General features: G+C 31.4%; 57 protein-coding genes (2 of these 57 running past the window's edge). 31 read left to right on the top strand and 26 right to left on the bottom strand.

The features are described 5' to 3' along the window. From MUN68_RS07270 to MUN68_RS07235, 8 genes are all read right to left on the bottom strand, one after another. On the bottom strand, nucleotides 1-796 hold the start of the coding sequence (locus MUN68_RS07270) for a TonB-dependent receptor (RefSeq protein ID WP_249994461.1). The gene continues 1607 nt to the left of window position 1, outside the view; only the first 796 of its 2403 coding nucleotides appear in the window; it begins with the start codon at nucleotides 794-796; the stop codon falls past the left edge of the window. 37 nt (nucleotides 797-833) lie between these two features. Then, nucleotides 834-1166 carry a hypothetical protein gene (locus MUN68_RS07265; RefSeq protein ID WP_249994458.1) on the bottom strand — a complete coding sequence of 111 codons (333 nt, stop codon included), beginning with the start codon at nucleotides 1164-1166 and terminating at the stop codon, nucleotides 834-836. Then, nucleotides 1159-1659 (bottom strand): DUF6787 family protein, encoded by a 501-nt coding sequence (locus MUN68_RS07260; protein WP_249994456.1) that lies wholly within the window; start codon nucleotides 1657-1659, stop codon nucleotides 1159-1161. The genes MUN68_RS07265 and MUN68_RS07260 overlap by 8 nt, the downstream gene beginning before the upstream one ends. A 27-nt stretch (nucleotides 1660-1686) precedes the next feature. Continuing rightward, on the bottom strand, nucleotides 1687-2118 hold the full coding sequence (locus tag MUN68_RS07255) for a DUF6146 family protein (protein WP_249994453.1): 432 nt from the start codon (nucleotides 2116-2118) through the stop codon (nucleotides 1687-1689). A 183-nt stretch (nucleotides 2119-2301) separates the two neighbouring features. Further along, complete coding sequence (locus tag MUN68_RS07250; protein WP_249994450.1) at nucleotides 2302-2943, bottom strand: DUF937 domain-containing protein; 642 nt, start codon at nucleotides 2941-2943, stop codon at nucleotides 2302-2304. A gap of 105 nt (nucleotides 2944-3048) precedes the next feature. Continuing rightward, the gene (locus MUN68_RS07245; protein ID WP_249994447.1) at nucleotides 3049-3999 is read right to left on the bottom strand and encodes a D-2-hydroxyacid dehydrogenase; all 951 of its coding nucleotides are present in this window, start codon (nucleotides 3997-3999) and stop codon (nucleotides 3049-3051) included. Between the two features lie 78 nt (nucleotides 4000-4077). Further along, nucleotides 4078-5139 carry a 3-phosphoserine/phosphohydroxythreonine transaminase gene (gene serC / locus MUN68_RS07240; protein WP_249994445.1) on the bottom strand — a complete coding sequence of 354 codons (1062 nt, stop codon included), beginning with the start codon at nucleotides 5137-5139 and terminating at the stop codon, nucleotides 4078-4080. A gap of 104 nt (nucleotides 5140-5243) precedes the next feature. Beyond that, on the bottom strand, nucleotides 5244-6305 hold the full coding sequence (locus tag MUN68_RS07235) for an acyl-CoA reductase (protein ID WP_249994443.1): 1062 nt from the start codon (nucleotides 6303-6305) through the stop codon (nucleotides 5244-5246). A 75-nt stretch (nucleotides 6306-6380) separates the two neighbouring features. Here MUN68_RS07235 and MUN68_RS07230 point away from each other — a divergent pair, with 75 nt between their 5' ends. Beyond that, the gene (locus tag MUN68_RS07230; protein WP_249994440.1) at nucleotides 6381-6734 is read left to right on the top strand and encodes a 4Fe-4S dicluster domain-containing protein; all 354 of its coding nucleotides are present in this window, start codon (nucleotides 6381-6383) and stop codon (nucleotides 6732-6734) included. A 67-nt stretch (nucleotides 6735-6801) separates the two neighbouring features. Here the strand turns inward: MUN68_RS07230 and MUN68_RS07225 are convergent, their stop codons facing one another. Both MUN68_RS07225 and MUN68_RS07220 read right to left on the bottom strand, forming a co-directional pair. Further along, nucleotides 6802-7932 (bottom strand): carboxypeptidase-like regulatory domain-containing protein, encoded by a 1131-nt coding sequence (locus tag MUN68_RS07225; protein ID WP_249994437.1) that lies wholly within the window; start codon nucleotides 7930-7932, stop codon nucleotides 6802-6804. Between the two features lie 98 nt (nucleotides 7933-8030). Continuing rightward, nucleotides 8031-9209 (bottom strand): vWA domain-containing protein, encoded by a 1179-nt coding sequence (locus MUN68_RS07220; RefSeq protein ID WP_249994434.1) that lies wholly within the window; start codon nucleotides 9207-9209, stop codon nucleotides 8031-8033. Between the two features lie 197 nt (nucleotides 9210-9406). On the opposite strand from MUN68_RS07220, the gene ychF reads away from it, so the two are divergent. The 10 genes from ychF (at nucleotide 9407) to MUN68_RS07170 (ending at nucleotide 20428) form a co-directional block, all read left to right on the top strand. Then, the gene (ychF, locus tag MUN68_RS07215) at nucleotides 9407-10501 is read left to right on the top strand and encodes a redox-regulated ATPase YchF (RefSeq protein ID WP_249994430.1); all 1095 of its coding nucleotides are present in this window, start codon (nucleotides 9407-9409) and stop codon (nucleotides 10499-10501) included. Between the two features lie 40 nt (nucleotides 10502-10541). Then, nucleotides 10542-11006 carry an SRPBCC family protein gene (locus MUN68_RS07210; protein ID WP_249994420.1) on the top strand — a complete coding sequence of 155 codons (465 nt, stop codon included), beginning with the start codon at nucleotides 10542-10544 and terminating at the stop codon, nucleotides 11004-11006. A 117-nt stretch (nucleotides 11007-11123) separates the two neighbouring features. After that, the gene (locus tag MUN68_RS07205; protein WP_249994418.1) at nucleotides 11124-12983 is read left to right on the top strand and encodes a DNA topoisomerase IV subunit B; all 1860 of its coding nucleotides are present in this window, start codon (nucleotides 11124-11126) and stop codon (nucleotides 12981-12983) included. A gap of 1 nt (nucleotide 12984) precedes the next feature. Then, complete coding sequence (locus MUN68_RS07200) at nucleotides 12985-14211, top strand: retropepsin-like aspartic protease (protein ID WP_249994417.1); 1227 nt, start codon at nucleotides 12985-12987, stop codon at nucleotides 14209-14211. 17 nt (nucleotides 14212-14228) lie between these two features. Continuing rightward, nucleotides 14229-14714 carry a hypothetical protein gene (locus MUN68_RS07195; protein ID WP_249994415.1) on the top strand — a complete coding sequence of 162 codons (486 nt, stop codon included), beginning with the start codon at nucleotides 14229-14231 and terminating at the stop codon, nucleotides 14712-14714. Beyond that, nucleotides 14711-17344 (top strand): DNA gyrase/topoisomerase IV subunit A, encoded by a 2634-nt coding sequence (locus tag MUN68_RS07190; RefSeq protein WP_249994414.1) that lies wholly within the window; start codon nucleotides 14711-14713, stop codon nucleotides 17342-17344. The genes MUN68_RS07195 and MUN68_RS07190 overlap by 4 nt, the downstream gene beginning before the upstream one ends. 124 nt (nucleotides 17345-17468) lie before the next feature. Beyond that, a complete protein-coding gene (locus MUN68_RS07185; protein ID WP_249994412.1) occupies nucleotides 17469-17906 on the top strand; it encodes a thioredoxin family protein in 438 nt (145 codons plus the stop codon). Between the two features lie 4 nt (nucleotides 17907-17910). Next, nucleotides 17911-18894, top strand: a complete 984-nt coding sequence (locus MUN68_RS07180) for an FAD:protein FMN transferase (protein WP_249994410.1) — start codon at nucleotides 17911-17913, stop codon at nucleotides 18892-18894. Beyond that, the gene (locus MUN68_RS07175; protein ID WP_249994408.1) at nucleotides 18891-19103 is read left to right on the top strand and encodes a DUF4266 domain-containing protein; all 213 of its coding nucleotides are present in this window, start codon (nucleotides 18891-18893) and stop codon (nucleotides 19101-19103) included. Before MUN68_RS07180 ends, MUN68_RS07175 begins: the two co-directional genes overlap by 4 nt. A 17-nt stretch (nucleotides 19104-19120) precedes the next feature. After that, nucleotides 19121-20428: a DUF3570 domain-containing protein gene (locus tag MUN68_RS07170; RefSeq protein WP_249994406.1), complete on the top strand. Its 1308-nt coding sequence runs from the start codon at nucleotides 19121-19123 to the stop codon at nucleotides 20426-20428. Here MUN68_RS07170 and MUN68_RS07165 read toward each other — a convergent pair. The 3 genes from MUN68_RS07165 to MUN68_RS07155 all read right to left on the bottom strand — a co-directional run bounded on the left by MUN68_RS07165 (nucleotide 20409) and on the right by MUN68_RS07155 (nucleotide 22067). After that, nucleotides 20409-21221 carry a TerC family protein gene (locus MUN68_RS07165; RefSeq protein WP_249994404.1) on the bottom strand — a complete coding sequence of 271 codons (813 nt, stop codon included), beginning with the start codon at nucleotides 21219-21221 and terminating at the stop codon, nucleotides 20409-20411. The genes MUN68_RS07170 and MUN68_RS07165 overlap by 20 nt on opposite strands. Before the next feature lie 6 nt (nucleotides 21222-21227). After that, nucleotides 21228-21614, bottom strand: coding sequence for a hypothetical protein (locus MUN68_RS07160; protein ID WP_249994402.1), 387 nt, complete (start codon nucleotides 21612-21614; stop codon nucleotides 21228-21230). A gap of 75 nt (nucleotides 21615-21689) precedes the next feature. After that, nucleotides 21690-22067, bottom strand: coding sequence for a helix-turn-helix domain-containing protein (locus MUN68_RS07155; protein ID WP_249994400.1), 378 nt, complete (start codon nucleotides 22065-22067; stop codon nucleotides 21690-21692). A gap of 301 nt (nucleotides 22068-22368) precedes the next feature. On the opposite strand from MUN68_RS07155, the gene MUN68_RS07150 reads away from it, so the two are divergent. From MUN68_RS07150 to MUN68_RS07140, 3 genes are all read left to right on the top strand, one after another. After that, complete coding sequence (locus MUN68_RS07150) at nucleotides 22369-23508, top strand: M14 family metallopeptidase (protein ID WP_249994399.1); 1140 nt, start codon at nucleotides 22369-22371, stop codon at nucleotides 23506-23508. A gap of 64 nt (nucleotides 23509-23572) precedes the next feature. Next, on the top strand, nucleotides 23573-24052 hold the full coding sequence (locus MUN68_RS07145) for an Lrp/AsnC family transcriptional regulator (protein WP_249994397.1): 480 nt from the start codon (nucleotides 23573-23575) through the stop codon (nucleotides 24050-24052). A 93-nt stretch (nucleotides 24053-24145) separates the two neighbouring features. Beyond that, nucleotides 24146-24661: a DinB family protein gene (locus MUN68_RS07140; protein ID WP_249994395.1), complete on the top strand. Its 516-nt coding sequence runs from the start codon at nucleotides 24146-24148 to the stop codon at nucleotides 24659-24661. Between the two features lie 50 nt (nucleotides 24662-24711). Here MUN68_RS07140 and MUN68_RS07135 read toward each other — a convergent pair whose 3' ends face one another. Then, nucleotides 24712-25185: a hypothetical protein gene (locus tag MUN68_RS07135; protein ID WP_249994393.1), complete on the bottom strand. Its 474-nt coding sequence runs from the start codon at nucleotides 25183-25185 to the stop codon at nucleotides 24712-24714. Nucleotides 25186-25331: 146 nt separating this feature from the next. Here MUN68_RS07135 and MUN68_RS07130 point away from each other — a divergent pair, with 146 nt between their 5' ends. Next, nucleotides 25332-28268 carry an FAD-binding and (Fe-S)-binding domain-containing protein gene (locus tag MUN68_RS07130; RefSeq protein ID WP_249994391.1) on the top strand — a complete coding sequence of 979 codons (2937 nt, stop codon included), beginning with the start codon at nucleotides 25332-25334 and terminating at the stop codon, nucleotides 28266-28268. Nucleotides 28269-28270: 2 nt separating this feature from the next. Here MUN68_RS07130 and MUN68_RS07125 read toward each other — a convergent pair whose 3' ends face one another. Continuing rightward, nucleotides 28271-29107, bottom strand: a complete 837-nt coding sequence (locus MUN68_RS07125) for a UDP-2,3-diacylglucosamine diphosphatase (RefSeq protein ID WP_249994389.1) — start codon at nucleotides 29105-29107, stop codon at nucleotides 28271-28273. A 189-nt stretch (nucleotides 29108-29296) separates the two neighbouring features. Between MUN68_RS07125 and aroC the strand changes: the two genes are divergently transcribed. From aroC to MUN68_RS07090, 7 genes are read left to right on the top strand one after another with little or no spacing between them, the layout of a single operon-like run. Next, the gene (aroC, locus tag MUN68_RS07120) at nucleotides 29297-30358 is read left to right on the top strand and encodes a chorismate synthase (RefSeq protein ID WP_249994387.1); all 1062 of its coding nucleotides are present in this window, start codon (nucleotides 29297-29299) and stop codon (nucleotides 30356-30358) included. A 31-nt stretch (nucleotides 30359-30389) separates the two neighbouring features. Further along, complete coding sequence (locus MUN68_RS07115; RefSeq protein WP_249994385.1) at nucleotides 30390-31712, top strand: dicarboxylate/amino acid:cation symporter; 1323 nt, start codon at nucleotides 30390-30392, stop codon at nucleotides 31710-31712. Between the two features lie 47 nt (nucleotides 31713-31759). Further along, nucleotides 31760-32797 (top strand): glutathione synthase, encoded by a 1038-nt coding sequence (gene gshB / locus MUN68_RS07110; RefSeq protein ID WP_249994383.1) that lies wholly within the window; start codon nucleotides 31760-31762, stop codon nucleotides 32795-32797. Further along, nucleotides 32790-33611: a sulfurtransferase gene (locus MUN68_RS07105; RefSeq protein ID WP_249994381.1), complete on the top strand. Its 822-nt coding sequence runs from the start codon at nucleotides 32790-32792 to the stop codon at nucleotides 33609-33611. Before gshB ends, MUN68_RS07105 begins: the two co-directional genes overlap by 8 nt. Before the next feature lie 2 nt (nucleotides 33612-33613). Further along, entirely contained in the window at nucleotides 33614-33943 is a 330-nt protein-coding gene (locus MUN68_RS07100; protein ID WP_249994379.1) for a hypothetical protein, read from the top strand. 4 nt (nucleotides 33944-33947) lie between these two features. Further along, on the top strand, nucleotides 33948-34778 hold the full coding sequence (locus MUN68_RS07095; protein ID WP_249994377.1) for an N-formylglutamate amidohydrolase: 831 nt from the start codon (nucleotides 33948-33950) through the stop codon (nucleotides 34776-34778). Continuing rightward, nucleotides 34778-35938, top strand: coding sequence for a flavohemoglobin expression-modulating QEGLA motif protein (locus MUN68_RS07090; protein ID WP_249994375.1), 1161 nt, complete (start codon nucleotides 34778-34780; stop codon nucleotides 35936-35938). Before MUN68_RS07095 ends, MUN68_RS07090 begins: the two co-directional genes overlap by 1 nt. Before the next feature lie 518 nt (nucleotides 35939-36456). On the opposite strand, the gene MUN68_RS07085 is transcribed toward MUN68_RS07090, so the two are convergent. Beyond that, nucleotides 36457-36876 (bottom strand): thiol-disulfide oxidoreductase DCC family protein, encoded by a 420-nt coding sequence (locus MUN68_RS07085; protein ID WP_249994373.1) that lies wholly within the window; start codon nucleotides 36874-36876, stop codon nucleotides 36457-36459. 22 nt (nucleotides 36877-36898) lie between these two features. Beyond that, complete coding sequence (locus tag MUN68_RS07080) at nucleotides 36899-38791, bottom strand: helix-turn-helix transcriptional regulator (protein WP_249994371.1); 1893 nt, start codon at nucleotides 38789-38791, stop codon at nucleotides 36899-36901. Nucleotides 38792-39180: 389 nt separating this feature from the next. On the opposite strand from MUN68_RS07080, the gene MUN68_RS07075 reads away from it, so the two are divergent. Beyond that, the gene (locus MUN68_RS07075; RefSeq protein ID WP_249994369.1) at nucleotides 39181-40119 is read left to right on the top strand and encodes a hypothetical protein; all 939 of its coding nucleotides are present in this window, start codon (nucleotides 39181-39183) and stop codon (nucleotides 40117-40119) included. A gap of 25 nt (nucleotides 40120-40144) precedes the next feature. Continuing rightward, complete coding sequence (locus MUN68_RS07070; protein WP_249994367.1) at nucleotides 40145-41707, top strand: thiol-activated cytolysin family protein; 1563 nt, start codon at nucleotides 40145-40147, stop codon at nucleotides 41705-41707. 16 nt (nucleotides 41708-41723) lie between these two features. On the opposite strand, the gene MUN68_RS07065 is transcribed toward MUN68_RS07070, so the two are convergent. After that, the gene (locus MUN68_RS07065) at nucleotides 41724-43889 is read right to left on the bottom strand and encodes an endonuclease MutS2 (RefSeq protein WP_249994366.1); all 2166 of its coding nucleotides are present in this window, start codon (nucleotides 43887-43889) and stop codon (nucleotides 41724-41726) included. A gap of 86 nt (nucleotides 43890-43975) precedes the next feature. Further along, nucleotides 43976-44848, bottom strand: a complete 873-nt coding sequence (locus tag MUN68_RS07060) for a cupin-like domain-containing protein (RefSeq protein ID WP_249994365.1) — start codon at nucleotides 44846-44848, stop codon at nucleotides 43976-43978. A 96-nt stretch (nucleotides 44849-44944) separates the two neighbouring features. On the opposite strand from MUN68_RS07060, the gene MUN68_RS07055 reads away from it, so the two are divergent. Next, the gene (locus MUN68_RS07055; protein WP_249994363.1) at nucleotides 44945-45613 is read left to right on the top strand and encodes a uracil-DNA glycosylase; all 669 of its coding nucleotides are present in this window, start codon (nucleotides 44945-44947) and stop codon (nucleotides 45611-45613) included. A 383-nt stretch (nucleotides 45614-45996) separates the two neighbouring features. Here MUN68_RS07055 and MUN68_RS07050 read toward each other — a convergent pair whose 3' ends face one another. The 5 genes from MUN68_RS07050 to MUN68_RS07030 all read right to left on the bottom strand — a co-directional run bounded on the left by MUN68_RS07050 (nucleotide 45997) and on the right by MUN68_RS07030 (nucleotide 50058). Beyond that, nucleotides 45997-46854: a substrate-binding domain-containing protein gene (locus MUN68_RS07050; RefSeq protein WP_249994361.1), complete on the bottom strand. Its 858-nt coding sequence runs from the start codon at nucleotides 46852-46854 to the stop codon at nucleotides 45997-45999. A 40-nt stretch (nucleotides 46855-46894) separates the two neighbouring features. Beyond that, complete coding sequence (locus tag MUN68_RS07045) at nucleotides 46895-47767, bottom strand: nucleoside phosphorylase (RefSeq protein ID WP_249994359.1); 873 nt, start codon at nucleotides 47765-47767, stop codon at nucleotides 46895-46897. Continuing rightward, entirely contained in the window at nucleotides 47757-48695 is a 939-nt protein-coding gene (locus tag MUN68_RS07040; protein ID WP_249994357.1) for a DUF1835 domain-containing protein, read from the bottom strand. Before MUN68_RS07040 ends, MUN68_RS07045 begins: the two co-directional genes overlap by 11 nt. A gap of 2 nt (nucleotides 48696-48697) precedes the next feature. After that, nucleotides 48698-49030 (bottom strand): translation initiation factor, encoded by a 333-nt coding sequence (locus MUN68_RS07035; protein ID WP_249994355.1) that lies wholly within the window; start codon nucleotides 49028-49030, stop codon nucleotides 48698-48700. A gap of 80 nt (nucleotides 49031-49110) precedes the next feature. Beyond that, nucleotides 49111-50058 carry an isopenicillin N synthase family dioxygenase gene (locus MUN68_RS07030; RefSeq protein ID WP_249994353.1) on the bottom strand — a complete coding sequence of 316 codons (948 nt, stop codon included), beginning with the start codon at nucleotides 50056-50058 and terminating at the stop codon, nucleotides 49111-49113. Between the two features lie 152 nt (nucleotides 50059-50210). Here MUN68_RS07030 and MUN68_RS07025 point away from each other — a divergent pair, with 152 nt between their 5' ends. Both MUN68_RS07025 and MUN68_RS07020 read left to right on the top strand, forming a co-directional pair. Next, entirely contained in the window at nucleotides 50211-52211 is a 2001-nt protein-coding gene (locus tag MUN68_RS07025) for an alpha-ketoacid dehydrogenase subunit alpha/beta (protein WP_249994351.1), read from the top strand. A 9-nt stretch (nucleotides 52212-52220) separates the two neighbouring features. Beyond that, entirely contained in the window at nucleotides 52221-52544 is a 324-nt protein-coding gene (locus MUN68_RS07020; protein WP_249994349.1) for a hypothetical protein, read from the top strand. An 86-nt stretch (nucleotides 52545-52630) separates the two neighbouring features. Here MUN68_RS07020 and MUN68_RS07015 read toward each other — a convergent pair whose 3' ends face one another. Then, nucleotides 52631-53149 (bottom strand): hypothetical protein, encoded by a 519-nt coding sequence (locus MUN68_RS07015; protein ID WP_249994347.1) that lies wholly within the window; start codon nucleotides 53147-53149, stop codon nucleotides 52631-52633. 115 nt (nucleotides 53150-53264) lie between these two features. Here MUN68_RS07015 and MUN68_RS07010 point away from each other — a divergent pair, with 115 nt between their 5' ends. Further along, on the top strand, nucleotides 53265-53684 hold the full coding sequence (locus tag MUN68_RS07010; RefSeq protein ID WP_249994344.1) for a 3D domain-containing protein: 420 nt from the start codon (nucleotides 53265-53267) through the stop codon (nucleotides 53682-53684). Here the strand turns inward: MUN68_RS07010 and MUN68_RS07005 are convergent, their stop codons facing one another. Continuing rightward, nucleotides 53685-54245 (bottom strand): ExbD/TolR family protein, encoded by a 561-nt coding sequence (locus MUN68_RS07005; RefSeq protein WP_249994342.1) that lies wholly within the window; start codon nucleotides 54243-54245, stop codon nucleotides 53685-53687. 586 nt (nucleotides 54246-54831) lie between these two features. Here MUN68_RS07005 and MUN68_RS07000 point away from each other — a divergent pair. From MUN68_RS07000 to MUN68_RS06990, 3 genes are all read left to right on the top strand, one after another. Beyond that, nucleotides 54832-56346, top strand: a complete 1515-nt coding sequence (locus tag MUN68_RS07000) for a DEAD/DEAH box helicase (RefSeq protein ID WP_249994795.1) — start codon at nucleotides 54832-54834, stop codon at nucleotides 56344-56346. 131 nt (nucleotides 56347-56477) lie between these two features. Continuing rightward, entirely contained in the window at nucleotides 56478-57200 is a 723-nt protein-coding gene (locus tag MUN68_RS06995; RefSeq protein WP_249994340.1) for a hypothetical protein, read from the top strand. A 97-nt stretch (nucleotides 57201-57297) separates the two neighbouring features. After that, nucleotides 57298-57671: the 5' portion of a cold-shock protein gene (locus tag MUN68_RS06990; RefSeq protein ID WP_249994338.1), read on the top strand. It continues 88 nt past the right edge of the window; the window shows 374 of its 462 coding nt (coding positions 1-374); it begins with the start codon at nucleotides 57298-57300; the stop codon falls past the right edge of the window.

Below are 57671 nucleotides of genomic sequence, written 5' to 3'. Positions count from 1 at the left end.
CAAACCATCCAGATTCATAATTCTTGTTTAATTTCGTTGAAATATTATATCCTCGACCATTGATTTGTCCTCCAAAGATCGTTTTTCCATAAAGCGTATCTTTTAAAATAGGTCTTGATGGGCTAATTACTACAACACCACCAATAGCATCTCCTCCGTAAGCTAAAGCTCCAGAACCTTTAATAACAGAAATTTGACCTGCGGAATTAATATCAATATTAGGAGCATGTTCAATTCCCCATTCTTGATCTTGTAAGCGAACATTATTATTCAAAATTAAGAGTCTACTGCTATGCATTCCATTTACCATAGGTTTAACTATGCTGTTTCCTGTATTTATAGATGAAACACCTGAAACTTCTTTTAATGCATCACCAAGATTTGAAGCGCTATACTTTTCTAAAATCTTAGTTTTTAAAACTGTTTCTTGAGCAGTTTTGGTTTCTTTTCTAGAAATTACTCCTGTAACAGAAACTTCGTTTAGTTCTTCTATATGGTGCTCTATATCAATAGATTTAAAGGTATCACTAATGATATTGTAAGTCACTGTTTTAGTCTCACAACCAATATGTGAAATCACTAAAGTCAGATCTCCTTTACAAAGATTCTCTATTTTAAATTTTCCATCAAAATCAGATATGACATAGCGTTCTGTATTTTTGATGTAAATGTTTGCCGCTGAAATAGGAGTTCCATCATGAAAATCTGTTAGTTCTCCCAAAAAAGTTAGCGAACATTCTTGAGCCTTACTTGTGGTTATAACCAAACAAGCAAAGCATAATATGTAATACTTCATTGAAAATTATTTAATGTAAAAAATGTTATCTGAATAACTACATTAAATAGGGAGGACCTCGTAAATACGTTGTAAGTTGCTGATGACTTTTTAAATACGTATGGTGTTTAGTATTTAATACTTGTGAAGGAACATTAAAATCTATTTTAAAATCATCTATTTTAAAATAGAAACTATTACTCAAATTGAACTTATAAAACTCACAGTCCAAATCCAGTTCATGAAGGTGCGTTTGGTTTTTACCAAGACAAACTTCATGTTCATGATGTGCAAATATATGTGCAAATTTAACAACAGAAGGCAATACTAAGCACACAACGACAAGGAGTGTTGCTATTCTATATGCAATATGTTTGTTGTAATTATTCATTAATAAACTTTCCTAAACCAAATCGTTTTAGCATTTTCTTTTCAAATTCCCAAAAGAATTTAAATTGCCCAAAGAGCCATCCAAATGTCACTAAAAGTATTTGATAGAAAACTAGGCCAATAATAATGAATAATACCCAATAAATAATAGGGTTTAAGTTTTCTTTAGTAATTCCAACAAACTTCATTATTGGTCTTCCAACAAAAACTGAAGAAGAACCAGTGATCGCAAACACAATAAAGACCCGAATCATTTCCCATTTATAGTCTAAAATCCATTTCTGTTCTAACTTCTTAAAGATATATAACGTTAGTTTTAATAGTACAAAAAACAGGAGTGAAGCTAAAGCAATAGAAAGGATAACAGAGTATGTCTCAGCAAAACGAAATGCAATTTTATAAGCACAATATCCTAAGCCAATTAGCCCAATTATTGGAAACAAAAGTTGCCAATTTTTTTGGATTTCCCATCGTCTTTTAAATGTCTCTAGCATAGCTTTAAATTGCTATGCAAAGATACTCTAAATTCTAGGAATCTTAGCTGATAATTTTTGTTTATATGTTAACTGAAAGTAGATGAAATAATTATATAATTTATAGTTTAATTCATATCCATAATTGATTCCAGGCCTATAATCAATTTGTAATTGGTAAAGTTCAGAACTATATCTTAGAGGCTGCAACACTCTAGTATTCCATTCTTGAACCATAACGTTATTTCTCGACTCCATATATGACTGAGAATAATAACCTTCAGGTTGTGCCATCGTAGATAACCATGAATTAAATCCAGGTTCTATAATAATAATCTCATATTCTAATGCATTACTTGAGAATCGAACAATATCTTCTTCAGGTATTTCTGCTTCATCATTAATTCCTGCAACACTTTGCGTACTATTACAGCTGGTAGCAATAAGCATAATGATGAATAATTTGAAAAAAATCTTCATAGTGTGTTTTAATTTTAAAGTTACAAAATTCTTAAGACCTAATATAGATTCAAAAAATAGTAAGTATTTGATATATTGGAACAAACAATAAGTTAACTATGTATTTGAATGAATAAACTTTTTTTGAATTCATAAAAAAAGCCAGACTTAAGTCTAGCTTTTTGTTATAAGATAAAAGAAATTTTAGTTTTTTCCACCAAAAAGACCACCCAGAAGTCCACCAAGACCTCCTTGACTCTTAGAACTTCCAAGAACCATTCCAGCAACATCATCAATAACGCTACCATCACCATCTGCATCAAGGATTTTTTCTAAAAAACTTTGTTCATTCTGAGTCTCATTTCCGCCTAAAAGGCCACCTAACAATCCTGTTAATTGACTAGGGTTACTAACATTACTCTGACGAGATTGTTTTCCTAGCACTCCCATAAGAATAGGCGCAGCTACTTTTAAAATATTTCCAACTGAGCTAGCGTCCAAACCTGATTTTTGTCCAATTACTTGTTCAACACCAGTTTGTTTTTGACCTAAAACATGATTAAGGATTTTTGCGCCATCATTTTTAACGTTATCATCAACACCACCTCCAAATAATCCACCAAGATTATCTAAAATGCTACCATCATGTTTACCACTTAATGCTCCCATTAAGCCTTGAGCACCTTCTGGAGTAGAAGCGTTGCGTTCCATTGCTTTCATTAAAACTGGTAAAGCCATAGTAAGCACACTACTAGTTTTATTTTGATCTGTTCCTGTAGATCCTGAAACACCACTAATTATGGTTTTTCCTAAGTCACTACTTAATAAGTCTAAAATTCCTGACATAATATATTTGTATAAAGGTTAATAAATATTGAACTTTCAAGGTACAAAAAAGTCCTAACATATATTAGGACTCATATTTTTTGCTTTGGTCACATTTTAAATAACTTATTTAAGAATGCTTATAATTTGATCTGCTAATTCAGTACCAATTCTATCTTGTGCTTCGTTAGTAGCAGCTCCAGTATGTGGTGTTAAGGATAAAGCTGGATTCATTAATAATTGAACCTCAGGTTTAGGTTCTTTTTCATAAACATCTAAAGCAGCTCTAGATACTTTTCCGCTTTCGATTGCTTTAACGAGTGCAACCTCATTAACAACTCCACCACGAGCAGCATTTGCGATAATCACGCCATCTTTCATTTGTTTAAATTCAGCTTCACCAATTACATAGTCTTTTTGTGCCGGAACATGTAATGTTAAAAAATCTGCTTGTTTTAAAACCTCTTCTTTAGACGTCATTTTAATTTCAAAATTCACTTTTTGTCCATCAAAGAATTCTAATTCTAAATTTGCTTTTTCCATAAAAGGATCAAATGCAACCACATTCATTCCTGCGCCAATAGCTACTTTTGCAGTAGCTTGTCCGATTCGTCCAAAACCTAATACTCCAAGAGTTTTCCCTTTAAGTTCAGTTCCTTTTGCATACGTTTTTTTTAGGCCTTTAAAATTTGCGTCACCTTCTAAAGGCATATCACGATTTGAATTATGTAAGAAACGTGCTAAACCATAAAAGTGTCCAAATACTAATTCTGCTACTGAATGTGAAGAAGCAGCTGGTGTATTTATCACATGAAGACCTTTGCTTCTCGCATAGTCCACATCGATATTATCCATTCCAACACCTCCACGACCTATTATTTTAAGGCTAGGACAATTATCAATTAAGTTTTTTCTAACTGTTGTAGCACTTCTAACCAACAAAACAGTGATGTTATTTTCGTTTATATAGTTCTCTAATTGCTCTTGAGCAACAGTTGTTGTTAATACTTCAAAACCTGCGTTTTCTAATGCATCAATTCCACTTTGTGAAACGCCATCATTTGCTAATACTTTCATATTTGAGTTAAAAGTTAAAAGTTAAACGTTAAAAGTCCTATGAACAATTAATAATTCAACTTGACATTAATATATTTTTTATGCTTTACGTTCTAATTCGCTCATTACATCTACAAGCACACCAACACTTTCTAGTGATAATGCGTTATACATTGAAGCTCTATAACCACCAACACTTCTATGACCATTCAAACCATTGATTCCAGCTTCTTTGACCATGGTTTCAAATGTTTCTTTTAAATCTTCATTCGACAACGTAAAGGTTGCATTCATTGTTGAACGATCTGCTTTTGTTGAGAACCCTTTAAAAAGCGGATTTAAATCTACTTCAGAGTAAATTAATTGAGCTTTCTTATCATTTTCTTTTTCTATCGCAGAAATACCGCCAAGATTTTTTAACCACTCTAAAGTAAGCATCGATGTATATACAGCAAAAACAGGTGGTGTATTAAACATACTACTTTTACTGATGTGAATTTTATAATCCATCATTGATGGAATTTTACGAGATACCTTTCCTAAAATATCTTCTTTCACGACTACTAAAGTGGTTCCAGCAGGTCCCATATTTTTCTGAGCTCCAGCATAAATCAAATCAAATTTCGAAAAATCTAACTGACGAGAAAAGATATCACTACTCATATCACAAACCATTGGGATAGGAGAGTTAGGAAACTCTTTCATTTGCGTTCCAAAAATGGTATTGTTTGATGTGCAATGGAAATAATCATAATCTGCAGGAATATCATATCCTTTAGGAATGTAATTAAAATTCGCGTCTTTTGAAGATGCTACTTCATAAACATCATCAAAAATTGTAGCTTCTTTTATAGCTTTATCACTCCAAGTTCCTGTATTTAAATATCCAGCTCTTTTTTCTAATAAATTAAGAGCTACCATTAAAAATTGAGTACTTGCTCCACCTTGTAAAAACAAGGCTTTGTAACCTTTTCCTTCAAGTCCTAATAATTCTAAAGCTAAAGCTCTTGCATTTTCCATAACATCAACAAAAGGCTTACTTCTGTGTGATATTTCTAACAGCGAAAGGCCATTATCAAAATTTATTATTGCTTCTGAAGCTTTTTGTAGTACTTCACCAGGCAAAATACATGGTCCTGCACTAAAATTATGTCTTTTCATCTATTTGATATTTTAATTCCGAAGAAACGGATACTATAAAGTATTGTTATGCTCACAAAGGTCACAAATTCTAACAAAAGAACTGTTATTAAATTGATAAATTATTAACAGATTTTCAACGAAAACGATATAGTATCAATGCCATCTGCATAATCCCAAAGATTTGGCAATTGTGTATGTCCGAATTCAATTTCATTATCTAAAAAACCATTAGAAACGACACATTGAATTTGATCAGATTTTTCCTTAATAGTTTCTTTTAATTTTTCTAATGAGTTATAGCGTTCATAAAATATGGTTGCAATAGGAGAGGAGTAGCTTTCATCTTCTTTAAGCATCAGAAAACCATTTTCTAGCATCTCAAATTCGCTCATTAAATACACAGCCTTATTATAATCATAATTATTGGCGTATTTATTTTCATTAATGATAGGATGCCAATCATACATAGCTTTAAAAAAGCTATCAAAATCATAGTCTTTAGGAACAAATAATTTTGAGACATTTCTACATCCTAAACCATAATATCGAAAAACATCTTCTGACAATGCCTTTAACTCATCTTCAGATTCATTTCCTGTTAAAACAGCAATTGAATTTCTATTTTTTCTAATAATAGAAGGTTTATCTTTAAAGTAGTATTCGAAATAACGTGCTGTATTATCGCTACCTGTAGCAATGACTGCATCAAAATTTTCAAGTTTATCTTCTGTAAATTGAATTCGGCCTTTAAATTCAGGCTCAACATACTCCAAATACTTAGCAAAAAAAGGCAATAAATGCTTGTCGTTAGAAGACTGCTTCACCAATACATGATGACCAGAAATTAAGACGCTTAAAAAATCATGAAAACCAACTAAAGGAATATTTCCAGCCATAATAACTGCGATTGTCTTTGGGCTTTCAATATTAAACTGATACTTTTCTAACCATTGCTTAATGTTATTAATTTTCAATTGATTGCACCATCCATTTATAGCGAAATAAATATTATCCTTTTTAAACCAACCATTGTTTTCATGTGCTAATTTAATCTGATGATTAAACCCATCAAAAAATAAATCATTATGAGGAATATTATCTTTTTTCTTGATATCTTCAGTTGTAAATTGGCTTAAAAAGTTTCCTAATTTTACAAATGCGTTAATTCTTTGTTGTAAATCCATCTTGTGTTTGGTAATACCATGTTTTGGCTTTATTTTTGCAATTGCAAATTTACGCAATAAAAAAGAAGAATTACTATGGCAATTATAATAACAGACGAATGTATTAATTGTGGAGCTTGTGAGCCAGAGTGCCCAAATACTGCTATATACGAAGGTGCTGACGATTGGCGATATAAAGATGGGACAAGTTTAACAGGCAAAATTGTTTTGCCTAATGGAAAAGAAGTTGATGCTGATGAAACGCAAGAGCCTATAAGTGACGAAATATATTATATATCACCAGATAAATGCACAGAATGCAAAGGATTTCATGAAGAACCGCAATGCGCTGCAGTTTGTCCTGTAGACTGCTGTGTACCAGATGAGGATCATGTAGAAACAGAAGAAACTCTCTTAGGAAAACAACGTTTTATGCATCCTGAAGATTAATCAATAATAACTTATTAGAAAACCCAAGCTATTCACTTGGGTTTTTTTATATTTAACTGTGCGTGATTTATTGTAAATCAGACATTTCAAAAACCAAAAACTGCATGATTCTTTCAACATTAGTAACTTCTTCGATATCGTGATTTTCAGTGTGAAAAGAAGAATAAAACACACCACCTTCACCATGCAAAAAGGTAAACGCTAAGTCTTTATTTTCAGAAATATCAGTATTCATTCCATCCCAATAAGTTACAGGACCATTTAACCAAGAAATTGTTGTCGAGCTATCATATGTATCTATTACTTGCCAAGACGGTAAAAAATCATCAATTAAAACAGTATCATCTATTGAAATGTTATAATTCAATAATAACCATTCACTTAGATCAGCTTCTAAAATTGTAGCGACTGTAGTTGTAGAAGACCCACTTTTTTCAGGAGTATAAGGCGATAGATAATCTGCTCCAGAGTTTGTAATAGCATCTAAATATCCTACAGCCCAATCTGTTGTATACAAAAGACCTCCATTAGCCACATAAGATTCTAAAATACTTGAATTATCTATATATGCTTCACTTAAACCGCAATTTAAGAATACAATATCGTAAGCATCTAATAAGCTTTGATCATTCATTAGATCTCCAAAATGAAAATTCACATTTGGTTGCAATAATGAATTCGTTGAATTTCTTTCTAAAGCACCATGCTCTAGATGGCTATTTGAATGTTGATTAATTCCAACTCTACCCAAACCATTATATCCATCAATTATATCAAACAAAGGTTCTCCAGTTACTGGATTAAAAAGACCAATATTATATAACACGCTTTCAATATTATCATAAAGACCAGTTATAACAGCTACACTAGGTAGTGTCTCAACGCTTAAAGTTTCTAAATTCAAATCATTTTCAATATTTACAGTACGCTCTGTTTTAAATTTCCCTTTATTTAAAACTAAAGTATAATCGCCTTTTGCAACAGCCAACGAATAATTTCCTTCAGCATCTGTTCTTGTTTGAGATTTTATTTCATTATTTTGAGAAGCACTAACACGAGCATTAGAAATTGGATCAAAACCATTTGGAGCTAAAAACTTTCCAGTGATGTTAAATTTTCCTTCATTAGTTTTAGTGTCGTCTTTACTACACGAGAATAGCGTAAGTACAATTAGGAAAGATAATACGAGTGATTTCATAATGGTTGCTTTTTAGAGTTAAAGATAAAAAGAGAGTTTGAAAAATAATCTCTTGTTATATTAAAACAATCTAAAACACGAAAGTCCTACTTGAATATCTATATATCTTTTTCAGATTGCTCTTTAATTATTTTTATCACTTCTTTACTAAATGATTTTTTTCCTGTTTGCTCACTTTCTTTAGATTTGATATACTGGTTTTTTAATTTAATCAATTCTTGCATTTTGGAATAGTTCTCTTTTCTTTGGTTTGCAAGGTCATTGATTTTTGTTTCAATTTGAGACTTACTCATACCTCTTAATTCCTTTGGCAGTTCATCTTCTTTAATGAAATCTAGTTTTAGTTTGCCATCATTATAATCGTTAATAATTTCATTGGTTCCATAAGCACCTTTTTTTCCAACCTTACTATTTTTATATTCTGCTCTAGAACTATTTGCAGTGACAGAACCATCATCATAAACTTTCATTGACTTGTCTTTCTTATCATAATTGTATTCACGTTCTGCTGTTGTACCATAATACATTCTTGAATTATCAATAGCTTTAGAAACATCAGTAATTTGAGAATCATAAGGTGTTGCTATCGTATAATCTTCAGCATTTTGATCTAATTTCAAATAAGACCCATTAGTGCATTCAGACATTTTTTTAAAATGCGTAATCGCTTCTGAACAGCTATTGCCAAGCTTAATTGTATTTATAGTTATTCCTTTCTCTGCTGCTAACTTGCAACTTTCAGTATACTTGATATCATTTAAATAGTCCATGTGTGGTGGACAATCACCAACTACAAAAATTGTTTTATAAGTGTTCTTATCTGAAGACCATTTCATATTCGTTACAGATTCGTATAAAGCTTGATTAACACTTTCCGGAGTGTCACCACCACCATCAGCTTGTATTTCAAGTAAATCAGCATATACTTCATCTAAATCTATAGTTATCGGAATTTGTTTTGTAACAAATACATCACCACGATCTCTATAAAAAACCATTCCCATTTTCAACGTATCTATATCTTCATTTTGAGCTAAATCTGAAACAATATCCCAAATCTTTTCCTTGGCTGTATCAATTAATCCGCTCATACTTCCTGTAGCATCTAAGCAGAATACAATTTCGGTATTCTTAGAAGGTTTTACTTCTTTTTCAGTTTTTGCGATTGTATGTATAGCTTCAGCAATATCTTTGCTTGTATCTGCTGATTTTTCATTTGAGTTTTTGCAATTCAACAGCAATGAACATAAAATAATAAAGGTGATTTTGTTTGTCATGATATCTAAATTTTCATTAAAAGTAGAACTGTGAATAGGCATTTCAAATCACCAACTAGTAAACGATTCTTCTTATCTAGTAAAAGCCCATTTACATTGAGTAAACGTGCAAATTGAATGAATCTCGTAAAAAACAGATAATCAAATCATTTTTTTGTTCTAATTAACTACATTTGCAATCGCAAAAATCACTATTTATGAAAGCCGGAATTGTAGGATTACCAAACGTAGGGAAGTCAACATTATTTAACTGTTTATCTAACGCGAAAGCACAAAGTGCAAATTTTCCGTTTTGTACAATTGAACCCAATATAGGTGTAGTGAATGTGCCAGACCCAAGACTTCAAAAATTAGAAACTTTAGTAAATCCTGAACGCGTATTACCTGCAACCGTTGAGATTGTTGATATTGCTGGACTTGTTAAAGGTGCTAGTAAAGGTGAAGGTTTAGGGAATCAATTCTTAGGAAATATTCGTGAAACTGATGCTATTCTGCATGTATTGCGTTGCTTTGATAATGATAATATTGTACATGTAGATGGAAGTGTAGACCCAATACGAGATAAGGAAACTATCGATATGGAATTACAATTGAAAGATTTAGAAACTGTAGAAAAGAAGCTTGACAAAGTAAAACGTGCTGCGAAAACGGGCAACAAAGAGGCTCAAAAAGAAGAAGCTGTTTTAATAAAATTAAAAGAAGGTTTAGAAGCTGGAACATCAGTTAGAGCTTTAGAATTTAGTGATGAAGATCAAGAAGAATTTGTAAAGCCTGCACAATTGATTACTGCAAAACCAGTAATGTATGTATGTAATGTAGATGAAGAAAGTGCTGTTTCTGGTAATGCTTATGTAGAACAAGTTCGTAAAAACGTAAAAGACGAAAACGCTGAAGTTTTAGTGCTAGCTGTTGGTACAGAAGCAGATATTAATGAATTAGATGATTACGAAGAACGTCAAATGTTTCTTCAAGATATTGGATTAGAAGAACCTGGTTCTGCTAAATTGATTAGATCTGCATACAAGTTGTTAAATCAACAAACCTATTTCACAGCAGGTGTTAAAGAAGTTCGCGCATGGACAGTGAATGTTGGAGCAACTGGCCCACAAGCTGCAGGAGTGATTCATACTGACTTTGAAAAAGGGTTCATTAGAGCAGAAGTGATTGCCTATGATGATTTTGTACAATTTGGAAGTGAAGCCAAAGTTAAAGAAGCAGGGAAAATGCGTGTAGAAGGAAAAAATTACATTGTTAAAGATGGCGATGTGATGCATTTCCTTTTTAACGTCTAGCTTGTCAGGTCGAGCGCAGTCGAGACCTAAACTTATAGTTATGCCTCTAATCGAAATCAAAACCCTAATAAAAGCAGATATTCAAACGTGTTTTGATGTAGCTCGTAATATTGATTTTCATACAAAATCTCTTGAACATTCTAATGAAAAAGCTATAGCTGGAAAAACGTCTGGTTTAATTGAATTAGACGAATGGGTGACCTGGGAAGCAAAACATTTCGGATTTACACAACAACTCACTTCGAAAATCACAGAGTTTGACAGTCCAAGTTACTTCGTAGACGAAATGGTCTCAGGTGCTTTTAAAGCATTTAAACATGAACATATTTTTCAGTCAAAAGATGGGCGAACACTTATGATTGATAAATTTAATTTTCAGTCCCCTTTTGGAATCTTAGGAAAATTAGCAAATGTTCTATTTTTAGTACGTTATATGACCAATCTGTTAACGACTAGAAATACATTTTTAAAAGAAAAAGCAGAGGAATTATCTGATATTCAATAAAACTTCAATGTTCTCAACAATATTGGGTGTTTATTGTTAATTACTTTGTGCAAACCTTATTTCATTTTTTGCAACGTTATGTTATATTGCATTCCATTCTAATTTTTTCATTCATTTATGTCTCAAGAAACCAAATATACCGAAGATAATATTCGCTCTCTCGATTGGAAAGAACACATCCGAATGCGACCAGGTATGTATATTGGTAAATTAGGTGATGGCTCATCTCCAGATGATGGTATTTATATTTTAGTTAAAGAAGTTTTAGATAACTCTATTGACGAATTTGTCATGGGAGCTGGTAAGACCATTGATATTTCCATCCAAGGTAATAAAGTAATTGTTAGAGATTATGGTCGTGGAATTCCTCTTGGAAAAGTGGTAGATGTCGTATCTAAAATGAATACTGGTGGAAAATACGATTCAAGAGCCTTTAAAAAATCAGTAGGTTTAAATGGTGTTGGTACGAAAGCTGTAAATGCACTTTCAAATTATTTTAGAGTAGAATCTACACGTGATGGGAAATCGGCTTCTGCTGAATTTGAACAAGGAAATCTCACCAATCAAGATTTATTAGACGATACATCCCGAAGAAAAGGGACTAAGGTCTCATTTATTCCTGACGATAGCATTTTTAAAAATTACAAATATCGTAATGAGTATGTTATAAAAATGCTCAAAAATTATGTATATCTAAATCCAGGTCTGACCATTATTTTTAATGGTGAAAAATATTACAGTGAAAACGGACTTAAAGACCTTTTAGCTGAAAACATTAATGAAACCGATCGACTATATGACATCATCCACATTAAAGGTGATGATATCGAAGTAGCTTTAACACATAGTAGAACGCAATACAGTGAAGAATATCACAGTTTTGTTAACGGACAAAACACAACGCAAGGCGGAACACATTTAGCAGCTTTTCGTGAAGCTTTAGTTAGAACCATTCGCGAGTTCTACGGAAAAAATTATGAAGCTTCAGATATTAGAAAATCAGTCGTATCTGCAATTTCTATAAAAGTAATGGAACCAGTCTTTGAAAGTCAGACCAAAACAAAGTTAGGTTCTACAGATATGGGAGGCGATTTGCCAACCGTAAGAACTTATATCAATGATTTCTTAAAAAAATATCTTGATAATTTTTTGCATAAAAATCCAGATTCAGCAGAAAAGATTCAACGTAAAATTTTACAAGCCGAACGAGAACGTAAAGAACTTTCCGGTATTAGAAAGTTAGCAAAAGACAGAGCTAAAAAAGCAAATCTTCACAATAAAAAACTAAGAGATTGTCGTGTCCATTTTGGTGACACAAAAAACGAACGAAATTTAGAAACAACCTTGTTTATTACTGAGGGAGATTCAGCATCAGGAAGTATTACTAAATCAAGAGATGTAAATACTCAAGCTGTTTTCAGCTTAAAAGGGAAGCCTTTAAATTCTTATGGATTAAGTAAAAAAATAGTCTATGAAAACGAAGAATTTAACCTGCTTCAGGCCGCTTTAAACATTGAAGAATCTCTAGAAGATTTACGTTACAATAATATTGTAATTGCTACAGATGCCGATGTTGATGGGATGCATATTCGATTACTACTAATCACGTTCTTCTTACAATTCTTTCCTGAAGTCATAAAAGAAGGTCACTTATATATTTTGCAAACTCCATTATTTAGAGTCCGCAATAAAAAAGAAACTATTTACTGCTATTCTGAAGATGAACGTCGTGATGCAATTGAAAAACTAAAACCTAAGCCAGAAATCACTCGATTTAAAGGTCTTGGTGAGATTTCTCCTGATGAGTTTGTTCATTTTATTGGAGAAGACATTAGATTAGACCCTGTAATGTTAGATAAAGACATGTCTATTGAAGAGTTATTATCCTTTTACATGGGAAAAAACACACCAACGCGACAAGAATTTATTATTAATAATTTGAAAGTTGAATTAGATTTGGTTGAAGATAATAAGTAGAATGAAAAAAACTAGCCAACTCTTATTATTAATCTTATTTGGTAGTTTTGTCACTACAATTTGTGCGCAAACTAAAACTTTCAAAGACGGAAAAGTCAAAACTAACAACTACTTTGAAGAGCTCCCTTTTGAATTTGAGAAAAATAAAATTATAATTCCTGTAGAAATTCAAGGAACAATATATCGTTTCTTACTAGATACTGGTGCACCTAATATTATTTCAAAAGAAGTACAGAAAGCAATAGAACCTAGATCTGTAGTAACTCTTTCTACTAGTGACGCAAATAATTTAAAACAAGATTTAGACATTGTTACTTTAGAAAGCCTAAAACTTGGATCTGTTGAATTTCAAAATTTCTCAGCTTTAGTATTTGATCTCAATGGCAGCGATATTTTCAAATGTTTTGGTATTGATGGCTTCATTGGTAGCAATTTACTTCGTCACACCATTATTCAAATTAATGCTGAACAAAAAAAATTAATACTAACCGACAACATAAAACGTTTAAATCTAAATAAAAATCAATCTAAAAAAATCAAATTAATAGGAGACCAAAGTAGCCCATATGTATGGATTAATATCATTGGACAAGACAAAGGGAAAGAAATGATTTTAATAGATACAGGTATGGGCAATCTATACGACTTATCAGAAGACAATTACAATATATTTAAAACAAAAAACATTTATAATGAAATTGGAAAAAGTATTGGCGCTTCTTCATTAAGTTTATTTGGAGAAGTACCAATTGATAGCCAAACCAGAGTTCACTTACCCAAATTAGTCATCAATAACTTTGAGATTAACAACACTATAACACATACCACAAAAGGAGATCACTCAAGAATAGGTGCCGAGTTGCTAAACCATGGTGTTATGACCATAGATTATAAAAACAAACGTCTTTACTTTAACCCTTATAAAACGTCTTTAAATTTAGAAGGTGATTTTGGTTTTACACAAACGTTGAAAAACAATAAACTGGTTATTGGCTATGTTTGGGATCAAGATTTAAAAACTAAAATAGAGTATGGCGATGAAATACTTGAAGTGAATGGGATAGAAGTGATTACTGCTAATTTCTGTGATCATGTTACTAAAAAATCTGTTTTAAAAACTTTAAATGCTGTAACTTTAAAAGTTCTTAAAAATGATGGCAATGTCCTCAACTTAAAACTAGAAAAGAAACCATTGTCGTCAATTTTTGATAATTTCAATATTAATTAAAAAGTTAAATAAATTATATGCGTACTAATAATTCTCACGTAAAAAAAATCATTGTTTCAATATATTTTATATTTCTAATTCTAGCTATAACTCTACCTATATTCATAAGTTCATTAAGGCTTTTTAGCGGTAATGCGACTCTTACTTCTATTACTTTTGCTATTGCATTTGCAGGATTGTTTTTCGTAGTTCATTTTATATGTAAGTTTTTTGAATATGATAGTGATGGTGGCAAAGTTATAATCATCAATAAAGGGCTATTACTTTCCGAATACTTTAATTACCGACAACATGTTCTTGAATTTGAACAGGAAGATTTAATAGCATATAGTTTTAAAAACTATGTGATTTACAGAATACTTTCGATTTACATTAAGGATTCCCGAGGTGAAAAACGAAAAGAAGTATTTAATATCACTTTAGTAACAAAACGGAAACGTAGATACATTAGACAATCCTTAAAAAAAATAGTAAAAGCGAATAAAAAAGCCTCTATTTTATGAGCGAAGACAATAACGAATTAATCAACGAACAAGACGATAATAGCGAAACTATTACCAGAGTAACTGGTATGTATAAAGATTGGTTTCTAGATTATGCATCTTATGTGATTTTAGAACGCGCAGTTCCAGCAATTGAAGACGGTTTTAAACCTGTACAACGTCGTATCATGCACTCCATGAAAGATCTCGATGATGGACGCTACAACAAAGTCGCCAATATTGTTGGTCATACTATGCAATACCATCCTCATGGTGATGCAAGTATCGCAGACGCTATGGTGCAAATCGGACAAAAAGATTTGTTAATTGATACACAGGGAAACTGGGGAAATATCCTCACAGGAGATAGAGCTGCAGCTTCACGTTATATTGAAGCACGTTTATCTAAATTTGCCTTAGATGTTGTTTATAATCCTAAAATCACAGAATGGCAATCAAGTTATGATGCCAGACGAAAAGAACCCGTAAATCTACCAGTAATGTTTCCGCTGTTGTTAGCTCAAGGAGGAGAAGGAATAGCAGTAGGTTTATCTACCAAAATATTACCACATAATTTTATAGAATTAATTGACGCCTCAGTAAAGCATTTAAAAGGAAAACGTTTTACGATACTTCCCGATTTCCCAACGGCAGGAATAGCAGATTTCTCAAATTATAATGATGGCTTAAGAGGAGGAAAGGTTAGAGTACGTGCTAAAATTTCTCAGCTTGATAAAAACACACTTGTTATTACTGAAATTCCTTTTGGAACCAATACATCATCACTAATTGATTCCATCTTAAAAGCGAATGACAAAGGTAAAATTAAGATTAAAAAAATAGAAGATAATACAGCAGCAAATGTTGAAATCTTAGTACATCTACCTTCCGGAATTTCGCCTGACAAAACCATTGATGCGCTCTACGCATTTACCAATTGCGAATCTTCAATCTCACCATTAGGTTGTGTCATTGAAGATAACAAACCTTATTTTGTAGGCGTCTCTGAAATGCTACGTCGCTCAACAGATAATACGGTTCAGTTATTAAAAAGTAACCTAGAAATAAAACTTAGTGAGTTTCAAGAACAATGGCATTTTGCCTCCTTAGAACGAATCTTTATTGAAAAGAGAGTCTATAGAGATATTGAAGAACAAGACACTTGGAAAGGCGTCATTAAAGCCATTGACAAAGGACTACAACCACATATCAAACACCTTAAACGCGCCATTACTGAAGAAGATATCGTGCGTTTAACAGAAATACGAATCAAGCGCATCTCTAAATTTGATATTGATAAAGCACAACAAAAAATTGATGCTTTAGAAGACCAAATTGCAGAAGTAAAGCATCATTTAGCAAACTTAATCGATTATTCAATCGCATATTTCGAGCGTCTTAAAAAAGAATATGGTGAAGGAAGAGAACGTAAAACCGAAATCAGAACGTTTGAAGATGTAGATGCCACTAAAGTAATTATTCGAAATACAAAGTTGTATGTTAATAGAGAAGAAGGATTTATTGGCACTTCTTTAAGACGAGATGAATACGTTTGCGATTGTAGTGATATTGACGATATTATTGTGTTTACCAATCACGGAAAAATGATGGTCACAAAAGTGGACAGTAAAACCTTTATTGGAAAAGACATTATTCATGTTGCTGTTTTTAAGAAAAAAGACAAACGCACCATTTACAATATGATTTATCGGGACGGAAACAAAGGACCAACATATATCAAACGTTTTGCGGTCACATCAGTAACTCGCGATAGAGAGTATGATATGACTAACGGAAATAAAAGCTCAAAAATCTGGTATTTTTCGGCAAATCCTAATGGTGAAGCTGAAGTCATTACAATTCACTTACGTCAAGCAGGCAGTATAAAAAAATTGAAATGGGATATTGATTTTGCAGACGTTTTAATTAAAGGTCGAGCATCCAAAGGAAATTTAGTCACAAAGTATTCAGTTAAAAAAATAGAACTAAAAGAAAAAGGCGTATCTACTCTAAAACCAAGAAAAATATGGTTTGACGACACCGTTCAAAGACTTAATGTCGATACAAGAGGTGAATTAATTGGCGAATTTAGAGGAGAAGATCGTTTATTGATCATCACACAGTCTGGCATGCTCAAAACCATTTTACCAGAACTGAGTACTCATTTTGATAATGATATGATTGTCTTAGAAAAGTGGATTCCTAAAAAACCAATATCAGTTATTTATTTCAATGGCGAAAAGGAAATGTACTACGTAAAACGTTTCTTAATTGAAAATGAAGGGAAAGAAGAATCATTTATATCTGAACACCCAAATACACAATTAGAAATAGTGTCTACAGATTGGAAGCCAATGGCTGAAATAGAATTTACAAAAGAACGAGGTAAAGACCGAAAGGACAATGAAACGATTAACCTTGAAGAATTTATTGCCATAAAAGGAATTTCAGCTCTAGGAAATCAATTAACTAAAGACAAGGTAAATCAGGTAAACATATTAGAATCATTACCATATGAAGCTCCTGAAGAAGTAAATGCTATTGACATAGAAGTTGTTGATGAAACAGTTGAATCTTCAGACTCTAAAGAAACTTCTGAAGACAAACCAAACCCTAAAGAAGACGACTCTGGTCAAGGTACATTATTTTAATGTGTAACATTGGTTACAATACTTCTTGTTAATTATACGTTTCTTCGTTTATAAAACTATTTAGTCCTAGATTTTATTTTTTTAATAAAATTTATAGCTGAAGATTAACCTAACTTTTATAAATATGAAGACCCTAAGTATAAGTACCATCTTCTTTTTTATTTCTTTTATTAGTTTGGCTCAAGATTGGGTTACTGACTTTGAAAAAGCCAAACTCATTGCAAAACAGGATAATAAAACAATCATCTTGGTATTTCAAGGTTCAGATTGGTGTGCACCTTGTATTAAATTGGACAAAGAAATTTGGAGCACTAAAGAATTTCAAACCTATGCGAAAGAACATTTCGTAATGCTTCAAGCCGATTTTCCAAAGCGAAAAAAAAATGCATTAACTGAAGCGCAGCAAAAACATAACAATAATTTAGCAGAGCAATTTAACAAAAATGGATACTTTCCATATGTTGTTATTTTAGATTCAGATGGGAATAAATTAGGTGTTACTGGTTATAAAAAAACAACCCCTTCAGCATATATTAAAATATTAGAATCTTTTAGTAAATAAACACTTGAAAACACGCAACCTGCTCGTAGTCTTTATTTTAATCACACTTCAAATTGAAGCACAAAGTGTGTACAAGCGTACATTAAAACTTATGGGAAGTCGTTTTGACATTACAGTTGTGGCTAAAGATTCAACTGAAGCGAATTCATATATTCAACTTGCAACCGATGAAATTTCAAGAATTGAAAGTCTTATCTCTTCTTGGGATTCAAATTCTCAAACCTCTAAAATTAATAGTAAAGCAGGAATTGAGCCTGTTAAAGTGAATAAAGAATTATTCGATTTAATTAAACGCTCATTAGCAATTACCCAACTCACAGATGGTGCATTTGATATTTCTTACGCATCAATGGATAGAATTTGGAAGTTTGATGGAAGTATGACTGAGATGCCTTCCGAAACAGAAATAAAAGCTTCTGTAAGTAAAGTTGGATTTAAAAACATCGAATTAAATGAAACTAATTTAACCGTATTCCTTAAAATCAAAGGCATGAAAATTGGTTTTGGAGCCATTGGCAAAGGCTATGCTGCTGATAAAGCAAAATCGTTATTAATAGAGAAAGGTGTTGTTTCAGGAATTATAAATGCTTCAGGTGATATGTCAACTTGGGGAAAACAAACCAATGGTGAAGATTGGAAAGTAGCCATTACAAATCCATTAAATAAAAACAAGACCTTTGCATTATTGCCAATTACAGATGGAGCAGTGGTAACTTCTGGCAATTATGAGAAATATGTTAATTTCAACGGAATACGTTACACACATATTATCGATCCTCGAACTGGTTATCCATCAACAGGAATCATAAGTGTAACTGTTTTTGCTCCTAAAGCCGAATTAGCCGATGCCTTGTCAACCTCAGTTTTCGTCATGGGAAAAGACGTCGGAATAAATCGAATCAACCAATTGCCAAATATAGAATGCCTAATTATTGATAAGGATGGAAATATCTTTACTTCAACGAATATTAAAATCAACAAAATATGATCAAGCGTCTTATTATAATCACATTAATTCTTACATCGCTAACATCTTGTGTCGCAGTTAAAGAATATGAAAAAGTAAATCTTAACGATCCAGATATGCTTTTAGCAGATAAAAAATCGGATAGAAATATTAGTACATTTCATTCCTATAGAGAAGCTGCTGCTGGTGGAAATGGTGGAAAAACTGGAGGTGGTTGCGGCTGTAATTAATTTGTAAAAAGGATACTTTGAAAAACATACTTATCATATTATTAATTCTGATTTCGTTTCATAAAGGAAATGCTCAAGATTCTACAAGCATTTATAAAAAAAGAGTTCTAGAGACTGCTGAAGTTGACTTTCTAACAAGCTACTATACTCAAGATGGAGATAATGCTGCTGTTAGCGGAGGAATTGGCACTGAAGAATTAACAGATATTACAGGAACGTTTATCGTTTCAATACCTTTAAATGATGATGATATTTTAACTATTGATGCTGGTGTTTCAGCGTACACATCTGCATCTTCAAGCAATATAAATCCATTTGATGGTGGAGGCAAAGCCAATCCGTTTGATGCAAGCTCAGGAGCTTCACAAGGTGATGTTTGGGCAAATCTTACTGGTTCATATACACATAATTCAAATGACAGAAATGACATCTGGTCTGCAAAATTATCAGTCTCTTCTGAATTTGATTATTTCTCTATTGGTGTTGGAGGAAGTTACACGAAATTATTCAATGAAAAAAATACGGAAGTTAGCATTAATGGAAATATATTTATTGACACCTGGAATGCATTATACCCAACAGAATTACGTCCTTTTGCTGATGGACAAGGATTAAATGGCGATCTATTTAATCAGCATACCATTACAGGAAATTCTAATTATAATCCAGAGTTTAAAACCTTTGATAGCGAAGGAAGAAATACCTATGCTTTAGGATTTGGGTTTTCCCAGATCTTATCAAAAAAACTCCAAGGATCATTAGTTTTAGATTTCGTGAAACAAGACGGATTGTTGTCAACACCTTTTCAAAGAGTATATTTTAAAGACGTTGCAGATTCTTTTATCGAAGAATTTCATTTAGCAGATGATGTTGAACGATTACCAAATTCTAGATTTAAAATCGCTCTAGGTGGACGATTGCATTATTATATAAATGAAACTTTCGTTTTAAGAACGTTTTACCGTTATTATTTAGATGATTGGGGAATTAAATCACATACTGCAAATATTGAAATTCCTATTAAACTATCAGACAAATTTACTATTTATCCTTCATATCGCTTTTATAATCAATCTGCTGCAGATTATTTTGCTAAATACGAAGCACATATATCTACAAATGAATTTTATACATCTGACTATGATTTATCTGAATATTCCGCAAACCAATTTAGTTTAGGAGCGACCTATACAGATATCTTTACAAAATTTCACCTCTGGAAACTCGGATTAAAAAGTATCGATTTAAAGTACACGCAGTACGACAGAGATAATACACTTAGTGCAAATATTATCTCAGCTGGTTTTAAGTTTGTTTTGGATTAGATTTATTCTTTTTCCTATTTACTGTTTTATAATTCAAAAATTCCACAAATAAAGAAAATGCTATTGCAAAATAAAGATAACCTTTAGGTATTGCTCCAACAGTTTTTCCGAAGAATTCTGTATGTGATAAATGCGCTGCTTCTGTTATAAGCATAAATCCAATTAGGATTAAGAATGCCAAACCTAGCATTTGAATGCTAGGATTCTTTTCAATAAATTTCCGTATTGGGTTAGCAAAAGCAATCATTATAACGATAGAAATCATCACAGCAATAATCATTAACACAAGTGTATAATTATGATTTGGATGCAAACTGTTTGTCATTCCAACAGCTGTTAAGATGGAATCTATAGAAAATATAAAGTCAATTATTAGAATTTGTGTTAAGGCTTGAGAAAGCGATTTGATTCGTTTGTTTTTTACATCATCTTCATCATGAGAAGGATCTGTAACTTTTTCTCTAATTTCTGATGTACTCTTATAAATTAAAAACAAGCCACCAGCAAGCAATATTATAGCTTGCCAACTCACATGAATTTCAAACCAAGACGTTTCTAATGAATAAAATGGCTCTGACAATCCAACTAAAAAGGACACAAAAAACAATAACACAATGCGCTGAATCATAGCCAACAACAAGCCAATATTAGTCGCTTTAGATCGCTGATTTTCTGGCAACTTATTAGCAGCTATAGAAATGAATACAATATTATCTATACCTAGTATAATCTCCAAAAACGTTAAGGTCAACAACGCCATTATAGCATCGCTAGTTAATAAAAAATCTAACATAACAAACTAGTTAATCTTTTTTGCTGAGCCTTTTTCAACGCGAGCTTTTTTATAAGGATCTTTTACAGCTAATTGATATTCAAAAGTATAAGCATCTTCAGTAGTGCTCAATATTTTAAAATGAATGGCTTTTTGCTCAGCCATATTTTTTGGATGAATTGTTTTTTGCACAAACTCACAGTCGTTAATCCATCTCACAGATGCCGAATCTATTTTATTATCAAAATAATCAACATTCAATGCTTCTGTTCTTACAAACCTTCCTGTCTTTTCTACACCATCAATATTATAGGTAAACTCAAAGGTACCAGTTTTAAAATCTGTACAATTCCTTTCAACGGTGTAGCACCCAGTTAATAACAAAAAACAGATTAATAATAGAATAATCCTCATATATCATATTTTATACAAAATTACGAAATGCTAACCATTAACGAGAATTGCTTATTTGAAAATTAATGTGAAGAATTACGAATTATCAAAATTTTGAAAACTTCCGTCTTTATAAAAGATCACAATACGCTCTATAGTTTTATCCTTAGAATTTACTATTTCAGAAATTTCAGATCTAGAATTTGATTCTGAATTATGGTTAGCAGAATGACTTTCAATTTTTCGTCCTGATGGAAATTCACCTTTTCCATTCATTAACCAATACAATTCCACTTCAGGAAAGGAGGAAAGCACCTTGAGCACAAAGTCTAAACTTGGTTTATTTCTACCAGAAAGAATATGAGAAATACTTGAACGCTGCACACCAATTTTTTCAGCAAAAGAAGACGCAGACTCACCATAGTAATCTATCACTTTTTGCAATCTTTTTGTAAAATCTTCGGTGTTTATCATTGTAAACATTTATTATTAAAACACTAACGTTACAAATGTAAACTTATTTTTTAAAATAATAACATTTCAAATAACAATACTGTATTTAAATAAAACTAAAACTTTATATAAAATAAATTAAATTACTGACAATAAAATGTTTAAAACATTATTTACTAATAAAACACGTTCATCAACTCAACGCGTTTGCATTTGATAATTAAAACCATACTTATGTTTATTATTGTAACAAAAAAAGGCTACACAATTGTTTACAAATGTAAAACACCATTTGTTTACCTTTGTATAACAATATATTTTTATGCAGGCAGATTTATTAAAATCACTTTTTAAAATCCATAAAGAATCCTCTCTTTCTGGACGCTATATTCATGCAGCATCTATTTTAGATTTATTAAAAAATTCTAAGCTAAAATCATATGTAAATAGCATTGGTAAATCTGTAGATAACGAAACAATTTTTAGCATAACATTAGGTACAGGTTCAAAAAAAATTCTAATGTGGTCTCAAATGCATGGGAATGAAAGTACAACGACAAAGGCAATTTTTGATATGATTAATGTTATCATCTCGACTGAATCTGTTTCAAAATCAATTTTAGAAAATTGTACACTTAAAATCATTCCCATATTAAATCCAGATGGAGCAAAGGCATATACACGCTTAAATGCTAACAATATTGACTTAAATAGAGATGCTCAAGATCTTTCTCAACCCGAAAGCAAGGTTTTAAAGCAAGTATTTGATTCATTCAAACCTAATTACTGTTTTAACCTTCATGGTCAGCGCACAATATTTAGCGTTGGAGACTCAAATTACCCAGCAACCGTTTCATTTCTTGCTCCAGCTCAAGATGAAAAATGCACAATTACTGATTCTAGAAAAATTGCAATGGAGATTATATCTGTTATGAATACGCATTTACAACAACATATTCCTAATCAAATTGGCATTTATGACGATGCTTTTAACTTAAACTGTGTAGGTGACACGTTTCAAAGTCTTAATGTTCCTACTGTTTTATTTGAAGCAGGACATTTCGCTAATGATTACAATAGAGAAAAAACACGAGAACTTATGTTTCATTCTCTACTGATCGCAATTCATTTCATTTCTGGAAACAACATAACAGGTAACAAATACGATACATACCTTAAAATACCAGAGAATCAGAAACTATTCTATGACATCATCATCAGAAACACATCAGGTTCAGACATTGGAATACAATATGTTGAAAGATTAATAGGCAAATCAATTCATTTTATTCCAAAAATTGAAAAAATTTCAGATTTGAGTTCTTATTTCGCTCATAGAGAGATTAATGCTAGAGGACATAAGGTTTTAACACCTAACGGAACTCCAATTTCTGAAGGAAACGAAAACGATTTCGTATCTATTAATAATGAGAATTTCTCATTGAAATTGAAAAAAATCTAATTTTTAATGCATTATCTTCAATATTTTTGCGTTATTTTTGTATAAAATTTAACAAAATTAAAAAATGGCAAAGTATAAATTAGATGAAATCGATCATCAAATTTTAGATATGTTAATCGAAAACACAAGAATTCCTTTTACTGATATCGCAAAAAAATTGGTGATTTCTGCTGGAACTGTTCATGTTAGAGTAAAAAAAATGGAGGAGGCTGGAATTATTCAAGGGTCATCTTTAACTTTAGATTACAAAAAATTAGGATATTCTTTTATTGCATATGTTGGTGTGTTTTTAAATAACACCTCTCAAACTAAATTCGTTTTAGAGCGCATAAACGAAATCCCTTATGTCACTGTAGCTCACATCACTACCGGAAAATTCAATGTATTCTGTAAAGTTAGAGCTAAAGATACATCACACGCAAAAGAAATCATTTTTATGTTAGATGATATTGATGGCATATACAGAACAGAAACAATGATTTCATTGGAAGAAAGTATTAACGACAAAAAGCGATTAATGCATACAATTTTTAACGAATTATAAGCTTTATACAAATAACTATTTTAACATGTATTAATCCCTTTATCAGCTATTTGATAAAGGGATTTTTATTAATTTAGATGAAAATATTTTTAAATGACAAAAGACCAACTTAACGCAAATGAATTTATACCATACTATCAAAATTATATTGACAAAGCAGGTGAACTGAATTTAATCGAAGGCTTAACGCAAAACGGAAATGCTATTTGTACTTTTTTAGAATCTATTTCTAAAGAAAAATATGATTATGCATATGAAGATGGCAAATGGACAATTAAAGAACTTATACAACATATCATAGATACTGAACGTGTTTTCTCCTTTAGAGCACTTGCTTTTGCAAGAAAAGATAAAACATTGTTACCAGGTTACGATCAAGATGAATATGGAATAACTAGCAATGCGAATAAACGAACCAAACAAAGTATACTAAAAGAATACAAAGCTTTACGAGTTGCGACAATAGCACTTTTTGAAAGTTTTACTGATGATATGTTGAAACAATTTGGTAATGCTAGCAATAACGACATTTCTGTTAGAGCCATTGGATTTGTTTTAATTGGACACGAAAACCATCATTGTAACATTATAAAAGAACGCTATTTATAAATAAAAAAACCACCTTAATATGGTGGTTTTTTTTTAATCTATATATTTAATTAGAACTGATACCTGATACTTAAAGCGATATCAAAATCAATATCATCTCTATAATCTCCAAATCCCAATTCTGGTCTAAAATCAACAGACATCATTAAAGGAATATCAAAATTATATTCGATACCAATATCTCCAGCAACAAATAAAAACGTCTCTCCATCTATAGCGCTATTGTCAAAACTAACTGACCCAATTCCACCACCAGCACCTGCATACCAATTAAAGCTCCCATCAAGGTGATACACCCATTGATATAATCCTGCGACTTTAAAGAAATTATAACCACTGCCATCTCTCCAGCCAAGATCTAATTCTAACCTATTATTTTCGCCTAACGCTCTTTGATAATTGATTCCTGGTCCAAAACCATCGCTATCTCCAAATCGGAGTCCTATGGCATTCTGTGAGATTTCTTGAGCATTTACAGTAGCAAAACCAACAAAAGCGATTGCTATTAAAACTATTTTTTTCATAAGATTCAATTTTTGTTTTTAATTTAAGATTGATAAAGACTAAAAAGCCTATTAATTTATATTTCAATTACTTTTACAAAAATAACGCCAAAATCATTTTTTTATTGATTTTATTTATAGTTTTATAAACAGACTTATTCCTATTTATGGTTACTAATTCTCAACTACAAATTTTATCATCTCAATTAGAAGGTGAACTGTATTTTGATGAATTAATGAAAACACTCTATGCTACAGACGCTTCAGTTTATAGAATGTTACCTTTAGCTGTTGCTACTCCAAAAACAAAAGCAGACATAAAGTCTCTAATTCAATTTGCCAAAACTCATAAAACGTCATTAATACCAAGAGCAGCAGGAACTTCTCTCGCTGGACAATGCGTAGGCAATGGAATTGTAGTTGATATTTCAAAACATTTCACAAGGATATTAAACATCAATGAAATTGAACAAACTGTCACAGTTCAACCTGGAGTGATTAGAGATGAACTCAACAATTATTTAAAACCGTTTGGATTGTTTTTCGGACCCAATACGTCTACTTCAAATCGCTGTATGATAGGAGGTATGGTTGGGAATAACTCCTCTGGAACAACATCGATTCAATATGGTGCAACTAGAGATAAAGTAAAAGAACTTCATGCTGTTTTAAGTGATGGAAGTGAAACCGTTTTTTCTGAATTAACTACTGAAGAATTTCACAACAAAAGAAAACTTAACAGCACTGAAGGCACAATCTATAAACAAATCTATGAAGAGCTATCTTCAAAAGAGATACAACAACAAATAAAGAACCACTTTCCGAAACCAGAAATACATCGAAGAAATACTGGCTATGCTATTGATGAATTGATTAAAACGAATCTATTTTCAGGATCTACAACTAAATTCAATATGTGTAAGTTGCTTTCTGGAAGCGAAGGCACATTAGCATTTACAACCCAAATCACTCTACAATTAGATAAACGACCTCCAACAAATTCTATTATGATAGCTGCTCATTTTAATAGTATTCAAAACTGTTTAAATGCCGTAGAACCTGTCATGAGTCACAATTTATTCACTTGTGAAATGATGGATAAAACCATTTTAAATCTCACAAAACACAATAAAACCCAACAAGAAAATAGAGCCTTCATTATTGATGATCCTGAAGCCATTTTAATGTGCGAAGTCAAAGCGAATACAATTGAAGATGTAAATACAAAAGCTCAAGAACTCTTAAAAACACTTGAATCCTCAAAACTAAGTTTTGCTAACCCTTTGCTTTCTGGCGATGACATTAACAAAGCTATTGAGCTCCGAAAAGCTGGATTAGGATTGCTAGGTAATATGATTGGAGATAAAAAAACTGCTGCTTGTATTGAAGATACTGCTGTTTCTATTCCTGATTTATCAAGTTATATTGAAGAATTTACGGCTTTGATGAAAACTCACGGACAAAAAGCTGTGTATTACGCACATGCTGGAGCAGGAGAGTTGCATTTGCGTCCAATATTAAATTTAAAGAAGAAAGCTGATGTTGACTTATTTAGAACAATTACGACTGATGTTGCTCATTTAGTTAAGAAGTATCAAGGCTCAATGAGTGGTGAGCATGGTGATGGTATTGTTAGAGCTGAATTTATTCCACTAATGATAGGTGAAGCGAATTACGGAATTTTGAAACGGATTAAGTCTGCATTCGACCCAAACAACATCTTCAATCCAGGCAAGATTGTCGATGCGTTTCCAATGGACAAATCTCTTCGTTACAAGCCAGACAGACAAGAACCAGAGATTGAAACAATTTTAGATTTCTCAAACACTCAAGGTATTCTTCGTGAAACTGAAAAGTGTAATGGTTCTGGTGATTGCAGGAAACTACCCGAATTTGGAGGAACTATGTGTCCAAGCTACAGAGCAACACGAAATGAAAAAGATACCACTAGAGCAAGAGCCAATGCTTTACGTGAGTTCTTAACAAAATCTGATAAACCAAACAAATTCAATTATGAAGAATTAAAAGAGGTCTTCGATTTATGTTTAAGTTGTAAAGCTTGCGCAAGTGAATGTCCAAGTAGTGTTGATGTTGCAAGCTTAAAAGCAGAATTCCAATATCAATATCAAAAAGCAAATGGGTTTAAGTTTAAAGATAAATTCTTTGCTGAATTCTCTAAATATAATAAGATCGCTTCAAAATATCCTGTTTTGTTTAATGGTCTTTTTCAAAGTAAATTCACATCAACAATTATCAAAAAGATGTTAGGAATTCATTCCAATAGAAGTTTACCAATTATTAACAAAACTTATGTCATTGGCAACCAAAAAACAATATGTAATGATGTTGATGTTCCTTTTTCAGATTCAACAAAAACTGTATATCTTTTTGTAGATGAATTCACCAATTACCTTGAATATACTATTGCTGAAGACGCAAAATTCCTACTTGAAACACTAGGCTATAATGTACTCATAATTAACAATTTAGAAAGCGGAAGATCCTATTTGTCCAAAGGTTTTTTAGAGGATGCAAAATCGATTGCAAATACAAATGTGAATTACCTAAAAGATAAAATAAATAGTGAAATCCCATTAATAGGAATCGAACCTTCAGCCATTCTAACATTTAAAGATGAATACCTCAGGTTAGCAGATGATAAAACTTCTGCTAAACGAATAGCAAAGCATACATTCTTAATTGAAGAGTTTATTCAGCAAGAAATAGAGTTAGGACATATAACATCAGATCAATTTACATCAGCACACAAAACCATCAAATTTCATGGCCATTGCCATCAAAAAGCATTGACAAATCAATCCTCAAGTTTTGATATATTAAGCTTGCCTAAAAATTATAAAGTCACCATTATTCCTAGTGGTTGCTGCGGAATGGCTGGTAGTTTTGGTTATGAAAAAGAGCATTATGAAGTCAGTATGCAAATTGGAGAGCAAACGTTATTTCCTGCAATTAGAAACGCATCAGAAAACGTGATTATTTCTGCAAATGGAACAAGTTGTAGACATCAAATTAAAGATGGAACACAGCGAGAAGCCTTACATCCTATCACAATATTAAAGCATGCATTAGTTAGCGAAAACTGATCTTATTTCTTTGGATCAATAATGGTTATTGCTGCAATTAAATCACTAACCTCCATATCTTTAACTTCGTCATCAACATAGAACGCTCTTAAATGATCATTGTTATAGTTGTAAATTTTCCAACGTTTAAATTGGTACTCAAGAGCAGTAAAATTTTCAACCCAATCTCCAGAATTTAAATAGGTTGTTTTACCGTTTTTATTTTCTTTTATAAGCATTTTGGGTTGATGAATATGACCGCAAATCACATAGTCATATCCATTTTCAATAGCCAAATCTGAAGCTACAGTTTCAAAATCACTTATATATTTTATGGCGCCTTTCACACTATCTTTTATTTTCTTAGAGAGCGAATAACGCTCTCTACCTAGGCGCTCTAAACACCAATTAACAAATCGATTTAAGAGAATCAAAACATCATATCCATAAGCTCCAAGTTTTGCCAACCATTTTGCATTTTGAATAGACACATCAAAGACATCTCCATGAAAAAACCATGCTTTTTTAGCATCTAAATCTAAAACAAGTTTATCAACAATAGAAATATTTCCAATTTTAGTATTACTAAATTTCCTAAGCATTTCGTCATGATTTCCAGTGATGTAAATAATTTCTACACCATCAGTTGCCATGTCCATGATTTTTTTGATTACTCTTAAGTGAGATTTTGGAAAATAATGCTTTTTAAACTGCCAAATATCAATGATGTCACCATTTAAAATTAGTTTTTTTGGATCAATCGTATTAAGATATGTCAGTAATTGTTTGGCATGACAACCAAATGTTCCAAGATGAACATCAGAAATAACTGCAATTTCTATTTTTCGTTTTATTTTCAAGAGCTAGATATCATATACAATACAAAGAACTTAATTCATTATTAACTAAGTATCAATTAGCTATTATTAAAAATTTAGCGAATTGTTAACCTATTGTTATGTGTTTTTACCAACCTAAATCAAATGCTTTATGGTCTTCTGTTTTTGTTTCTCTATTTTTACAAGTACATTAGCATAAAATCTTTATTTATGGCTGGAAATACCTTCGGAAAAATTTTCAAATTAACCACATTTGGTGAGTCACATGGCATTGCTATTGGCGGAATTATAGATGGTTGTCCTTCAGGATTACAATTAGATCTTGATGCTATACAAAATGAATTAGATAGACGCAAACCTGGTCAGTCGTCAATTGTGACACAACGCAAAGAGCCAGATACAGTTGAATTTCTTTCTGGAATATTCGAAGGGCAAACCACAGGAACTCCAATCGGATTTGTTATTAAAAACACCAATCAGAAGTCTAAAGATTATTCTCATATTAAAGATGTATATCGTCCTAGCCATGCAGATTATACTTATGAAAAAAAGTATGGAGTGAGAGATTATAGAGGTGGAGGTCGCAGTTCTGCTCGTGAAACAGCATCTCGTGTTGTTGCTGGTGCTATCGCAAAACAATTGATAAATAACATTGCAATTAATGCTTACACATCTTCAGTAGGCGATATATTTCTAGAAAAACCATATCAAGATTTAGATTTCTCTAAGACTGAAAGTAATGCCGTTCGTTGTCCAGATCAGGAAACTGCCGAGCGCATGATACATAGAATAAAAGCCATCAAGAAAGAAGGTGATACCATTGGAGGAACCATTACTTGTGTACTTCAAAATATTCCTATTGGATTAGGTGAACCTGTTTTTGATAAGCTTCATGCCGATTTAGGAAAAGCAATGCTAAGCATTAATGCTGTCAAAGGGTTTGAATATGGAAGCGGTTTCTGTGGCGCAAAAATGAAAGGAAGTGATCATAACGATATATTCAATGAAGATGGATCAACAAAAACGAATCTATCTGGAGGTATTCAAGGTGGAATAAGTAATGGAATGGATATTTATTTCAGAGTAGCATTTAAACCTGTTGCTACTTTAATTCAAAAACAAAACGCGTTAGACAGCTCTGGTAATATTGTTGAAATGCAAGGAAAAGGTCGACATGATCCTTGTGTGGTTCCTAGAGCAATTCCAATTGTTGAAGCTATGGCAGCTTTGGTTTTGGTAGATTTTTATTTGCTAAACAAATTATATAAATAATTAACCCTTTAACTAAAACAAAGTCATATTTATGAAAAAACTAGCATTACACTGGCAAATTTTAATAGGAATGCTAATTGGTTTAGTATTTGGATTTATTATGCTCCAAACTGAAGGAAAAGATTTTACAGAAGACTGGATAAAACCTATAGGCTCAATTTTTGTTAAATTATTAAAGTTAATTGCCATCCCATTAATATTAGCCTCACTAATTAAAGGCATTTCAGATTTAAAAGACATTTCTAAATTCAAAAATATAGGTTTAAGAACTATAGGAATATATATCATTACCACTGTAATAGCAATTTCAATTGGGTTAGCACTTGTAAATATAATGCAGCCTGGCGATGGTGTTTCAGATGAAACCATAGCGAAACTTACTGAAACGTATTCAGAGAACAGTAGTGTAAAAGCAAAAATAGAAGAGGCTTCAAAGCAAATGGGTACTGGTCCATTGCAATTTTTAGAAGACATGGTTCCAGATAACGCATTTAACGCTTTAAGTAATAATAAATTAATGCTGCAGGTGATTTTCTTCTCTATATTTTTAGGAATTTCAATGTTACTTATTGGAGAAAAACGTGCAGAACCAATGAAGAAATTATTCGACTCGTTAAATGATATCGTACTAAAGATGGTCGATTTGATCATGTTGTTTGCTCCAATCGCTGTATTTGCATTATTGGCAAATGTTGTGGTGTCTTCGGATGATCCTGATATCTTATATGCCTTGTTGAAATATGCAGGCGTTGTTGTTTTAGGATTACTATTAATGATTGTTTTTTATAGTGTTTTAGTTGCGACGTTTACTAAGAAAAATCCGTTTTGGTTTTTAAAAGAAATGAGTCCAGCACAATTATTAGCCTTTTCAACCAGTTCAAGTGCTGCAACGCTTCCTGTAACCATGGAACGTGTTGAAGAACATATTGGAGTTGATAAAGAAGTGTCGAGTTTTGTACTTCCTGTTGGTGCAACCATCAATATGGATGGAACAAGTTTATATCAAGCTGTAGCTGCCGTTTTTATATTTCAAGCACTCGGATTAGATTTAACTTTTACAGATCAAATTACAATTGTTTTAACGGCTTTATTAGCTTCTATTGGAAGCGCAGCTGTTCCTGGAGCTGGAATGGTAATGCTAGTGATTGTTTTAGAATCTGTTGGACTTCCGCCAGAATTATTACCAATTGGTTTAGCTCTTATTTTTGCAGTCGATAGACCATTAGATATGTGTCGAACTGTTGTTAATGTAACAGGTGATGCTACAGTATCTATGATTGTTGCCAAATCTGTTGGAAAACTAGGAAAACCAAAAGTGAAAAATTGGGATGACAACTACGATGAAGTAAAATAAAATTTTTAAATTTAAATTCGATTAATCAACCAAAAATAACCGACTATATGAATGTTTGTTTTATCATGTATCCTTGGGACGAGATAGATCCTGAAAATGATACTAGTTTAGCTTTGATAAAAGAATGTGCAAAACGTGGACATGGAGTTGCCATGTGTACACCTGCTAATTTAACCATAAGAGACAGTGTGACTAATGCATTTTGTATGGTCATTGGTCGCATGGAAAAAGTGCCTTCAACATTAAAAGCATTTTATAATAAAGCAAATCTCAGAGAAGAAATGCTACCACTTGCTGGATTTGACGCTATTTTTTTCAGAGCCAATCCGCCTTTAGATCCTATTATGCTTAACTTTCTAGATTCGGTTAAAGATGATGTTTTCATTGTCAACTCACTTGAAGGCATGCGAGAAGCTAATAATAAATTATATACAGCTGCTTTTGGTGATGCACACAGTAATATCATTCCAAACACTCATGTGTCTAAAAATAAAGAATACTTAGTAAAGCAAATTAGAGAATCTAAAGCTGATAAGATGATTTTAAAACCTTTAAATGGTTTTGGAGGATCTGGAGTGATTTTAATAGAAAAGTCAGCAATGAATAACATTAAATCCTTGTTAGATTTTTATATCACAAGTGCTGATGGCTCGTCAAATTATGTAATACTTCAAGACTATATTGAAGGTGCAGATCAAGGAGATGTTCGAATTTTATTACTAAATGGTGAACCTGTTGGTGCCATGAAACGTGTTCCTGGTTCAGACGATCATCGCTCTAATGTATCTGCTGGAGGTTCTGTTCAAAAGCATTCTTTAACTAAAGCTGAGAAAGCTTTGTGCAAACAAATTGGTCCGAAACTTGTAAAAGACGGACTTTATTTTGTTGGAATCGATGTGATTGGTGGAAAACTTGTTGAGGTTAATGTCATGTCTCCTGGTGGAATTACATATATCAATAAAGTCTATAAATCAAAAATAAAAGTCGAAGAACGTGTAATCGATTTCTTAGAAAGTAAAGTTGTAGATCAAATGCAAGCTTTTGATAGACGTACGCGTTTACGCAAAACAGTTCAAGATGCGTAGTGACAATCAATTGGTATCGACAATTGTAAGTTGTAAATGGTTGCATGATAATCGGCATTTAGATCAACTTATTGTTTTAGATGCTAGTGTAAAGACAGATCAGACTACTTCAGAAGCTTATATTCCAAATTCAAGATCTATAGATGTTAAAGGAAAATTCAGTGATGTAAATGCTAAGTTTCCTAGTGCAATTCCATCGCTGAATCAATTTCAAAATGAAGCGCAACGTCTGGGAATTAATAACAATTCAGTTATAGTCGTATATGATGACAAAGGTGTGTATTGGAGTCCGAGAGTTTGGTGGTTATTTAAAACTTTCGGATTTAAAAACATTGCTGTATTAGATGGTGGATTACCAGAATGGAAACGACTTGATTATGAAACTTCCTCTTCGTTAAGTAAGTCAAATTGGGCATTAGGCAATTTTTCTGCTACATATGATAGCTCAAAAATGTGCTTTTTTGATGATGTTTCAGAACAATCTAAAGATAAAAACACGCTCATTTTAGATGCACGTTCAGCACAACGTTTTAAATGTTTAACTCCAGAACCAAGAAAAGGATTAAGAAGTGGAACAATTCCAAATTCAAAAAACCTTTCATTTACAAATGTATTAAATGGACATTGTCTAAAATCTGAGCAAGAACTAAAAGCGATTTTTGAAACTTTTACAATAGAAGAAAAATCACTAATTTTTTCCTGTGGATCTGGAATTACAGCGTGTATATTAGCATTAGCTGCTGAAATTTCAGACTATAAAAAACTAACTGTTTATGATGGTTCATGGACAGAATACGGAACTTTAACATCATAACTATGGCAAATACAAACTGGACTAAACAAGAATTGATCGCTTATATTTTATTATTTGTAGCACATTCCGATTTAAAAGAAACCAAACAAGAACATGAGTATATTTTATCTCGTGTTGATGAAGAAACTTATATGCATATTAAAAGTGAATTTGATGCTGACAATGATTATCAAAGTATCACAAAAATTATTGACGCTATACATTCTGAAGAATCGTATAAAGACAATCCTGATGAACTTTTTGCTGATATTAAGCTTATGGCTTTTGCAGATGGCAATATGGATCAAATGGAATATGCGATTTATAACAGTCTGAAAAAAATATTAAGTTAGTATCATGGAACAGTTATCTGTAGCAACTATAATTTCTAAAATTGAAAATGAAGAGTTATTTCATGCGGTTTCTGAAGATTATTCCTTCACAATAAAAATTGATGATTATGTGCATTATGCTTGTGCAGCTATACATGATGGACATCAATTTAGAAAAGCGCTTTGGGAGAATTGTTTGCATACTGAATATGAACGTTGGTATGAAGAAGATCCTGAAACTAAAAATATGATTAATTCGCATCCTATTGTCATTTCAGGATGTGATTCAAGATTTGAATACGATTTAAATAGAGCACCAGAAGAAGCTGTTTTTGAAACTGCTTGGGGAAAACAATTATGGAAGCAACCATTAACAGATCATCAAAAAAATAAAAGCCTCAATAAACATTCTAATTTTTACAACGTTGTTCATGCGCTAGTTACAAAACTTGAAGAAAAGTTTGGAGTTTGTATTGTCTATGATATGCATAGTTATAATTGGAAACGTTGGGATAGGGAAGTGCCAACCTGGAATTTAGGAACATCAAACGTCGATAATGATAGATTTGGAAGCGATATAGAATTATGGAGACTTAGTCTATCTGAAATAACGTTTCCACATGATATCATTTCAACTTCAAAGATTAACAACACCTTCCAAGGTAATGGATATTTCTTGAAATATATTACCAATAATTTTAAAAATACTTTAGTTTTGGCAACTGAAATTGCAAAGATATATTGCGATGAATATGATCAAATTTTATATCCTGAAGTGGTTTCTTCAGTAGAAAAACAGCTTCGGAAACGTTTACCAGAACATGCTGCCAATTTTTATAAAAAATACAATTTATAATGTCTCAAATTCCTAGTACATCAGAATATCAAGATTTATTTGATATCGATGGAAACCTCGATAGATTGGTTCAAAAAATTGAAGTTCTCAATTATATCAATCCGTTAAATATAGAACGAGAGAAGAAGCAATTCTTTTCATCTAAGTTTACTTATGATCCTGTTTTTAAATATCCAAAAATTAAATTTAATGGTTACAAACTGCATCGTTTATTTTTCTCACAACGCTTAGAACGCATTGAAGATGATGATATTAGACAATTATATGAAGATGTGATTTATGATTATTCTGGACTTATAGAATGCATACAAACCATAAATCAAGGACGCAAATTTTACTTTAATAGTCTGAAAAGTTTCGGTACTCCTACCGAAAAAGATATCGATAATGCAAAATTTATTCTTCGTTTTGACGATAGTGATTTTGATGAAGAATTCTTGCCAATGTATTCAGCAGAGGATGCCATAGATTATTTTAAAGATTATTCAAAACGTTATACTTTTAACTATAATATTAAGTTGTCTACAAATCTTTCGGCAGCTGCAATGGTTTTAAATAATACACAGACTTTAGTGTTGCGAAAGCATCATAAGTTTAGTTTAAATCAATTAAAAGTATTAACCAACCATGAAATTGGTGTCCATATGGTCACTACTTTTAATGGTTTGTCGCAACCTTTAAAAGTATTTTCTCATGGATTACCAAATAATGTTGAAACGCAAGAAGGTTTAGCTGTTTATTCTGAATATATGTCAGGTTGCTTAACGATGAAACGTCTTAAAGAATTGGCTTATCGTGTTATTGCTGTTGATACCTTAAACAAAGGTTATGATTTTGCAGATACTTTTGATTTACTTCATAATCAATATAAATTGAATAGAGATAAGGCATTCACAATTACATTACGTGTACATCGAGGAGGAGGATTTACTAAAGATCACCAGTATTTAAGAGGAATCAACCAAGTTTATAAATTTGCAAAAGCAGGTGGTGATTTAAATCCATTATTAACAGGAAAAGTAAGTTTAGATTATTTAGATACAATTAAAAAACTTCAAAGTCTAGGTTTAGCAATTCCTTCAAAGCACTATACAGATTCGTATGTGAGTAATGACAATTCAAATACCAATTTAGATTTCATTTTAAAAAGTTTAAAGTAAAAAAGCCTTAAAGCGCAACGCTATCTTTCAGAGGTTATTCTGAAACTTATTCATATGTTAGACTTGCACATGATAAGAATTCGATTAGTTCCTAACTAACAGAAGTTAGGCTCAAACTGACGTTTTGCTTTAAGGCTTTGAGCTATTATAACGTTAATATATTACATACAAGTATTTAAAAACACACTTAATTAGTTAAGTCTATTTTTGAATGAGTAAACATATATTTTCAATTAGACAAGGTAATTTAATTTCTATTTGAGATATTAGGTTTTAATCGTGCATCTCATAGACGATTTTTACAATTCTATCTTTTTGAACATTTTTTTTATGCTTTATACCGATAAAATATCTTGACTTTGAGCACATTGCGTAGATTTACAGTAACAAAATAATGTGCTATTAATCATTAACCATGTTAGATAATCCCTCAAATGATTAATGATAATATTTTAGAGTTAAATTAGTTTTAATTAGTTGTTAGTTATTAAAGTCCTTTTGAAGAAAAGGACTTTTTTTTATGTTAAAAACTTAGATGTTAACTCAGGTGTTGGTATCATACAAGCATCTTTCTTACCATACCATTTATATCTGTTTCTAGCTACAAAATCATAAACCCAATTTCTAATGAATGTTGGAACTATAAAAAATATAGACATTAAACGTCTTGGAAAACCTAAATGTTTAGCAATATGCAAAGCTGCGCTAGATTTAACCGATAATCCTTTCAATTCTGAATAGAGTAAAATAGAATCTGTTTGTGAAGGATCAATATTGAACGTTTCAATGATTTGTTTCCCAACATCACTCTGTAATGGAGCAAATAAAAACTGATTCTTTTTGTCATGTTTAATCACATACAAGACTGATGAGTTGCAAAGATTGCAAACACCATCAAAGAGAATTAGTTGTTTATGTTTAGGTAAGTTAAGTTTCACATTGCAAAAATACGTGATAGATTTATAATGTGTTTAAAAATTGCGTTAAATCGTCTTCTTTATTAAGTTGCAACTTTTTCTTGAGTCTGTATTTAGATTTCAACACACTATCTGGTAATACATTTAGCATCGTAGCAATTTCTTTTGTAGATAAATTCATTCTTAAAAAAGATGCTAAACGAATTTCTTTTTCTGTAATGTCTTCACTAATTGCTTTTATCTTTTGATCAAAATTATTATGAACTTCAGAAAAGTAAGATTTAAAAACTTCCCAATCTTTATCTTCAGCACTTTCTTTTTTAAGCAACATTACTAAACGTCTGAATTCTACTTTAAAAAGCTCTGGTGATTGTTTAATCTTTTCTAAATTCTCTTTTAGTTCTTGAATAAATGAGCTTTTCTGAACTAAGTGTAAAGTTTGAGAGGCTAATTCTTTCTTTTTAAAGGCGATTTCTTGTTTATAAATTTCTTCTTGTTTATCACGTTCAATTTTGTTTTTCTTAATACGTTGCTTAAAACCAAAGTAGAGTAGACCCGAAATAGCTAAAAAGGAAAACATACCAATTCCATAGAGCATTTTTGTTAGCTTGTCGTTTTCTGCCTTCACATTCAAGGCTTCTATTTCTTTATTTTGAAACGCTATTTCAGCTTCTTTTTTTTCAGTATCAAATTTAGTTTGCAATTCATCAAATTTGATTGCCTTTTCTTTGTTATAAAGACTATCTGCTAATGTTGTATAGTCTTCTTGATATTGTAGTGCAATTTTAAAATCACCTTTCGCTTTATATATTTTTGACAAGTATTGATTTGCTTCAATAGCTCCTGGCAATAATCCTATTTGTTGCTTTAATTTTAAGGCTTCTTTTGTTTTAGTTAAAGCTTGATTGTATTTTTTTTCTGAATAATACATCTTTCCTAAAGCTAAGTCTATTCTAGATTGACTAAAGTCATCTTTTAATTGGTTAGTAATAATTTGACTCTGACTAAATATGTCTTTTGACCTTTCAAATTCATTAATATTTAATAGAAACTCTCCAAAAGAATTTAAAGCTTGCATTTCTATATAAGGCGTGTTTATGTCTCTTGCTAGTGTAACAGATGAATTAAAATAAAACTTTGCACTATCTATTTCAACTGGTGATTTTCCAGCATAGACTTCTGCAATATCCTTAGCAGCTTGACTTTCAAAATAGGTGTCTTCATAAATTCTATAGATTATTAGTGACTCTTTTAAATAATCTAAAGCAACTTCGTTATTTCCTAAAGCCTGATTATTATTCCCAACCAATGCAAGGTTATCTGCGTATTGAATACTGTCATTAACCAATTTAGAAAGTTCAGTAGCTTTTAAAGCTTTATCTAATGATAATACATATTTCCCTTGTTCCATTAAAACCTGTGCTTTAATGCTATTAAGGTTAATCATTAATATAGAATCATCTTTACAACATCTCTCATCAATAAAGGGTTCTGATTTATCCATATAATATAAAGCACTATCTAATTTAGATTGACTTTTGAGGTTTATAGCTTGATTCATATACAGACTACTTATAAACCTTTTGTTTTTTAATGTTTTATGGATGTCTATTGCCTTAAGATACGCCTTATTAGATGCATCATAATTTGAGATGTTAGAGTGTGCTATTCCTAAGCGTTCATACGCTCGTGCTAATTCTTCAGGTAGGTTTTGTTTTTCAGCTATATTAATCGCTTGTTTGGCGTAATCAATTGCGGCTAAATCATCATTATACTGTGTTAGCTTCCAAAGATTTTCTAAAACCTTAATTTGTTCAACTTTGTTTTCGGTCTGTTTTAACTCTTGTTTTAATGTTTCTATTTTTTCTGAACGCGTTTGCGCAAAACTATTTAAAGAAAAGACTAAACAAATAAGAATAATATATCGAAAAATCATTGTTTAAGTATTAGTTATCATGATGATACGAAGTTACTTAATTAAATTATGTCATAGACATCACTAAGTGGACTTAAAGATGACTTTCGACAAACTTGTCCAAGCTTTGTCTATACATTTTATAATATCTACACATCATAAACGCCTCATTTTCATTATTTTACATTTATATTGATTTTCATGATTCTTATATAAATATATATGTGTTTTTTTAATTTGTCCATACTTTGTCCATGCCAAAAATTAGATTTCAGCTGTTTTCAGTTCTAGATTTGACTTGTCATTAATAATATGACATAAATATTTTGTGGTGTCTTGCGCTGGATTGGCTGCAGACTTTTCCAGTTGCAAGTCGCTACAAAAATTAAAACCACAAAATCTTTATAATTATGAAAACACATCTATTTATCAAATTATGTTTTTATTTCAGTTTTATCTTGTTTGCTTCTTGTAGCACTGAAGATGATGGTGAATCAAACGACCCAACAGACAATTTAATAACTGTTAATATTGCTGAGTACCCTTCCAGTGGAGATTTAATTACTGAAATCAATTCTAGTTTAGAAGGATCATTATCGTATAACATCACCTTACAGACGGTCTCACAAGCCATTTTAATAAATGGAAATGAACTTCGAGTAGGTGATTGGTTAGCCTTTGATTTTGAAGCTAATGAATTTCTGTATTTCAATGTCGAAGTAAGTAATGGTAATGATACAGAACTTTTAGAATACAAAATAGCTATTCAAGATGTTGATGATATCTGGGCATTTTTAAATGGAAATACGAGAACTACTTATGAAGATGCTTCACTAGGTGAATGGGTTTGGATTACTGAAAGTGAGTACAATGCCCTTGCTAATTATTTAGCAAATACAACCAAAAGCGGTGCTTCAGATACTCAATTATTTAATAATAATTCCGTACAACAGGTATCAGGAGGTAAGACCTTTGCTAATGCCAATCAAAATAGCATGCCAATGAATCATTACTTCTTTGCATTTAAATATTATTCTTGGTCAAGCAATGCCACAAGTAATCGTGTTAAATTATCAGAAACATCGACAAAATCTTCATTTACTAGTGTTGGTGAAATATTGCCTGAACATGATGATGGTTTTAATCATTTTGTTTTAAAAGGCGTAAACACAAAAACTATGTCTGAAGCCTACTTAGGATTATATGCATCATTAAAAATTGGAGCTAAAGATGATAACTCTAGTAGCTATAATCATGGTGGAGGAAACACGGCTAATTTGGACGATACGGTTTTAGGTAAGGTATTACTTCAACAAGGTTTGAGTACGTCTTTAAAGCAATGGGATTAATTATTTTTAATTAAACAATAAAATCATGAAAACAATAAAACAAAATTCAGTAAAATTTAATTTAAAATTCTGCTTATTATTTGCCTTAGCATTGGTTGCATTAAATTGTAGCAAACCAGACGATAGTACTGATGAGGAAGAAGAAAACCCATTTGCTGCTAGCATTAATGAATATTTACTTGGATTAAATTATGATGGAAATACATTGCTCGAAGTTAAAAATACTGGAGGGTTGCCAAATTTAAGAGATGAAACTTCAAGCAGTGAGGGAAACACTCCTCCTGTTAATGGACAAACATCATTTTGTTCTACAGCAAATTGGTCTCTAGATTCCAATTTTGATGATGTCGCCATATTACGACCAAACTTAGATGCAATTTATCCAGGAGCACTTGTTGCGGCAAATGATAATATGCTAAATGGGAATCCAGATCCTTTATCCATTGAAAAAGGATCTTATACCTTGAGAGTTAACCTACCAGGAATTGGTCAAAATGGAGTTTTGAATATCCAAAATCCTTCAAAATCTTTAGTTGATACTAAAATTGATAATGCTTTACAATGGTGGTATAACAACTCTGGTGATAATCAAATACCAGCAAACTCCGTATACAGCTCAGCAAACTTATATTCTTCAATGCAAGTAAGTAGAGATATAGGCCTAAACTTATCATGGGCTGATAACAATGTAGCATCTCAATTAAGCTTTAATAGCAATACAGAAAGAAGGGTAGCTACCATGTCTTTCAAACAAGTGTTTTTTAACATTACTATGGACTCACCTGAATCTTCTCCTGCTGATATGTTAGGAAATACGATTACTTTAGATGAAGTAAAAGCTAGAATTACTGATGAACAACCAGCTGCATATGTAAGTTCGGTATCTTATGGTAAGATTTTTATTTTAAGAATGGAAACAGAATATACTGAAGAGACTTCGGATATAGATTTAAGTGCTGTCTTAGATTATAGCGTGAATGTAGATGCCAATTACGATGAAGAGAAAAATAATATTATTCAAACATCAACTTTTAAATTGTTATCAATTGGAGGAAATGCTGAAGTAGGTGTGAGTCCAATTAGCAGTTCAGACTTTACTTCTGGTCCTGGTGGTTTTATTGATGCTATTACAGGATCTAATGCATTATTAAGTGCAGATAACCCAGGAGTTCCAATTGCTTATACCATGCGTTTCTTAAAAGATAATTCTTTAGCAAAAATGGGGTATCACACAGATTATTCGGTTGAACAATGTGATCCTAATTCAAATTTTGTACACGAAGATGTAAATGTGGTGAATAACTCATATCATGATACACGATTTTACTTTAAATATAAGCCTGCTGGAGGAAATTTCTATTTAACGGGTCCGAAGTATGAATTAAATCAAGGGTCTCAACATACTACATCGCCTCCAAATGGAGCTTATGATGTTGAAATTATATTTGAAAGTCAGATTGGTTGGTTTGGAGATTTCGAGCAGATTAGAGATATAGATTTAAACCATGTTACCTCCGAAAAATGCTATAGATTTTCTGGTGGTGATTCAAATGATCATGGAACTGTTTCAACGATCTCTTGTAATTAAATTTGAAGGTATTTATTTACTTATTAGTTTCAACTAATTCAAGTAAATCCATATTAACGTTAGTCGTGAAAATGCCATAGTTCACTATGGCTTTTCCTTTTTCTAAAGAATCAATAGTTCCAATCGCTTTACCATCAAACATACGCACACGATCTCCAAGTTTTAAAATTGGTTTTGGTTTTTCAATTTTAATCTCTTTTTTCTTGGCTGCTTTTTTCTTTTTACGAATAATGTCTACTTTCTTCTCTGCTTCTTGTTTTACCTGCTTTTCTTTATGTTTTTCAGCACGTTTTTGTTTCACAGTTACTTTCTTTCGCTTAGAGTTTTCTATTTGAACCAATCTAAACAATTCAGCCATTAATTCACGCTTCTTTTTGTCTTCAAAGTATTTTTCTGAAATATCATTAACTTTTTGTCCTAAATAAATCAATCGCTGATTAGAATCATATAGTTCTTGAAAATTCTCTAATTTCTTCTGAACTTTAGCATTAACCTCTTCAAGTTTATCTGCTTCTGATTGTTTTTTCTTTTCATTTTCTTTTAATGAACGTTCTGTTTTTTCAAGCTTACTTCGTTCTTTTTGAAGTTTAGCAATAGTAGCATCAAATCTAACTTTACCACGCTCAATTTTCTTTTTAGCACGATTAATTAAACTATAAGGAATGCCATTTTTTTGAGCAACTTCAAATGTAAAAGAACTTCCAGCTTGACCCAAAGCCAATTTAAACATTGGTTCTAATGTTTTTTCATCAAACATCATATTAGCATTTTGCATGAAAGGCAATTCGTTTGCTAATACTTTTAAATTAGAGTAGTGGGTTGTTATAATTCCGTAGGCATTACGATGATAAAACTCTTCAAGAAACGTTTCAGCCAAAGCACCTCCAAGTTCAGGATCACTACCTGTTCCAAATTCATCAATCAAGAATAATGTGTTTTTATTACATTTCTTAAGAAAATAATTCATTTGTTTTAATCGGTAACTGTAAGTGCTTAAATGATTTTCGATAGATTGATTATCACCAATATCACTTATAATTCTATCAAACAGACAGATGGTACTTTTTTCGTGAACAGGAATTAATAATCCACATTGAATCATTACTTGCAATAATCCGATGGTTTTAAGTGTGATACTTTTTCCACCAGCATTAGGGCCAGAAATGACAATGATTCTATTTTCTGGATGAAGTACTATCGATTGAGAATAGGTTTTCTTCCCTTGACTTTTGTTAGACAAATAGAGTAAAGGATGAAAAGCTTCTTTAACTTCATAAACTTTATCGTCATTTATTTCAGGAAGAATTCCATTTATAGATTGCGCATATTTTGCTTTAGCATAAATAACATCTAATGTCGCTAAAAACAGTTGATAGGTTTCTAATGCAGTAGTATAAGGTCTTATATATTCAGTTAGATTACGTAAAATTTTATCGATTTCTTCACCTTCTTCAAATTCAAGATTATTAAGTTCTCTTGCATATTGAAACGTAGTTTCTGGCTGAATGTAAACGATACTTCCAGTTTTACTACTTCCCATGATACTACCTTTAACCTTTCGTCTGTACATCGCTTTAACAGCAAGTACACGTTTGTTTTCAACTACAGATTCTCTAATATCATCTAAATAATCTAAATTATGATAGGTATTTAATGCAGAAGTAAAGCTTTGATTAATCTTTCCTCTCACCATATTTATGGATTGCCGCAATTGATACAATGCATCTGTTGCATTATCTTTTACATCTCCAAAACGATCAATTATGGCATCAATTTCAGAAACAAGATGAGGTATAATTTCAATAGAAGAAGTAGACTTGAATAACGAAGGATAATATTCTTCAAATGTCTTCAAAAACTTAAGAATATCTGTAATTCTAATTGTTATGGATGCAATTTTTTGGAAACTTTTAGTTTCTAAATAAGAGTTTTCAATTTTTAAAAGTTTGAGTTCTTTTGTTATAGGCTCAAAACCGTGATTTGGAATGCGGTTATCATTATAAAACGAAGAGACAAATTCATGAGTAAACTGCAAAGACTCAAACACATTTTCTTTGGTAGAATAAGGTTTGATTTTTAGAGTTTCAACTCTACCTAAATCTGTTATACATAATTCTGACACTTGTTGTAAAACCGTGTAGAATTCAATGTCTTGTAATGTTTTATCGTGAATATTAATCATTAATTATTTTCCCTGAAAACTAATAAAGCTGCAAAGGTACCTATTAATGATTTAGTAATAAAATGAAATATTTAGGCGAAATCAAATTAACGAATAACACGTTTTCCTTCATCATTGATATAATGACAAACACAGTTTTTAGTACTGTATAATCCCATATTATGAAGCTTACGTTTAATAAGTTCAGAAGTTTTCATTTTAAAATTATCAATAGGAGTAAAGGCAAAATTATTAGAGCTTATAGAAACATCCAATCCATAAACACAATGCCACCAAGTCTGAGGAATAAAGAGCATTTCACCAGGATTAATAATGGTGTATTGCACATTTACATCTTTAAACTTGGCATGTTTAGAGGCGTTAAAATCTTCCATATTCACATCACTCAAACGTGAGCCTGGCTCATATTTTTCGCTAGGATACATGTCGTTTGAATCTTTAGGATTTACTAAAAACACTAATTTTCGCCCTTCAATTAAAGCCAAAATATTATTAGCAAGACGATCTGTATGCCAACCCGTTAACGTTCCTGGAGGTCCAATCCAAAGCGATGTTGAGTTTCTAACTGTATTTTTTGAAATCAATGAAAAGTCAACATGTTCTAAAAGTTCAGGGAACATTGCTGCAATTGGCATATTGCCCAAATACGTATCTGTATTTTCACTTCGGATTTCATTTAAATAATCCTGAAAAGCTCCAAAATGCCAATTGGTATCATTCTGTCTAATGTTACCTTTATACATATAAGTCTCTTTGTCTTTACCAATTTTTTCAAAGTAATCTAAAGACCAAAGCTCTCTTGCTTTCCAATGGTCCATCATTTTAGTGATTTTAACTGGAGTGTTCTTTTTTAAATAGTCTTTAAAAAAAGCATCATGAGAAATTTTCTCGATAGTTTTGATGTCCTGTAAAGGCTTATTTAAAATATTTTGTACTCTTTCAATAATCGCTTTTTCCATGATTGCAGATTTTACGCAAACGAATATAGTATATTTGTCAATACAATTTTATGACATTATTCATATTTTAGATAATAGTATATTTTTTTAGATAAAATGAAGGTAAACATACACGAAAGCTGGAAAAACATACTAATTGACGAATTCGATAAACCTTACTTTAAAGATCTTTTAGCTTTTGTTGAGACTGAATATTTGCTTCACAACTGCTATCCAATAAAAAATCAGATTTTTTCAGCTTTAAATAATTGCCATTTTAATGATGTAAAAATAGTTATTATTGGTCAAGACCCTTATCATGGTGAAGGTCAAGCTAATGGGCTTTGTTTTTCTGTAAATGACACGGTTTCACATCCACCTTCATTAGTTAATGTTTTTAAAGAAATTGAACGTGATTTAGGCTTGCAATATCCAGAATCTGGTAATCTTGAACGCTGGGCAAAACAAGGTGTTTTATTATTAAATGCAACGCTTACGGTTAGAGCTCAACAAGCTGGTAGCCATCAAAAAAAGGGCTGGGAAAATTTCACAAATGCTATAATTAAGATAATTAGCAAAGAAAAAAAAGAAGTTGTCTTTTTGCTTTGGGGAGGATTTGCGAAACAAAAAGCGAAATTTATTGATGGATTTAGACACCATATTTTAACATCTGGACATCCTTCACCTTTAAGCGCGAATAGAGGCTATTGGTTTAACAACAAGCATTTTAGTAAAGCTAATTTGTATTTAACAGAAAAAGGATATGAACCTATAAATTGGGAATAAGACTGTAAAATTAAAAAGTATTTAATAGTTTAACTTCCTGTTGGTGCAAGATGAGTTCTTGCAATTTGTTTGTTAGGAATTGAGGATTTACCAGAATTAAGTATAATAGGTTTTTCCTTAGTACTTTTCTTTCCAGTTTTATTACAACTGAATATAAGAAGTAAGAAATTTATAGTAACTAAGAAACATAGAATCAAAGTAATAATCATTATCATATTCTTCAAGTATTGTTAAGTTATTAGTAGGTTCAGGATACAACAAATGTAACTAAATTTTTGAATAATAGAAACTTATGAGCCAAAACATTAAAGTTTTGTTAATTTTCATTTGAACTAATTTTCACTAATATAACAGCCTTATAAATAAAACTCCTACCATTAAACTTACTTTAAATCGTGAATCAAATCAGAATAGTCAATGGATTTTGGAATAATATCCAACTCTAATAGTTTTTCTTGAACAGTCATGATGGTTGCTTCATCTATTACATCTTGTGACCACTCTGTTAATGACAACCATTCTTGTACATCTTCTAACCTTTGATCATATCTGTTAGCAATTGTAACATCAATACTTGGAATAGATTTAAACTCACTTGTAGTGTTGTTAATGATGTTTAAAATAGTTTTAACGTCTTCTTTATTATTTTCAAAAAACTCATTATTCACAGCTATTACAAAACAAGGCCATGGCGTAGGGCAATTAGCTATACGCCTAAAAACGCCTTCATCAACTATTGGTTTTGTTGTGAATTTTTCCCACATAAAATAATCTGCAACACCATTTGTTAAGCCTTCAACTGCGCCATCAAGATTTTTTATAACCTCAAAATCAAGGTCCTCTTCAAGGTTCCAATTATTGCTTTCAGCATTTATAAATGCCATCAAATGTGAGCCAGAACCATATCTGCTAATTGCTGCTTTTTTTCCTTTTAAATCTTCAATCGATTCAAAATCAGAATTGTGTGCTACATGAATTCCCCAAATTAATGGCGATTGCACAAACGTTTGGACTATTTTACTAGGATTGCCATCTATAATATCTTTAATGATACCTTCGGTTAGTATAACTGCCATATCAATCTCGCCTTCACGTAAGCCCTTATTCATAGCTCCTGTGCCTCCAAAGTAATCTTTCCATCTTAGATTGATTCCTTCATTTTTATACTCTCCGTTTTTAAGCGTTAAATACCAAGCTAAATTAAAATGCTCAGGAACTCCACCAATATTTATTCGTTTCATATTTTAGTTCTAGGAATGAAGTTAAGAAGATTTGAATTAATTATATATTTATAATGCGCTCTAATGCATAATTAATTAGATTTTCTACAGTCTGTTTTGGGTCTTTACTGAAATCTCCATTTGGTCGATTTGCAATAATAGCATTTAATGAAAGCGCTTCATGACCTAATAATTTAGACAAACCATATATAACAGAAGTTTCCATTTCAAAATTTGTTATCCTAAAATCTTTATATGAAAATACATCTAATTTAGAATTGAGCGTTGCATCTTTCAATGGTAATCTTAGCACTCTTCCTTGTGGACCATAAAATCCACCTGCAGTTCCTGTCATACCCTTAAACACTTGATCACTATCAAAATGGTTTTCTAAATACTTACTATTATTAATAACAATTGGTCTTGCTTTATTTTTATCCCAATTGGTATGTGCAATAAAAGCATCTTCTACTTCTGGATTACAAATGTCATCTATTTGATAAAAATGCAACATTCCGTTTATATCCAATCCATGAGTACTGATTACAAATGCATCTACAGGAATATCAGCTTGTAATGAACCCGAAGTACCAATTCTAACAATTTTCAAACTCGTCAAGTCAGTTTTTGGCTGTCTAGTTTGTAGGTTAATATTGACCAATGCATCCAATTCATTCAATACAATATCAATATTATCTGGTCCTATACCTGTTGAAATTACCGTAATTCGTTTCTCTTGATAATATCCAGTTTGTGTTTTAAACTCCCTTTTTTGAGTACTAAACTCAATACGATCAAAATGCTTCGTGATTTTTTCAACACGATCTTGATCTCCAACAAAAATAATAGTGTCAGAAATGTTTTCAGGTTTAAGATTTAAATGATAAACACTGCCATCGGGATTTAGTATTAATTCAGAATTTTTAATGGACATTAATATTTGTTTTTACAAGTTTATTTTCTTCTTTATTGAATTGAAAATCTAATCGATTCAATCCTCCATAGGTCATATTGTTATTAATCTCTACTGAGAAATTATGAATTTTAACTAAGGCTTCATGACCTTTTCTATTGAGTTTTAATTGAGTTTCATTAATATCAAAAAACAGAGATAATTGATGTATCATACGATCCAATTGTAAATCTCCATAACCATAAAACCCTTGATAATTCATGATGTAACCTAATAAATGATGCTTAGATTTTATGTCGTTATCTCTAACGATTTCTAATATGTTCTTTTCCAAAATATTTAATCCGCTTCTAGAATCTGGAAAGCGTCTTAAATGTGCTTTTAAACAATTACTAAGATATTTAAATGAGGATTCTTGAACAATATACGGTTTGAACAAATTATGATCTTTACCACAATAAGTTCTCCATAACGTAATGGCAAGGTCTTTATCTTTTTCTGTTAATTGAATACGCTCATCATAATGTTTATAGAGTTGTTCTGTAGAAAGTTCAGATAAACCTTTAAGGTTTTTATCACCTTCTATTCGTCCACTACAAACTAAATAGAGTGGAAGGTTAATCTCTTTTTGATGTAATAAACTCAATACTCCAAGAAGATTTATATGACAAAATAAATCAAATTCAAACCATAATATGATTTCGGTATAATCTTCAATAGCATTTAATTTGTTTATTTCCTTTTTAAGTTCCTTTTCATTAATTTCAATATTATAAAAATCACTTAAAAATTGTTGTCGCACTTCTATAAACTCGTCTGAATCAATATGCGCAATAGTTGGCCCTTCGCAAAGCATTTCTTGCCAAGTCAAGATATCACCTTTAATTTCTAATTCTTTAAGAACATTAGTTAAAGAGTTCCCATTTGTAATATGAAGTGCTTTATTCATAATTATCCTCCTACACGTTTAACTGCAAATCCTTTTTCCTTTAGCATCTGCATAATTTTATCTCTATAATCACCTTGAATGATGATTTTATTATCTTTAAAACTACCACCAACACTTAACTTTTGTTTAAGCTCTTTGGCAAGCAATTTAAAATCTTTATCTGCTCCTGTATACCCTTCTAAAATGGTAATTGGTTTTCCTTTTCGTTTTTCATATTTGCAAATAATAGGATCGTCTTGCAACCAAATGTCTTGTTTTTGCACATCCTTTTCTTTAGGATCTTCCTTTGAAACGTGATCTGGGAATAGGTTTTTTAATTGATCTTGTAAATCCATAATTTAGTTACTCAAATCAGTTCAATTCTAGTCGAGAACTATTTTAGAACAACTCGACTGCTCTCGATGTGACAAAATTATTATTTTTTAAGGCCTAGCTCAATTAGACGTTCATTTAAAAACTCTCCAGCAGTTATATCATCAAACTGTTTTGGGTTTTCATCATCAATACAACTCTCTAAAACATCTAATTTCATTTCGCTAATTGGATGCATAAAAAATGGAATAGAATAACGAGATGTTCCCCAAAGTTCTCTTGGAGGATTCACAACGCGATGTATTGTCGATTTCAATTTGTTATTTGTATGTCTTGATAACATATCACCTACATTAATCATTAATTCGTCTGGTTCTGCAATTGCATCAATCCATTCTTGTTTATGATTTTGAACTTGTAATCCACGTCCTTGAGCACCCATTAATAAAGTAATTAAATTAATATCACCATGAGCAGCAGCACGAACTGCATTTTTAGGTTCTGAATTAATTGGAGGATAGTGAATTGGTCTTAAAATTGAATTCCCATTATGAATATAATCATCAAAATATGTCTCTTCTAAATCCAAATACAAAGCTAAAGCTCTTAAAACATACTTTGCTGTTTTTTCAAGCATGGCATAGGTTTCTTTACCAACGCTATTGAATTCAGGTAATTCTTTTACATCAACATTTTCAGGATATTCTTTCGCGCGTTCTGGATCATCATCAACATATTGTCCGAAATGCCAAAATTCTTTTAAATCACCTTCTTTTTTCCCTTTAGCACTTTCTTTTCCGAAAGAGACATAACCACGCTGACCACCAATACCTTCAATTTCATATTTGCGTTTCGCATCAATTGGTAAGGTGAAAAAATTTTTTACCTCAGTATATAAACTGTCCAATAAAGCATCATTTAAAAAATGACCTTTTAAAGCTACAAAACCTATCTCCTCGTATGCTTTTCCTATTTCATCAATAAATTTTTGTTTTCTATTTTGGTCTCCTGAAATAAAATCTTCAAGATTAACACTAGGTATTCTTTCCATGATTAAAATTTAAGTATTACTTGCTTTACTGCAAAAATAATGAAAACATCGGTAAATTCATATAGGTTTTATGTGCTTAAAAAAAATACGGTTTAAAGACATTTCAATCAATTTTTAATTACATTTGATTTATAAATACAATTCGAATTACTATGCTGACTTCCACAAGGAGTACAATTACTTTTGACAAAAAAAATGTAGATGACCGAACGCTATTAAAGCTTTACAAGAACATGCTTAAGCCTAGGTTAATAGAAGAGAAAATGCTTATTTTGTTGCGTCAAGGTAAAATTTCTAAATGGTTTTCAGGTATTGGACAAGAAGCAATTTCTGTTGGTGTTACAATGGCTTTAGACAATGAAGAATACATTTTGCCAATGCACAGGAATTTAGGCGTATTTACTTCAAGAAACATTCCATTGCATCGATTATTTAGCCAATGGCAAGGCAAAGCAAATGGATTTACTAAAGGGCGTGATCGTTCATTTCATTTTGGAACTCAAGAGTACAATATTGTTGGAATGATTTCTCATCTCGGACCACAATTAGGTGTTGCAGATGGTATAGCTTTAGCTAGTTTATTGAAAAACAAAAAGCAAGTTACTGCTGTATTTACTGGTGAAGGAGGAACGAGCGAAGGCGATTTCCATGAAGCATTAAATGTAGCATCTGTTTGGCAATTACCTGTATTATTTTGTGTTGAAAATAATGGTTACGGATTATCAACACCAACCAATGAACAATATAGATGTAAAGATATTGCCGATCGAGGAAAAGGTTATGGTATGGAATCTTTTATACTTGATGGAAATAATGTCATTGAAGTCTATTCTAAAATAAAAAAATTAGCACAAAGCATTCGCAAACGACCAAGACCAATTCTTGTAGAATTTAAAACGTTTAGAATGCGTGGTCATGAAGAGGCGAGTGGCACTAAATATGTTCCTAAAGCATTACTGCAAGAGTGGGCTAAAAAAGATCCTTTAGAAAACTTTCAAGCTTACTTAAAAGATGAAAAGATTTTAACTGAAAAACAAGTCGTTGCTATCAAAGAAGGCTTTGTACATGAAATTAATGAGAACTTGCAAATTGCTTTCGATGAAGCACCAATTGTTGCTGATTTAACCACTGAATTAAATGACATATACAAACCATTTGAATACAAGGAGGTTAATCCTAATTCAGAAACAGAAGAACTTCGGTTAATTGATGCCATTTCTCAAGGGTTAAAACAATCGATGCAACAACATAAAGATCTTGTAATTATGGGCCAAGATGTTGCAGAATATGGTGGCGTTTTTAAAATCACAGATGGTTTCGTGAAAGAGTTTGGTAAAGAACGTGTTAGAAATACTCCAATTTGTGAATCAGCTATTGTAGAAGCTGGAATGGGATTATCTATTGCTGGTATAAAATCTGTAGTAGAAATGCAATTTGCAGATTTTGTGACTTCAGGGTTTAATCCTGTAGTCAATTATTTAGCTAAATCTCACTATCGCTGGAATCAACAAGCTGATGTTGTTTTAAGAATGCCTTGTGGTGGAGGCGTAGCAGCTGGACCATTTCACTCGCAAACTAATGAAGCATGGTTTACCAAGACGCCTGGTTTAAAAGTTGTTTATCCAGCATTTCCTTACGATGCAAAAGGCTTATTAGCAACAGCTATAAATGATCCAAATCCTGTATTGTTTTTTGAGCATAAAGCCTTATACAGAAGTATTCGACAAGATGTTCCTATAGATTATTATACCATCCCATTTGGTAAAGCGGCACTTTTAAAAGAAGGAAATGATATCACCATAATTTCTTATGGAGCTGGAATTCATTGGGCTTTAGAAACCTTAGTTAACAATAGTGATATTAGCGCAGATTTAATTGATTTAAGAACACTTCAACCTTTAGATACAGAAACTATTTACAATTCTGTTCGTAAGACGGGAAAAGTAATCGTTTTGCAAGAGGATTCTCTTTTTGGTGGCATTGCTAGTGATATTTCAGCATTAATAATGGAACACTGTTTTGAAGACTTAGATGCTCCTGTAAAACGTGTTGCAAGTTTAGAAACGCCAATTCCGTTTATAAATCAGTTAGAAGATCAATACATGGCTAAAGGCCGTTTTGAAGATTCCTTAAAAGAACTGTTAGCTTATTAATAATATATTATGAGTAATAATCAAAACACAAAAAAAGCAATCAAATCTGCGATAACGAGTATTGCACTGATTCTACTTTTTATTATTTTAAAATCTCTTGCAAACTCTGAAGTCATCGGAATTAATTTCTTTTCTATCGCAAGCGGAATTCTTATTTTACTTGTGTTTTTTATGACTATTGTAGGTTTTGTTTTTGCTTTAAAAACTAAAAATGAACCCAAGTCTAAACAAAAGACAATAGCTTTTTTGCTTAATTCTATATTAATGGCTTTACTTGTCGTTTCTGTAATTAATATTGTGATTGAACTTATAAATTATTCAAAACTACAATGATTTGTATCTGTGTCATCGACTTCAAACCATTAACAAATTTCAATTTCTAAGTATTTAGATTAAAAATATTCAATAAATTATAGCGATTATTCTGAAATAGGATCACTACCACCAGTTGTTGTTCTTTTACAATCTAGATGAGCAATTTCACACTTAGTACAATAATCTCCATCTGGTATACAGCCACAACAATTCGCACACTCAATAGTTGTACATACTGTTCTTCCTGATCTATAGGTGATTAAAGAAGAGTCTTTGTTTTTATTTTTAATTAAAGCAATAGTCGATACTTGTTCTAACCCATTATTAGATTTGTGATAAAATCTTATATAATTTTTACCATCTATGTCTTCTATTAAATAAGATTCTGCATGAGAACCAATTTCAAATTTAGTTGCATAAGCATTAAATGAATTGTATAATTCATCTTTTGTAACACCAAATGTAATTTCGCCTTTATTGTCATAAGCAATTGTGCTATTAACAAAATTCTTGGCAGAAAATTCTAATTTCTGCTTAGCATTAAGACCTTCGCTGTTAGAGTTTTCATTAGAACAAGCTACAATAAGTGCTAAAAACGTGATTAAATAGACTATTTTTTTCATAGCATTTAAATTACTGATTATGAGGTTAATGTAATAATAATATTAATATCAAGCAAATAAATATCGATTTTTTTCTCAACAAATTAAAACTTGACAAAAACACTTATCTTTAAACATGATTTTTAAAGTTATACGTTGGAAATGCATTTTAATACTTCTTTTGTTAATACTCTTTAATTGTAAAAATGAAGCTCCTAATATATTTGAATGGAAAACTCTTGAAGTCACTGCAACAGCTTACAATTCTTTAGTTTCCCAAACAAACAACAATCCTTATATAACTGCTTTTGGAGATAGTTTAAAGCCTGGAGTTCGCTACATTGCTGTATCTAGAGATCTATTGAGATTAGGCTTAAAACATAATACATTAGTGAAAGTAGATGGCTTAGAAGGCACCTATTTAGTGAAGGACAAAATGCATTCTCGTTGGACAAACAAAATCGATATTTATATGGGAACTGACGTTAACGCAGCAAAAGAATGGGGCAGAAGTAAAGTTAATATAAGCTATAGAGTTGAAAAGTTAAAACACTAATTACTTCAATTCTGCTTCAGATAACAAAAAAGGGTAAGCCTTTTTCACTTCAGATAACTCATATTTAGTTAATTCGTTTACAGATTTGTTATAAATTGTTTTCGCATAATCTGATCGAAGTTCGTAATACGCTTTAGTAAGCTCATCTTGAATTTCAATATAAAACGCATAAGATGTTCGTTTATCATTTTGTATTGAAATAACAGCTTCCTTAGGATTATCTGAAAATTTTTCAGAATTTAGACCATGACAATAGTCACAAGTTTTGTCACCATTATTATCTACAAATTCTTTTGCAATTGCTTTTAATTCTTCAATAACAATAACTTTATTCTCAACAAAGAGTTCATTATTAGAATTAACTCTTACTTCAAGCATATTACGTTTATTAATTTTTATATCACAAATTTCTCCTGGTGGACAAGGAGCAGGCAATTTTCTATTTATGCCTTTATCTTTAGGTATCATTGCAGTAACTAAAAAGAAAATAAGCAATAAAAAAGCAATGTCAGCCATAGATCCAGCATTGACTTGTGGCATAGAATGTCTTGAGTTTTTCATAAGAATCGGTTTTTAAGATTTACTAAAAACTCTCAATAATGATACCATAGTTATAAATAAAAAAAGGCAACTAAGAAGATGAACCCTTAATTGCCTTACTAATTTAAAACTAACTCAAATGTGTTTTACTTTACGGTGTTTAAATCGTCATTTACCGTATGCGACGTGTCGATTATTCTAGTTAATACTTTCATAGTGATTGATTTTGATTGATGAATTATTATAGTTTAAATTATCTATAACGTCTTTTTTGATTCCAAGTAAACGTTTTTGTTTCTGTTCTTGCACTTGTTAATTGATTGCTGTTTAATGTTCTCATGATTCTTTGTTTTTAATTGATGATTATACCTAATAGACGACATTGTTACAAAAATGTTACAGTACTATGCATTGCAAAGTAGTAATTTAACATATTTTAACACTATTACATCTAAATTTTAAGATGATATATGAATGTTAAAGAGAATAGAAGCACTTCTGAATGAAATTTAACTGTATTTTTTTCATTTGTTTTTAACATTATGCATTGATAACCTTATAAATGGTTAGTTTTGTGAAAATTTTTCTGTCAGAAGCTATTAATTATATGTCCTCAACCTTAGAAGTAGAAAATCAAAATATAGTCAAAAAGAGTCTATACGACTATCAAATTGCAGATCTCAATCGCATTTTTGATGTTTTTGAAAACGCTCCAGATAATTATAACCTTTTATATCAACTTCCAACAGGTGGAGGAAAAACGGTTATATTCTCAGAAATTGTTAGACGTTACATCAAAAAGCATAAGAAAAAAGTTGTTATTCTTACACATCGTATTGAATTATGTAAACAAACGTCTAAAGTCTTAGATGGCTTTGGCGTTAATAACAAAATTATTAATAGCAAAGTAAAAGAGCTTCCAGATCAAGATCAATACGAATGCTTTGTAGCAATGGTTGAAACACTAAACAACCGACTTAATGATGAAAAACTAAAATTAGAGGATATAGGTTTAGTCATTATTGATGAAGCACACTATAATTCATTCCGAAAATTATTCAAGTTTTTCGATAATTGTTATATTCTTGGAGTCACAGCTACACCATTAAGTAGCAATATCAAGCTACCAATGAAAGACAATTACAAGGAACTCATTGTTGGTGATGACATTTCTACTTTAATTAAAAACGGATTTTTAGCAACAGCAGATGTTTACAACTACGATGTCTCTCTTAACAGTCTAAAGATTGGTATTAATGGTGATTATACTGTAAAATCTTCTGAAGCACTATATTCAAATGCGACAATGCAAGGTAAATTGCTATTTGCTTATGAAGAATTGTCAAAAGGTAAAAAAACTTTAATATTTAATAATGGAATTAATACGTCTAAAGAAGTCTATTATACATTTAAACGTGCTGGTTATAACATTAGACATTTAGACAATACGTCTTCAAAGCAAGATAGAAAAGACATTTTAAAATGGTTTAAAAACACTCCTGATGGGATTTTAACTTCAGTTAGTATCTTAACAACTGGTTTTGATGAGCCATCTGTAGATTCTATTATATTAAATAGAGCAACAAGATCACTGACACTTTATTTTCAGATGATTGGTAGAGGATCTAGAATTCATAAGACCAAATCAGAATTTAAAGTTATTGATTTAGGTAACAACGTGATTCGTTTTGGCCCTTGGAGTCAGCCAGTAGATTGGCAACATATTTTTAAGAATCCTGATTATTATTTGGAGAATCTTAGAAATGATGAAGATATTGAGCGCGATTTTATTTACGAAATGCCAGATTCTTTACGTAAACGCTTTAAAAAGAATCCTAATGATACTTTTGACATTAAAGAAGAATATAAAAATGTAACGCGTCAAGGTCAGAAATCGATGAAAGCCATCGAAAACTCTATTGCTCAGCATTCCGTTTTAGTAATTGCTAATAGTGAAGATGTATTTGAAGCTAGAGAACTTGCTAAATTATTACATGATGATATTTGTTATCGTATTAAGCAATATTGTTACTGTATAATGAATAGCACAAAAAACTATAAAGATTGGCTATTAGAAGAATACACACGTAAACTTAGATTAAGTTTTAATGGTAAGTTTTAAAAGTACTTAGCGACTTAACAAAAATATAACAACCAATAAATTGTTAATATTGAAATTTTATAGGCTGAAAGCCGTTATTTTGATTTAAGGAACGGTTTTTGATTTTTAATTGCTATCAACTTATTACATAAATGAAACTTAAAGTAGTATTCTTATTTTTTTTAGGCCTGACATTTATTGTCAGTGGACAACCAAATCCAGATAGTGATGACAAATCTATTAAGATTCCTGCTAAGGAAACTAAAGAAAAAGATTCTACACCAACGCAATTTAAAATAAAGCCAAATTCAAAACTTGAAATTACCAAAACTGATAAAAACATTAGTGGCATTCCTATAAAAATTAGAGAATTAAAACCTCAAGAACAAGAATTTTCTATGTTTGATAATAGTAATTTAAAAAATCCTGGAGAAATTTTTGAAAAACGTTATAACGCAAAACTTGAAGAACAAGGTATTATACCAAAAACCATGTCTGATATGTTTTTAGGCGATGTTAGGATTAATGGAGAATTTGCTAACATACGTTGTAGAGATCACGAATATCCTGATGGAGATTTAGTTCAGGTTGTGGTTAACGATGAAGTGTTTATTCCTCGTTTAGTATTAAATGGAAATTATAAATCCTTTAATGTACCTTTAAAAGAAGGGATTAATACAATTGTTTTTATTGCTCTAAACCAAGGAGAATCTGGACCAAATACAGCTGAATTTCTAGTGTACGATGATAATGAAGTTCTTGTGTCTTCAAAAAGATGGAATCTACTCACTGGTGTTAAAGCCAAAATTTTAGTCATAAAAAGTAACGACTTCCCAAAAACGAAGCAAGAAGAACAAGACGAGAAAAACAACTAATCGCCAGATTGCTTTAAAAAGTCAATAATTACTGCTATCTTTACAGCCTCTAGTGGTTACTATCACTACATTAATTAAAATATCCAAAGTACAAAGAATGGCAAAGTCGCAACAGACCTTCAACAAAAGTGAAAAAGAAAAAAAACGTTTAAAAAAGCGCGAAGACAAACGTAAAAAGATGGAAGCGCGTAAGTTAGAAAAAGAAGAAAATGGAGGTGCAGATAGCATACCATTTGCTTATGTAGATCAGTTTGGAAACCTCACTGATAGTCCACCAGATCCATCTGAAAAGATTAAAGTGAAGGCTAAAAATATTGTGATTGGAATTCCTAAAAAAGAAGAAGGAGACGAAGAAGAGTATGATCCAATCCGAAAAGGGAAAGTGTCATTCTTTGATAATTCTAAAGGATTTGGATTCATTATAGATACTGAAGATCAAGAAAAATATTTCTGTCACGTTAGTGGTTTAAT

It is taken from the genome of Psychroserpens ponticola, from assembly GCF_023556315.2.
In the GTDB taxonomy this organism is placed as follows: Bacteria; Bacteroidota; Bacteroidia; order Flavobacteriales; family Flavobacteriaceae; genus Psychroserpens; species Psychroserpens ponticola.
Note: the sequence above shows the minus strand (reverse complement) of the source record. Positions and strands in the feature narration are given on the sequence as shown.

Excerpts from the sequence above, each read along its gene's own strand:
- MUN68_RS07265 (WP_249994458.1), bottom strand. The coding sequence starts at position 1,166 with ATGAATAATTACAACAAACATATTGCATATAGAATAGCAACACTCCTT.
- MUN68_RS07260 (WP_249994456.1), bottom strand. The coding sequence starts at position 1,659 with ATGCTAGAGACATTTAAAAGACGATGGGAAATCCAAAAAAATTGGCAA.
- MUN68_RS07255 (WP_249994453.1), bottom strand. The coding sequence starts at position 2,118 with ATGAAGATTTTTTTCAAATTATTCATCATTATGCTTATTGCTACCAGC.
- MUN68_RS07250 (WP_249994450.1), bottom strand. The coding sequence starts at position 2,943 with ATGTCAGGAATTTTAGACTTATTAAGTAGTGACTTAGGAAAAACCATA.
- MUN68_RS07245 (WP_249994447.1), bottom strand. The coding sequence starts at position 3,999 with ATGAAAGTATTAGCAAATGATGGCGTTTCACAAAGTGGAATTGATGCA.
- serC (WP_249994445.1), bottom strand. The coding sequence starts at position 5,139 with ATGAAAAGACATAATTTTAGTGCAGGACCATGTATTTTGCCTGGTGAA.
- MUN68_RS07235 (WP_249994443.1), bottom strand. The coding sequence starts at position 6,305 with ATGGATTTACAACAAAGAATTAACGCATTTGTAAAATTAGGAAACTTT.
- MUN68_RS07230 (WP_249994440.1), top strand. The coding sequence starts at position 6,381 with ATGGCAATTATAATAACAGACGAATGTATTAATTGTGGAGCTTGTGAG.
- MUN68_RS07225 (WP_249994437.1), bottom strand. The coding sequence starts at position 7,932 with ATGAAATCACTCGTATTATCTTTCCTAATTGTACTTACGCTATTCTCG.
- MUN68_RS07220 (WP_249994434.1), bottom strand. The coding sequence starts at position 9,209 with ATGACAAACAAAATCACCTTTATTATTTTATGTTCATTGCTGTTGAAT.
- ychF (WP_249994430.1), top strand. The coding sequence starts at position 9,407 with ATGAAAGCCGGAATTGTAGGATTACCAAACGTAGGGAAGTCAACATTA.
- MUN68_RS07210 (WP_249994420.1), top strand. The coding sequence starts at position 10,542 with ATGCCTCTAATCGAAATCAAAACCCTAATAAAAGCAGATATTCAAACG.
- MUN68_RS07205 (WP_249994418.1), top strand. The coding sequence starts at position 11,124 with ATGTCTCAAGAAACCAAATATACCGAAGATAATATTCGCTCTCTCGAT.
- MUN68_RS07200 (WP_249994417.1), top strand. The coding sequence starts at position 12,985 with ATGAAAAAAACTAGCCAACTCTTATTATTAATCTTATTTGGTAGTTTT.
- MUN68_RS07195 (WP_249994415.1), top strand. The coding sequence starts at position 14,229 with ATGCGTACTAATAATTCTCACGTAAAAAAAATCATTGTTTCAATATAT.
- MUN68_RS07190 (WP_249994414.1), top strand. The coding sequence starts at position 14,711 with ATGAGCGAAGACAATAACGAATTAATCAACGAACAAGACGATAATAGC.
- MUN68_RS07185 (WP_249994412.1), top strand. The coding sequence starts at position 17,469 with ATGAAGACCCTAAGTATAAGTACCATCTTCTTTTTTATTTCTTTTATT.
- MUN68_RS07175 (WP_249994408.1), top strand. The coding sequence starts at position 18,891 with ATGATCAAGCGTCTTATTATAATCACATTAATTCTTACATCGCTAACA.
- MUN68_RS07165 (WP_249994404.1), bottom strand. The coding sequence starts at position 21,221 with ATGTTAGATTTTTTATTAACTAGCGATGCTATAATGGCGTTGTTGACC.
- MUN68_RS07160 (WP_249994402.1), bottom strand. The coding sequence starts at position 21,614 with ATGAGGATTATTCTATTATTAATCTGTTTTTTGTTATTAACTGGGTGC.
- MUN68_RS07155 (WP_249994400.1), bottom strand. The coding sequence starts at position 22,067 with ATGATAAACACCGAAGATTTTACAAAAAGATTGCAAAAAGTGATAGAT.
- MUN68_RS07150 (WP_249994399.1), top strand. The coding sequence starts at position 22,369 with ATGCAGGCAGATTTATTAAAATCACTTTTTAAAATCCATAAAGAATCC.
- MUN68_RS07145 (WP_249994397.1), top strand. The coding sequence starts at position 23,573 with ATGGCAAAGTATAAATTAGATGAAATCGATCATCAAATTTTAGATATG.
- MUN68_RS07140 (WP_249994395.1), top strand. The coding sequence starts at position 24,146 with ATGACAAAAGACCAACTTAACGCAAATGAATTTATACCATACTATCAA.
- MUN68_RS07135 (WP_249994393.1), bottom strand. The coding sequence starts at position 25,185 with ATGAAAAAAATAGTTTTAATAGCAATCGCTTTTGTTGGTTTTGCTACT.
- MUN68_RS07130 (WP_249994391.1), top strand. The coding sequence starts at position 25,332 with ATGGTTACTAATTCTCAACTACAAATTTTATCATCTCAATTAGAAGGT.
- aroC (WP_249994387.1), top strand. The coding sequence starts at position 29,297 with ATGGCTGGAAATACCTTCGGAAAAATTTTCAAATTAACCACATTTGGT.
- MUN68_RS07115 (WP_249994385.1), top strand. The coding sequence starts at position 30,390 with ATGAAAAAACTAGCATTACACTGGCAAATTTTAATAGGAATGCTAATT.
- gshB (WP_249994383.1), top strand. The coding sequence starts at position 31,760 with ATGAATGTTTGTTTTATCATGTATCCTTGGGACGAGATAGATCCTGAA.
- MUN68_RS07105 (WP_249994381.1), top strand. The coding sequence starts at position 32,790 with ATGCGTAGTGACAATCAATTGGTATCGACAATTGTAAGTTGTAAATGG.
- MUN68_RS07100 (WP_249994379.1), top strand. The coding sequence starts at position 33,614 with ATGGCAAATACAAACTGGACTAAACAAGAATTGATCGCTTATATTTTA.
- MUN68_RS07095 (WP_249994377.1), top strand. The coding sequence starts at position 33,948 with ATGGAACAGTTATCTGTAGCAACTATAATTTCTAAAATTGAAAATGAA.
- MUN68_RS07090 (WP_249994375.1), top strand. The coding sequence starts at position 34,778 with ATGTCTCAAATTCCTAGTACATCAGAATATCAAGATTTATTTGATATC.
- MUN68_RS07080 (WP_249994371.1), bottom strand. The coding sequence starts at position 38,791 with ATGATTTTTCGATATATTATTCTTATTTGTTTAGTCTTTTCTTTAAAT.
- MUN68_RS07075 (WP_249994369.1), top strand. The coding sequence starts at position 39,181 with ATGAAAACACATCTATTTATCAAATTATGTTTTTATTTCAGTTTTATC.
- MUN68_RS07070 (WP_249994367.1), top strand. The coding sequence starts at position 40,145 with ATGAAAACAATAAAACAAAATTCAGTAAAATTTAATTTAAAATTCTGC.
- MUN68_RS07065 (WP_249994366.1), bottom strand. The coding sequence starts at position 43,889 with ATGATTAATATTCACGATAAAACATTACAAGACATTGAATTCTACACG.
- MUN68_RS07060 (WP_249994365.1), bottom strand. The coding sequence starts at position 44,848 with ATGGAAAAAGCGATTATTGAAAGAGTACAAAATATTTTAAATAAGCCT.
- MUN68_RS07055 (WP_249994363.1), top strand. The coding sequence starts at position 44,945 with ATGAAGGTAAACATACACGAAAGCTGGAAAAACATACTAATTGACGAA.
- MUN68_RS07050 (WP_249994361.1), bottom strand. The coding sequence starts at position 46,854 with ATGAAACGAATAAATATTGGTGGAGTTCCTGAGCATTTTAATTTAGCT.
- MUN68_RS07045 (WP_249994359.1), bottom strand. The coding sequence starts at position 47,767 with ATGTCCATTAAAAATTCTGAATTAATACTAAATCCCGATGGCAGTGTT.
- MUN68_RS07040 (WP_249994357.1), bottom strand. The coding sequence starts at position 48,695 with ATGAATAAAGCACTTCATATTACAAATGGGAACTCTTTAACTAATGTT.
- MUN68_RS07035 (WP_249994355.1), bottom strand. The coding sequence starts at position 49,030 with ATGGATTTACAAGATCAATTAAAAAACCTATTCCCAGATCACGTTTCA.
- MUN68_RS07030 (WP_249994353.1), bottom strand. The coding sequence starts at position 50,058 with ATGGAAAGAATACCTAGTGTTAATCTTGAAGATTTTATTTCAGGAGAC.
- MUN68_RS07025 (WP_249994351.1), top strand. The coding sequence starts at position 50,211 with ATGCTGACTTCCACAAGGAGTACAATTACTTTTGACAAAAAAAATGTA.
- MUN68_RS07020 (WP_249994349.1), top strand. The coding sequence starts at position 52,221 with ATGAGTAATAATCAAAACACAAAAAAAGCAATCAAATCTGCGATAACG.
- MUN68_RS07015 (WP_249994347.1), bottom strand. The coding sequence starts at position 53,149 with ATGAAAAAAATAGTCTATTTAATCACGTTTTTAGCACTTATTGTAGCT.
- MUN68_RS07010 (WP_249994344.1), top strand. The coding sequence starts at position 53,265 with ATGATTTTTAAAGTTATACGTTGGAAATGCATTTTAATACTTCTTTTG.
- MUN68_RS07005 (WP_249994342.1), bottom strand. The coding sequence starts at position 54,245 with ATGAAAAACTCAAGACATTCTATGCCACAAGTCAATGCTGGATCTATG.
- MUN68_RS07000 (WP_249994795.1), top strand. The coding sequence starts at position 54,832 with ATGTCCTCAACCTTAGAAGTAGAAAATCAAAATATAGTCAAAAAGAGT.
- MUN68_RS06995 (WP_249994340.1), top strand. The coding sequence starts at position 56,478 with ATGAAACTTAAAGTAGTATTCTTATTTTTTTTAGGCCTGACATTTATT.